Genomic DNA, 57,353 nt, shown 5'->3' on the forward strand with positions numbered 1-57,353 from the left:
GACGGCGCGGGCGCGGCGATGCTCTTCTGATCGTGGTCAGGCGGCCGTGCACTGGACGTCGCGGCTGAGGCGGGTCGGGCGCGCCTGCGGGACGGCGAGTGGGGCGGCGGCAGCCGACGGGGCGTGCGGGTCGAGCCAGACCCGAACGGCCGGCCGACCCGGCGCGAGGCCCGGAATGCCCGCGATGTGCTGCTCGCGGCGGGTGAGCATCGCCACGTCCACGGTGAACTCGAAGAGCCGCCAGTCGACCTGCGGCTCGGCCCTGGCGCTCTGCGCCAGCTGCGCCAGCCGGACCGGATCGGTCACCGGACGGGCGCGGCCCGCCACGTACGCCTCGTCGTCGCTCTCCTCCGGCGGGAACGAGTGCAGCGCGTAACGGCCGTCACGTTCGAGGTCGCGGCGCTTGGGCGAGTCGATGATGAAGCAGAACAGCCCTTCGGCGGTGATGACCGGGGAGACCGGATGGACGCGGGGCCCGCCGTCGGCGCGGACCGTGGCCAGATAGCCGAAGCCCGGCCCGTACTGCTGGAGGAGAACGCGGATCCCGTCGGCGAGTCGGGGCTCGTCGGCGGCGAATTCGGACCAGGAAGCCATGCGGGCATTCTATCGAACAAATGTACGAGCGGCGACCTCGACGCGCTGGTCACCGGCACCGAATCCGGCCGCTTTTGGTAACGCGGCTATGGTGGTCCGATGCTGCTCTCCGACCGCGACCTGGTCTCCGAGATCAAGGCCGGCACGCTGGGCCTGGAGCCGTTCGAGCCCACCCTGGTCCAACCGTCCAGCATCGACGTCCGACTCGACCGGCTGTTCCGGGTCTTCAACAACCACCTCTACACCCACATCGACCCCGCCATGCAGCAGGACGACCTGACATCGGTGGTCGAGGTCCCCGACGGCGAGCCGTTCGTGCTGCACCCGGGGGAGTTCGTGCTCGCCTCGACGCTGGAGGTCATCTCGCTGGGTGACCAGCTCGCCGGCCGACTGGAGGGCAAGAGCTCCCTGGGCCGGCTCGGGCTGCTCACGCACTCCACCGCCGGTTTCATCGACCCGGGCTTCTCCGGTCACGTGACCCTGGAACTCTCGAATGTGGCGAACCTGCCGATCACCCTGTGGCCGGGCATGAAGATCGGGCAGCTCTGCATCTTCCGGCTCTCCTCGCCGGCCGAGCACCCGTACGGCTCGGTGGTCTACGGCTCGCGCTACCAGGGTCAGCGGGGGCCGACGCCCAGCCGCGCCTGGCAGCACTGGCGCACCTGGCCAACCCGCTGAGCTTCACCCGCTGTAACAGAACGACGAGGGCCCGCCGCGACGTGATCGCGACGGGCCCTTCGATCACCCGGGGTCAGCCCGGGCGGCCGTAGCTGTGGATCGGGCCGTCGTCGACCTTCTTCATCTTGACCGGTTGACCGGCCTGCGAGGCGTGCACCACCCAGCCGCCGCCGACGTACATGCCGACGTGGTGGATGTCGCTGTAGTAGAAGACCAGGTCGCCGGGGCGCAGGTCGCCCTTGCTGACGTTCTTCGTGACGCGGCTCTGCGCGGCGGCGTTGTGCGGCAGCGACACACCGGCCTTCGCCCAGGCGGCCAGCATCAGCCCGGAGCAGTCGTACGAGTTCGGACCCTCGGCACCCCAGACGTAGGGCTTGCCGATCTGCGCGCAGGCGAACTTGACAGCGGTGCCCGCGGCGCCGCCGGGGTAGCTACCCGGGCAGGGCGCTGGGCGCAGCGGGCCGCCACCACCGCTGCCGTACACCTTCAGCCGCAGCTTCTGCAGGCGGTCGATCTCGTCGTTGATCTGCTTCTTCTTCGCCGCCAGCTGAGCTTCGGTGCGGGCCAGCTGGGCAACCATCTCGTCCAGCGGCGCCTTCTGCGCGGCCAGCTGGTCGCGCAGGTCGGCCACCTGGCGTACGTCCTTCTGCTGGTTGTGCGCGAAGCGGTCGAGCATTTCGAGCTGACCGACCACCTCGCTCGGCGACCGGCTGCCCAGCATCGCGTTGACTGTCGAGACGTTCTCACCCATGTAGGCGCGTACGGCCAGGGCGCTGACCTTGTCCATCGCGGCGTCGACCTGACGCTCCAGCGGGGTGATCCGGGCGGCCAGCGCGTCGGCCTGCTTGCGCTTCGCACCGAGGTCGGTGCGGGTGGCGTTGTGCCGTTCGATGACCGGTTCGAGCTTGTTCCAGTCGGCGTCGATCTGGCGCTCGATCTCGGCGACGGACGGGTCGGCGTGGGCCGCCGTGGCACTGCCGGTCAGGACGACGGCGATGCCGGCCAGCGCGGCGAGTGCGGTGGTGAAGCGGGACCAGCGTGGGCGCGGCACGATCGACGGCGGGCCGGCTGATGCCGACCGCTCGGACGACGGCCGCGGGGCATGGAGTGCCACCGGGGTTCCGTACTCCTTCTTCCTGACCGCCTACCGGGTTAGCTGACGGGTTCGGGCGGGAAGTCGGCGCCCTACCGCAGTGGCTGCGGATTCACCCCGAGGGACCTGGGTCCCCGGTTCGCTCGGAAACGACTCGGCGGTGTCGGTCCGTTACCGCCCGGGCTGGGCGGAGCTGCTGTCGGGCCGACGAATGACCAGAGTAGAGACGCTTGTTACCGATCCGCAACCCGTGCGGCCGTGACACTCCGTACGGATTGGACGAGGTCACCGACCGTGTGTGAAGAATTCTTTCCGCATACTTCGATAGATGGAAAGGTATTGACCTGACCTCCCGGGCGGCGCGATGGTGACCTGACCTCACTCCGCGAGAATCTAGGGGGTTCGATGCACCATCCAACCCTGTCGACCGGCTGGCGGGCACTGCTCGCCGCCACCGTTGTCGCCGCCGCGACCACGGTGCCACTCTCCGCCGGCCCGGCCGCCGCCGCGCCCACCACCGACCGCCAGCAGCAGTACGCCGCCGCGGCCACCGAGTACGGCGTGCCGACCGTCGTGCTGCTCGGCGTCTCCTACCTGGAGTCGCGCTGGGACACCAACGCCGGCACACCGAGCACCAGTGGCGGGTACGGCCCGATGCACCTGACCGACGCCCGGCACGTGGCCGCCCTACCGGGGCGCGGTCACCACGACGCCGGCGCCGAGGACCCACGCGGCGACGACTCGCGTCCCGCCCGGGTGCCCGCGCCCCGGCCCGTCGAGGCCCCCGCGCCGCCCACCGCCGCGTTGCAGACCGTTGACGCCGCCGCCACGCTGACCGGTGCCACCCCCGAGGCACTGCGCACCGACGCGGGCCTCAACATCCGGGGTGGGGCCGCGCTGCTGAGCGCGTACCAACGGGATCTGAACGCGCCGGTCGGCGCGGACACCGACCCGGCGGCCTGGTACGGCGCGGTGGCCCGCTACTCCGGCGCGGACAGTGCCGACGCCGCCGCGGCCTTCGCCGACGAGGTCTTCACCACCATCGGCGCGGGCCAGACCCGGGTGACCGACGACGGCCAGCGGATCACCCTGCCGGCCCGCACGGTGCTGCCCGAGCGTTCCTGGTTGGACCGGCTGGGCCTGCGCCGGCTGGCCCGCCCGGACGGGGTGGAGTGCCCCCGCACCATCTCCTGCGAATGGATCCCGGCGCCCTACGAGGCGTTCGGCGACGGGGACTACGGCAACCACGACCTCTCCGACCGGCCCGCGCGGCAGAAGATCGAGTACATCGTCATCCACGACACCGAGGCGAGTTGGGCGACGACCCTGCAACTCGTCCAGGATCCGACCTACGTGAGCTGGCACTACTCGCTGCGCTCGGTCGACGGGCACATCGCCCAGCACGTGCGGACCACTGACGTCGGCTGGCACGCCGGCAACTGGTACGTCAACGCCAAGTCGATCGGTCTGGAACACGAGGGCTTCGCGGCGCAGGGCACCTGGTACACCGAGGCGATGTACCGGACCTCGGCGAAGCTGGTCCGGCACCTGGCGCTGCGGCTGGGCATCCCACTGGATCGTCAGCACATCATCGGCCACGACAACGTGCCCGGAACCATCCCCTCGACAGTGCGGGGAATGCACTGGGATCCGGGGCCGTACTGGGACTGGACGCACTACTTCGACCTGCTGCACGCACCTCGACTGGACACCGGCACCCCGGCCACCGGGCTGGTCCGGATCGACCCGGACTACGCCACCAACCGGCCGGCGTTCACCGACTGCGTCACCGCGGGCGTGCCGTGCGCGCCGCGCGGCTCCTCGGCGGTGGTGCTGCGCAGCGCACCGTCCGCCGACGCGCCGCTGGTCAACGACATCGCGCTCCGCCCCGACGGCACCCCGAACACGATGGCAGTGTCGGACCACGGGGCCCGGGCCTCCGCCGGGCAGACGTACGCGCTGGCCGGACGGCAGGGCGACTGGACGGCGATCTGGTACCTCGGGCAACGGGCCTGGTTCCACAACCCGGCGTCCGCGCCGACCGCCAGCTGGACCGTCGGCGTCGTGGCCACGCCGAAGCCCGGCCGGGCCACCATTCCGGTGTACGGACGGGCGTACCCGGAGCAGTCGGCGTACCCGGACGGGGTGCCCTACCAGGCGATCTCGTCGCTGCAGTACACCCTGGCCGCCGGGCAGCGGTACGCCGTCGGCGCGGTGCTGGCCGGCGAGTACTACCGGGCCAGCACCGTCGACGGCTCCTCACCGGGTGACTGGACGGTGATTCGCGGCAAGAACCGCTACGCGCAGATCCAGTTCGGTCACCGGATCATGTACGTCGACCTCGCCGACGTGCAGCTGCTGCCGTCCCCGGTGGGCGCGCCCCGCTGAGAAACCACGACGGCCCCCGGTCGGTGACCGGGGGCCGCCGTGTCGCGGGGTGGATCAGCCGGGTCTACGGAACCCGGCGACGGGCATGGTGTTGATGCTGGACACCTGCACCGGTTTGCCGGCACGTGGCGCGTGCACCATTGTGTTGTTGCCCAGATAGAGCCCGACATGACTCAGGCCGGAGAAGAAGAAGACCAGGTCACCGGGCCGGGCGTCGGCTCGCGAAACGGCCTTGCCCTCGTTCCACTGGTCACCGGTGTGGTGGGTGAGGTAGATCCCGGCCGCCTTGTAGGCGTACTGGGTCAGCCCCGAGCAGTCGAACGAGTTCGGCCCGGTGGCACCCCAGACGTACGGCTTGCCGACCTTGCCGCAGGCGGTCTTGATCGCGGTGCGGGCGGCCGCGCTGAACACTCCGTTGATGGTCGGGCAGGCCGCGGTCTTGACGGTGGTCTTCGGCATCGACGCCTCGAGTTGCTTGATCTCGGCGTCGATCTGCTTCTTCTTGGCCGCCAGATCGTTCTGCTGCTTGGTCTGGGTGACGATCAGCGCGTCCAGCTTCTGCTTCTCACCGTCGTACTTGGCACGTACGGCCAGCACACCCTCGACCTCCTTGCGCTCCCGCGCAGCGAGCCGGTCGAGGATGGTGAGCTGCTCGGTGAGCGTGTCCGGCTTGGCGCTGACCAGCAGCGCGCCGATGTCCTGCGACGGGCCCGAGATGTAGTAGCGGGAGGCGAGATCGCCGACCCGGTTGAGCGCCAGCTCGCTCTGCAGCGCCAGCGGCTCGATCTTCTTCTGCAGGTTCGCCGACTTCTGCCGGTTGACCTTCAGCTGCGCCCGGACCTTGTTGTACTGCTCGATGGTGGGCTCCAACTGCTCCCACTTCTTGTCGATCTGCGCCTCGATCTCGTCGACCGTGGGCGCGGCATGTGCCGGCGCGGTCAGCAGACCGGCGCCGACCGCTGCGGCAGCGACCAGGACGAGCACCCGGTGCGCGACGCGGCGCAGGCCACCAGAGCGAGCAGACGCAGTCAGATCGTGACGATGAGGGGGCATGGTTGCCACCGGCACCGACTCCTTTGCAACCGACCGCCGGGCGCCTCGCGTGAGGGAAGGGCCGAGGCAGACGACCCACAGCGGTCGGTGCCTCACATTAGGGAAGCTCGGGGCGGTAATCAAGGTGACCGCAGTAACCATCACTGTCGTGCAACCGCTTGCACACCAAGGGTATTGGTTCGTCAACCAACGATTGCGGTCAATACATCGTCGAGAGTGACCACACCGAGAGGCCGCCGCCCGTCGCTGACCAGCACCATGTGCCGCCGTTCGCGACGCATGGCCAGCAGAAGGTCGGCCAGCGTACGCTCCGGCGGCACCACCGCCAACGGCCGGTAGACGTCGGCCGGCACCGGGGACCGCCGGCCCTGCCCGGCGTACCCGAGCACGTCCTTGACGTGCACGAAGCCGAGCACCCGACGGGTCGACCGCTGCACCACCGGGAACCGGGACCGGCCGGTCCGGGTCGCCAGCACCTCCAGCGACGCCGGCGAGACGTCCTCGGCCACCGTCACCACCGTCGACCACGGTTGCAGCGCGTCCGCCGCCGTCCGCGCGTGCAGGGCCAACGCGCCGGTGATCCGCGCGTGCTGCTCCGCGTCGAGCAACCCCTCGGTCCGTGCCTGCGAGACCAACCCAGCCAACTCCTCGGCGGTGAACACCGTCTTCACCGACTCGGACGCCTCGATCCGCCAGAACGCGAGCACGCGCCGGGCCGCCCATTTCATAGCGAGCAACAACGGTTTGGTGGCCACACAGAACGCCAGCATCGCCGGCCCGAGCCAGAGCGCGGAAACCTCCGGACCGGCCAGCGTGATGTTCTTCGGCACCATCTCGCCGACGACCGTGTGCAGGAAGACCACCACACCCAGTGCCAGCACGAACGCCACCGGGTGCACCGCCCGCTCCGGCAGGCCGGCCGCGTGGAACGGCGGCTCCAGCAGGTGAGCCAGCGCCGGTTCGGCGATCGCGCCCAGACCCAGCGAGCAGACCGTGATGCCGAGCTGCGCGCCGGCGATCATCAACGGAATCTGGTTCATCGCCGACAGCGCCCAGCGGGCACGTTTCGACCCGGCGGCCAACGGCTCGATCACCGTCCGGCGGGACGCGATGAGCGCGAACTCGCTGCCCACGAAGAACCCGTTGCCGAGCAGCAGCAGCACGGTCACCAGCAGCTCAGTCATCGTCGTCCGGATCCGCCGGACGCAACACCCGGACCTGCTCGATCCGGTGCCGCTCCACCTCGACCACTGTGAACTCCCAGCCGTCCGCCTCGACCGTCTCGCCGGCGAGTGGGATGTGCCCGAGCTGGGCCATCAGGAACCCGGCCAACGTCTCGTACGGCCCCTCGGGCAGCCGGAAACCGGTCTGCTCGGCCAACTCGTCGGAGCGGAGCACACCGTCAACCAGCACTGTGCGCTCACCGCCCGGCACGGTCAGCTCGACCGACCCGTGGTCGTCCACGCTCGCCGGGTCGAACTCGTCGGCGATCTCGCCGACCAACTCCTCGACGAGGTCCTCGACGGTCACCACGCCGTCCGTGCCGCCGTACTCGTCGACCACGATGGCCAGGTCGGCCCCTGCCGCCTTCAGCGCGGCCAGGACACCGTCCAGGTTCAGGCTCTCCGGCACGTACACCGGCTCGCGTGCCACCGAGCCGACCCGGGTCGACGCCCGGTCGGCCAGCGGCACGCCCAGCGCGTCCGGCACGCCGGCCACGCCGGTCACCAGGTCCAGGGTCTCCTCGTACACGGGGAACCTGGTCCGCCCGGTCCGCCGTGACTCCTCCAGCAGCTCGGCCACGGTGGCCGTGACGCGCAGCGCGACCACGTCCACCCTGGGGGTCATCGCCTCCGCGGCTCGCTTGTCACCGAAGCGGATGGTGCGACGCAGCAGCATCGCGGTGTCAGTGGGCAGCGCGCCGGCCCGCGCCGAGATGGCCGCAAGCAGACCCAGCTCCTCCGGCGAGCGGGCGCTGGCCAACTCCTCCTGCGGCTCAACGCCGAGCGCCCGGACCAGCCGGTTCGCCGAACCGTTCAAGCCTCGGATCACCCATCCGAACGTCCGGGAGAAGGTGTGCATCGGGCCGGCCGTGGCCAGCGCCGCCGGCATGGGCCGGGCCAGTGCCGCGTTCTTCGGCACCAACTCGCCGAAGAGCATGGAGATCAGCGTGGCCAGGGCCAAGGCGAGGAACGGGGTGTACCGCTCGGTGCTGTCTCCGGCCAGCGGGCGCAACAACGGGGTGAAGAGGCGGGACAGGGCCGGCTCGGCCAGGTAGCCGGTGAGCAGCGCGGTGATGGTGATGCCGAGCTGCGCCCCGGAGAGCTGGAAGGAGAGTTCGCGCAACGCTGTGCGTACCGTCAGGGCGGCCGGGTCGCCGGCGGTGGCCCGCCTGTCGATCTCCGCCCGGTCGACAGTGACCAGGGCGAACTCGGCCGCGACGAAGAACGCGTTGCCCGCGGTCAGGGCTACGAAGCCGACCAGGGGCAACAGCGTCGTCAAGAGTAGGCCGTCGATGCGCAAAACCCAGGTGTACGCGCTCAGCCGCCGATCGGCGCGGTCTCCTTGCCGCCCTGCGGCTGCTCGGGCTTGACCGAACGGAGCAGCACGGTCGCCACGTCGATCACCTCGACCTGCTCGCCGGCACCCTTACCGTTGACGCCGTCGCTGAGCATCGTCGAGCAGAACGGGCAGCCGACAGCTACCGTCTTCGCCCCGGTGGCCATGGCCTCCTCGACCCGGTCCACGTTGATCCGCTTGCCGATCTTCTCTTCCATCCACATCCGGGCGCCGCCAGCACCACAGCAGAAGGAGCGCTCGCTGTTACGCGGCATCTCGGTGATCTCGCCCTCGATCGCGTCGCCGAGGACCTCACGGGGGGCCGCGAAGACCCGGTTGTGCCGACCCAGGTAGCAGGGGTCGTGGTAGGTGACGCCTCCGTCGACGGGCTGCACCGGCGTGAGCTTGCCGGTGGCGACCAGGTGCGCGAGCAGTTGGGTGTGGTGGACCACCTCGAATTCGCCGCCGAGCTGCCCGTACTCGTTGCCCAGGGTGTTGAAGCAGTGCGGGCAGGTCGCGACGATCTTGCGCTTGGCCTTCTCCCGGCCCTCGAACGCCTCGTTCAGCGTCTCCACGTTCTGCTGGGCGAGCATCTGGAAGACGAACTCGTTGCCGATCCGTCGCGCCGGGTCGCCGGAGCAGGTCTCGCCCTCGCCCAGGATCGCGAACTTCACGCCCGCCTCGTTGAGCAGCGTGGCCACCGCGCGGGTGGTCTTCTTGGCCCGGTCCTCGAACGCGCCGGCGCAGCCGACCCAGAACAGGTACTCGAAGTCGTCCACCTCGCCGACCCGGGGCACCTCGAAGTCCAGGCCCTTGGTCCAGTCCTCGCGGGTGTTCTGCGGGGCGCCCCACGGGTTGCCCTTGTTCTCCAGGTTGCGCAGCATCACCCCGGCCTCCGAGGGGAAGCTCGACTCGATCAGCACCTGGTAGCGGCGCATGTCGACGATGTGGTCTACGTGCTCGATGTCCACCGGGCACTGCTCGACGCAGGCGCCGCAGGTGGTGCAGGACCAGAGCACGTCCGGGTCGATGACACCGCCCTCCTCGGCGGTGCCGATCAACGGCTTGTCGGCCTCGGCGAGGGCCAGCACGTCCAGGTGGGCGAACTGCGCCTGGGTGGCCTTCTCCTCGCCGGTCAGGTCCTTGCCGCCGCCAGCCAGCAGGTAGGGCGCCTTCGCGTACGCGTGGTCGCGCAGGCTGAGGATGAGCAGCTTGGGCGACAGGGGCTTGCCGGTGTTCCAGGCCGGGCACTGCGACTGGCAGCGACCGCACTCGGTGCAGGTGCTGAAGTCCAGGAGGCCCTTCCAGGTGAACTGCTCGACGTGGGCAACGCCGAACTGGTCCTTCTCCGGGTCCGCCTCCTCGAAGTCGAGTGGCTTGCCCTGGCTCGTCATCGGGCGCAGAGCGCCGAGACCGGAGCCGGCCGACCTGGTCGGCTCCCGCTTGAAGAAGATGTTGGGGAACGCCAGGAACCGGTGCCAGGCGACGCCCATGGTGACGTTGAGGGAGATGACGATCAGCCACGTCATCGAAATAATGATCTTGATGGCGGCGGCGACGCTGACGCCGTCCGCCCAGCTGGGCAGCACCGCACCGACCGCGTGGCTGACCGGGGTGGCCCAGAACGGGAACTCGAAGTGGTCGGTGGCGACCTTGAAGCCCCGGATCACGAAGCCGAAGATCAGGACCAGAAGCACGATCCACTCGACGAAGTAGCCCTGCCACATGGTCGAGCCGGTGAACCGGGATCGCCCTCCTGGGCGGGTCGGCCGGTTGCGCAGCCGGATCGCCATCAGCACCAGGATGCCGACCAGACCCAGCACCCCGATGATCTCGGTGACCAGGCCGAAGATCGTCCAGTGCCCGATGATCGGCAGGCCACCGTCGGTGGTGACCACCTCGAAGTACGCCTCGAGCACCAGCAGCGACAGCACGACGAAGCCGACCATCACGAACCAGTGCGCGGCGCCCACCACGCCCCACTTGAGCATCCGGGTGTGGCCGGCCGTCTCCACCAACATGGTCCTGGCGCGGGCGATCCTGTCGGAGAACCGCTCCGGCGCGGGCTGACCGAGCCGGATGACTGCCACCATCTTCAGGACCGCACGCACCGCAAGCCACACCGCCACGGCGGTGATGGCGGCCGCGAGGATCGTGGTGACGATCTGGACGCTGCCCATCGAGTTGGCCTCCCCGGTCTGCTGCCTGATGACCTCGCTCTGCTCGGTCATGCAGTGCAGCCTACGCGAAGGTTACCCAGCGGTAACGTGAGTCATCTCGCAGTAGGCCGCGCTGCCTGCGCACACCATAGGGGGCCCCACCCGATCCTGCTGGGCAGGGGCTCGACGGGGTGACGTGGGACCGTCGACGCGACGGTCTGCTCGGATCAGCGCCAGCGGGAGAGCAACGCCAGCGAGGCGACCATCGCACCGAAGCCGACGGCGAGGTTCCAGTAACCCCACGCCATGACCGGGTACTCCTGCTCGGACAGGTAGTAGAGCACCAGCCAGCCGATCCCGACCACGATCAGGGCGACCGCGGTGACCGGCAACCACACCGGGCTAGGCTTGCGCGACGACGCCGTCGTCGTCGGACGAACGTCCGTCGGCGGGGTGTACACCTTCTTCTTACGGACCTGAGACTTGGGCACGGCGCTCTCCAGAGGGGTGACGACCTCGTCCGGCCTGACAACCGGGCGCGGGGGCGACGGTCCATGGCCAATAATGTTCGAGAGCTAGCGTAGTCCCGATTGGCCGCCCGGACCACGAATGGGGTCAGGCCGGTGCACGGAGTGACCGAAAGAGGCGGGACTGTTCGCATCACCGGCCCGGCCGGCACGGACCGATCCCCGACACGCGGAAGGAACGCTCGGTGGAGTACACATCCGGCGCAACCTCCTGGCAGAAGGTCCTCCGACGGGCCGCCGCCGGGCTGCTGCCCCGGCGACCGCGTCAACGCCGTCCGGGCTGGTCCATCGGGGTTCCCCTGATCGCCGCGGCGGCCGGGTTGCTCTTCACCACCACCGCGACCACAGCCGGCGGCACCGCTCTCCGGGAGGACCGGCGACCCCAACTCAACCAGCTCATTGAGGACCGACGCGAGCAGGTGGCGGCCAGCGAACGCCGCGCCGCCACGCTGCGCGGTGAGGTCGAGCAACGGACCAACACGCTGGCCGGCTCGGACGCCCCCATCAAGGATCAGCAGAATCGCGCCCAGGGCAGCCTCCAGAACGCCGGGTTCACCGCCCTCGGCGGGCCCGGGGTCACCGTCGAGCTGAACGACGCGCCACAGATCGACCAGACGCAGTCGGACGCCAGCAACGACGACCTGGTGGTGCATCAGGGGGACGTGCAGGCGGTGGTCAACGCGCTCTGGGCCGGCGGAGCCGAGGCCATGTCAATCATGAACGTCCGCGTGCTCACCACCAGCGCGGTACGCTGCGTCGGTAACACCCTGCTACTTCATGGCCGGGTGTACTCCCCACCGTTCAAGATCGTGGCAATCGGCGATCCCGCTGCCCTCCAGCAGGCCCTCGCCAGCTCTGAGGGAGTCCGGTTGTTCAAGGACGCGGTCGACGACTACCAGCTCGGTTACAAGGAGACGGCCTCCACGGTGCGAGTTCCGGCATTCGAGGACTCGACCGCCCTGCGCTCGGCTACGGTGCCCAGATGAGCGGGCCGGACGATCGTCGCGACGGGCGACACCGGGATCAGACCGACGAGCCCACCGCCTTCCTACCCAAGTTCGACAGGCCCGAGTCGACACCCGGCCGACCGGCCCCGGCCGGCAACTGGCCGGAGCCGGTGCTGCCTCCACGAGCCGAGCAACCGACGCTGCCGAGCGCCAGCCGACCCGAGCCGACCGAGACCCCGGGCCGCCCGAGTGCCGAAGCACCGCCGCCCTGGCCGGGCACGGCAGCTCCCGGGTCGGGCCCGCACGGCGGCGCGGGGGTCCCGCCCACGAGCCCTCCCGGCCGACCGACCGCCACCAACCAGGGCCCGGTTCGGCCCGCTGCCCCCGGCAACGCCCCGACCCGACCCCCCGCGCCCAGCGCCGCGCCGACCCGACAGCCGACCGCAGGCAGTCCGCCCGGCGCGGGAGTCCCGCCAACTGCCGCCCCGACCCGGCCGGCCACGCCCGCCGGGCCGCCGCCGCCGACCCGGCCGACCAGCTCCGGCACCCCGAGCCGGCCGGTCCCCTCCGGCCCCTCGACGCCGCCGCTGGCCGACTCGCCGACCGCGTACATCCCGCAGGTCACCGCCCGGCCCGTGCGGCCGACCGGCTCCCCGGCCACCCCGGTCTCCCCGGCCGCCCCCGACCGCGTCGCAGCGGCCGGGCAGGAAGGCTTCGCATCGACCGGGCCGAGCCGGGTGCCGCCAACCGGGCCAGGCCGGGTCCCGCCGAGCGCTGGCGGGGATCCGGCCGCCACCGCGCTGATCCCGGCCGTGCCCTCCACACCCGCCACCAGACCTCCGACCATGGACTCGACAGCGTTGATGGGTGCCGTCCCCCGCACAGCGGTCCCCGAGGAGCGAACCGGCGGCAACTCCGCCGACCCTCCCCAACCCCGACGCGGCGAGCGGGTGGTCCAACTCCGGCCGCACCAGACCGGCGAGGGCTACAAGAGCGTCTACTCCGAGCTCACCCGCCCGTCGATCGGCTCGCGCCTGCGCACCGGCGTCCGGGTCACCGGCGAGGTCCTGATCACCTTCGGCCTGGTGGTCCTGCTCTTCGCCGGCTACGAGGTCTGGGGCAAGTCGGCAATCGTCGACGCCCACCAGAACGACCTCACCAACGAGTTGGCTCAGGCGTGGGGCCCGACCGACAACCCGACTGTCGCCCCATCGGTGGGCCCGAGCGTCAAACCGTCCCCACCGGTACGCGGCAAGCCTCTCGCGGGCCTCTACATCCCCAAGCTCGACAAGAACTGGGTAGTCGTCGAGGGCGTCACTCAGCAGGACATCCGCTTCGCCCCCGGCCACTACCCGACCAGTGCGCTCCCCGGCCAGGTGGGCAACTTCTCCGTCGCCGGCCACCGCAACCGGGCCACCTTCTGGCGGCTGGACGAGCTGGACGAGGGCGACCCGATCGTGGTCGAGAGCAAGACCGACTGGTACGTCTACCGGGTGTCGCAGACCCGGATCGTCAAGCCGACCCAGGTCGAAGTGGTGGCGCCGGTGCCCGGCGAGCCGGACAAGAAGGCAACCAAGCGGATGCTCACCCTCACCACGTGCAACCCGAAGTTCGACAACTACCAGCGCCTGATCATCCACGCCGAACTGGATCGCACCCAACCCAAGTCCGCGGGCCGTCCGGCGGAGCTGGGAGGCTGACCCGATGTACGCGTTCATTTGGCGCAAGCTGCCGTTCGGCGTGGTCGGAAAGTTGACCGGCTCGGTGCTGCTGGTGGCCGCCACGGTCGCCCTGCTGTGGTATGTCGCCTTCCCCTGGGCCGAGCCCCTGCTGCCCTTCGACGACGTGCAGGTCGAGTCCGGCGTACCCGCCGAGACCGGTGGCGACCCGGTGACCGTGGAGACCCCGGCGGCCGGCGACGAGCACGAGCTGCCGTACGACACCGACCAGAACAACTCCGCGCCTCCCTCCCCGAGCAGGTGACCATGCGCGTCCTGGTGATCGACAACTACGACTCCTTCGTCTTCAACCTCGTGCAATACCTGGGCCAGCTCGGCGTGGACTGCGAGGTCCGCCGCAACGACGAGATCGACGTGGCCGAGGTGGGCACGGCCGGCGCGGACGGCATCCTGCTGTCGCCCGGACCGGGCAGCCCGGACCGGGCCGGCATCTGCCTGGACGTCATCCGGGAGTACGCGGGCAAGCTGCCGATCTTCGGTGTCTGCCTCGGCCACCAGGCGATCGGCGAGGCGTTCGGGGCGACAGTGACGCGCGCCCCCGAGCTGCTGCACGGAAAGACCTCCGAGGTACGACACCACTCGGTGGGCGTACTCGCCGGCCTGCCCGACCCGTTCACCGCCACCCGGTACCACTCGCTCGCCGTGCTGCCCGAGACGCTCCCCGACGAGCTGGAGGTCACCGGCTGGACCGGCTCCGGCGTGGTGATGGCGATGCGGCACCGGACGCTGCCCATCGAGGGCGTCCAGTTCCACCCGGAGTCGGTGCTCACCGAGGGCGGTCACCTGATGCTGGCCAACTGGCTGGCCAGTTGCGGTCACCCCGAGGCGCTGGAGCGCGCGCCCGCGCTGGCCGCCGAGGTCGACGCCCGCCGCCTTGCGGCCTTCGCCACCACCTGAGGCGGCGGCCCGATCACCGGATCATCGTGACCCCGTGCGGGCCGGGTCAGCCCCGCAGTGCGTCCTGGATCGCGGGGTTCGCGGGCGAGCGCACCGCTGGCGGTCGGTCGCGCACTGCGTCCCAGGCCGCCTTGCCACTGGCGAAGTAGTCCCGAACCGACTTCTCGGCAAGCAGCGCAGCACCACAACCGTCGCAGCGGGCGGGCACCCCGTCGACGTCGAGGCCGAGATGCCGGCACAGCGTCACCGCCCGGGACAGGTGGTACGACTGGGTGACGATCAGGGCCCGCTCGACGCCGTACACCTCGCGCGCTCTCGCGCAGCTGTCGTAGGTATCCAGGCCGAACGGATCGGCCACCACCCGACGCCTGTCGACACCGCGCTCGGAGAGGTACGTCGTCATCACCGCCGGCTCGTCGCCGGACGCGCCACCGCCGTCGCCCGACACGAGGACGACAGTGGCCCGCCCGCGGGCCACCAACTCGGCGGCGGTGTCCAGGCGACCGGCGAGACGGTCGCCCGGCCGCTGCCGATCGGCTGCCACCTCGGTGCCGAGGACGATCACCACGTCGGCGGACGGCGCGTCGGCGGCGGCGAACACGTGGCCGCGTGCGGCGAGCGTCGTCCACAGCCACGGGGAGCTGGCGAGCACCAGCACGACGAGGCCCGCGACGGCCAGCCGGCGGAGGCGTCGAGGCCACCGCCGCACCGCCCCGACCGGGGACGATTCAGCCTCGGTCATGCCGATGCCCGCGGGTGGTCTAGGGCCTGTTTCATAAGGGCGGTCGAGCCGAGGCGGAGTCCGGGCGGCGATCCGGCAAGGCGCGGTTTCGTCCGGATACCGGTGTCGTATCCGGACGAAACCGCAACGCCGCCGGTCGTCGTCCGGGCCCGCCGTAGGCCGACCAGTTCTTATGAAACAGGCCCTAGTCCTGGGGCCGGCTCGGCGGGGGCGGGAACGGGAAACCGATGCCGCCCCCGTTGCCGGGAGGAGTGGTCGGCGTGCCAGTGGGCGTGCCCGACGGCGTGACCGACGGCGTCGGGTCGCTCTCCGGCTCCGGCTGACTCACCTTGATGGTCACCTTCGTGCCGGTGGGCTTCTTCTCCTTGCCGTTCGGGCTCTGGTCGGTGACCTTGCCGGCCTGGTCGGCGGGCACCTCCGGCCCGTCCTGTGCGACGGGCGTGAACCCGGCGTTCTGGAGAACGCGGGTGGCCTCCGCCTGGCTCAGCCCCACGACGTCCGGCACGTCGCGAATCTTGCCGTTCGAGACCGTGAGCGTCACCTTCGTGCCCTCGGGAACGCTCTCGCCCTCGGGCGGCTCGACCTTGAGGACCTCGTCCTCGCTAGCCTCGTCGTTGACCGTCTTGATGTCGTACTTGAGCTTCGCCTCGGTAAGCCGGGCGATGGCGCTGTCGCTCTTGCTGCCCTTGAGCCCGGCGGGAACGCGCACCTCGGGCTTGCCGCCACAGAGCTGAATGGTGACCGTGCCGTTCTGCTTCACCTGGGTGGTCGGCACCGGAAGCTGCTTGACGACAGTGCCCTCGGTGCAGTCACTCGCCAGCACCGGGTCACCCACCTGAGCGGACAGACCGGCTTTCTGGATCTCGGCGATCGCCACGTCCCGGGTCTTACCTGTGAGGGTGGGCACCGACTTCAGGTCCTTGTCCTGCTGCATGTTCCAGAGCAGGGCGGCGACCAGGGCGATCACCGCCAACACGCCGACCGCGCTGAACGTCGCAATCAGCCAGGAGGACGCCTTGCGCTGGCGCGGGTCACCCACCCGAGCGGGCATCTGCCCGGTCTGCTGCCCACGGCCGGAAGCCGGATAGCCGCCCCCACCGCCGGCCGGGGCCATCGCCACCGTCTCCGCCTCGCGCAGCACAGGGGTGGCCAGCACGGGCCGGCCGGCGGCGGCGCGGAGCAGGTCGGCCCGCATCTCGCCGGCGCTCTGGTAGCGGTTGAGCGGGTTCTTCGACAGCGCCTTGAGCACGATCGCGTCGACGGCCGGCGTGACGTCCGGGTTGATGTCGCTGGGTGTCGGCGGCGTCTCCCGTACGTGCTGGTACGCGACGCTGACCGGGCTGTCCCCGACGAACGGCGGGTGCCCGCAGACCAGCTCGAAGAGCACGCAGCCGGCCGCGTACACGTCGGAGCGCGCGTCGACGGACTCGCCGCGTGCCTGCTCCGGGGAAAGATATTGAGCCGTGCCGATCACTGCGCTGGTCTGCGTCATGGTGGTCGCACCGCTGGCGAGCGCGCGGGCGATGCCGAAGTCCATCACCTTGACCTGGCCGGTCTGGGTGAGCATCACGTTGCCGGGCTTGATGTCCCGGTGGATGATGCCGTGCCGGTGGCTGAACTCCAGGGCGGCGCACATGTCGGCGCAGATCTCCAGCGCCCGGCGCGGCTGCAACCGCCCCTCGGCGCCGAGGACCTCCTTCAACGTCCGCCCGTTGACGAACTCCATGACGATGAACGGCAGCGTCTCACCGGTCGGCGCGGTCTCCTCGCCGGTGTCGTAGACCGCCACGATCGCCGGGTGGTTGAGCGAGGCGGCGTTCTGCGCCTCCCGACGGAACCGCATCTGGAACGTCGCGTCCCGGGCGAGGTCGGTGCGGAGCATCTTGATCGCGACGTCCCGACCGAGCCGGAGATCGCGACCACGGTGCACCTCGGCCATGCCGCCATAGCCGAGCAGCTCGCCGACCTGGTACCTGCCACCGAGCAGGCGGGCCTGCGCTGTCATCGCGTCTGTCGTCCTTCGCTCGTCGTCGTCCCGCCGTCGCCCGGCTGGAGTCGTACCTCTCGACGGTACGACGTCCGGGTCGGATCGTCGCGCCCGTCGAGTCGTAGCGCGCCGGACGCCACGGTGCGCGGCGCCAGCCCGGCGGATACGCCGGCCTGGGACTGCTTCCGTAGGTTGTAGGAAATCACGCCGGAGCAGAGCAGGACCAGCACGGCCAGCAGGATGGCGAGAAGCACCATTCCGGGCCGGGACCGCTGCGGCTGGGGTGCTGGCGTCGCCGGGCCGGCCTGCCGGACGTACGCCGGCGGGTGTTCCTGCCGTGGCGGCCCGGACGGCACCGCCGCCGCACCGCGCGGGTAGCCGTTCGGTGCGCCCTGTGGCCGGGCGGGCTGGACGGCCGGCGCGACGGCGGTGGGGCGTGGCTGTTGGGCGGGCGCGATCGCGGTCGGCCTCTGCCCGGCCGCCCCCGCCGGGCGGGCAGTCGGCGGACGCATCTGGTGCGCCTGCGGCACCTGGGCCCGGCCGGGCGCGGCGGGTGAGGCGGGCGCCCCGGAGACCGGCCCGGAGTTGGCGCCGGCCCGGGCCTGTTGGGAGAGCGTGGCCTTGAGCTGACGGGCGACCCCGGCGAGTGCGGCGGCGCTCGGCCAGCGGGCGGCCGGGTCCTTGGCCAATGCCCGTTCGACAAGGGCGCGCACCTGCGGAGGGATGTCGGCCGGCAGTGGCCGGGGTGTCTCCCGGACGTGCCGCATCGCGATGTCGAGGGGGTTGTCGCCCTCGAACGGTCGCCGACCGGCCAGGCACTGGTAGGCGACCACGCCGAGGGCGTACACGTCGGACGCCGGGGTGGCCACGCCGCCGGTGGCCTGCTCCGGCGAGATGTACGAGGCGGTGCCGAGAACCGAACCGGCGGCGGTGAGCTGGCCGACCATGTCGGAGCGGGCGATGCCGAAGTCGGTGAGCACCAGCGTGCCGTTCGGCCGGACCAGCAGGTTGCCCGGCTTCACGTCGCGGTGCACGATGCCCTTCTCGTGCGCGGCGTGCAGCGCGTCGGCGGCCTGAGCGACGAGGGCCATCGTGCGCGCCGGAGTGAGCCGGCCGACCCGGCTCAACGTGGACGACAGGGCGTCACCCTCGACGTACTCCATGACCAGGAAGGCGATCTGCTGGTCGTTGCCGAAGTCGTAGACGTCCACCACGCCGGGGTGGTTGATGGTGGCCATGGTGCGAGCCTCGCCACGGAACCGCTCGCCGAAGTCCGGGTCGTCGAGCAGGGCGGGGAGCAGGCTCTTCACCGCGACCGTCCGGCCGAGCACCTGGTCGGTGCCGCGCCAGACGTCGCCCATGCCGCCGCTGGCGATCCGCTCGTCGAGGCGGTAGCGGTTGCCGAGCTGCACGCCGGGGCTGAGCATGTCAGCGACCCCCTGGGTCGGCGATGGCGGCCTTCATGATCTGGCCGGCGATCCGAGCCGCCTCGGCGCTACCACCGGGGCCGGCCTGCTCCAGCATGACGCAGACCGCAGAGACCGCGTTGCCGTTCTTGTCCAGGGCGTAGCCGATGAACCAGCCGTGGTCGGGCCGGTCCGGAGCGGACTGGGCGGTACCGGTCTTGCCGCCGACCGTGTAACCGCTGATCGCGGCATTCTTGCCGGTGCCGTTCCGGACCACGCTGACCATCATTTCGCGCAGGTCGGCGGCGACCTGCGGCTCGACGGGCTGGCGCAGCTCCCGCGCGCTTGCGGTGTAGTAGCTGGTGGTCCGGTCCGGAGCGAGCAGCTGCCGCACCAGGTACGGCCGCATCTGACTGCCGTTGTTCGCGATAGCGCCGGCGATCATCGCGCCCTCGAGGGGCGTCATCCGGACGTTGTTCTGGCCGATCGAGGACTGGGCCAGTGCGGCCTGGTCGGTGCTGCCGTCCGGGTTCTGGATGTCCCCGGTCCGGCTGGCCGCCGTGGGCAGGCCACCCTCGCCCAGGTGGCCGACGGTCAGGTCCTCCTGCTCGAAGCCGAACTGCCGGGCCTTCTCCTTGAGGGTCTCGGCGCCGAGCCGCACGCCGAGCTGGGCGAAGCCCGTGTTGCACGAGTAGGTGACCGCATCCAGCAGGGTGACCTTCGGATCCGGGCAGATCGAGGAAGCGGCGTTACGGATCGGGGTGCCCGACGTGGGCGGGGTCCAGCTGGATCCGGCCGGGATCTGGGTGGCCTTGGTGATGCCGTTCTCCAGCGCCGCCGCGGCCACCACGATCTTGAAGGTGGAGCCCGGCGGCAGCGTCTCGGCGAGCGCGCGGTTCTTCAGCGGTTCGGCCGGGTCCTTCTCCAGCTTGTTGTACGCCGCGGTTGCCTCGGTGCCAGTGTGGCTGGCCAGCGGGCTCGGGTCGAAGCTGGGCATGGAGACCAGCGCCTGCACCGCGCCGGTACGAGGGTCGATGGCGATCGCCGCGCCCTTCTTCGCCCCCACCTCGTTGTTGCGCAGCTGGTCGTACGCCACGTCCTGCGCCCGCTTGGAGAGCGTGAGCAGCACGTTGCCGCCACCGGTGTCGTCGCCGGTGAACATGTCCTTCAACCGGTCGCCGATCAACTGGTCGCTGGTGCCGGCCAGGAAGTCGTCTTCCACTTCCTCGATGCCGGTTTCGGCGAGATTGACCGGCTTGAAGCCGAGCACGTGGGCGTACTTGGGGCCGCCCGGATAGGTGCGCAGGAACTTCAGCTTGCCGGTGGTCTCCTTGCTGGTGGCCAGCGCGGTGCCGCCGGCCTCGATGTTGCCGCGCTTGCGCTTGTAGTCGGCAACCTGGACCCGACCGTTGTAGTCACTGGTGCGGTATTCATCCGCCTTGTAGGCCTGGATCCAGTTGAGGTTGGCGAAGAGCAGACCGAACAGGACCATGACGACGACGCCGACGCGGCGCAGTGGTGCGTTCACGGCTTGATCACCTCCGTGAGAGCACCGTGCAGTTGCTCGGGCGGGCCACCGCTGGGACGAGCCGCCTTGCCGCTGCCTCCACCGGTCACCGGTCGGCGGGCACCGTCGGAGACCCGCAGCAACACCGCGATGAGCAGCCAGTTGGCCATCAGCGACGACCCACCGGCGGACAGGAACGGGGTGGTCTGACCGGTCAGCGGGATGAGCTTGCTGATCCCACCAACGATCACGAAGACCTGGAGGCCGAGGGTGAACGCCAGACCGCCGGCGAGCAGCTTGCCGAACGAGTCCCGAACCGCGAGCGCGGCGCGCAGCCCACGCTCCACGATCAGCAGGTAGACGACAAGCAGCGCAGAGAGGCCGAAGAGGCCGATCTCCTCACCGATGCCGGCGAAGATGAAGTCGTTCTGCACCTCGGGCAGGATCTCCGGCTGACCGCCGCCGGGCCCGGCACCGAAGAGCCCGCCAGTGCCCAGGGCGAGCAGCCCCTGCACGAGTTGGTAGCCCTTGTCGGTCGGGTCGGCGAACGGGTCGAGCCAGATCTCCGCCCGCACGTAGAAGTTGGCGAACGGCCCGCCGACCGTCGAACCGAGGACGTAGGCGAGGTACGCGCCGCCGAAGAAGAGGACCAGGCCGATCAGCAGCCAGCTGACCCGTTCGGTGGCGATGTAGAGCGTCACCACGAACATGCCGAAGTAGAGCAGCGAGGTGCCCAGGTCCTTCTCGAAGACCAGCACCAGGACGCTGATCAGCCAGACGCCGACCACCGGGCCGAGGTCGCGGCCACGCGGGAAGTCGATGCCGAGGAAGCGCCGACTGGCCAGCGACAGCACCTCGCGCTTGCGCACCAGGTAATAGGCGAAGAAGACCAGCAGCGCCAACTTGGCGAACTCACCAGGCTGGATGGAGAAGCTGCCCACCCGCACCCACAGCTTCGCGCCGTTGATCTCGGAGATGCTCGACGGCAGCACCGCCGGGATCATCACCAGCACGATGCCGGCCAACCCCAGGGTGTACGCGTACCGCGAGATCGACCGGTGGTCGCGCATGATCGCGAGCAGGCCGGCGGCGAGGACCACCGCACCGAGTGTCCAGGCCAACTGGCGCCCGCCCTGCCCCGCGAAGACCGCCAGGGTCTCCCGCTCGGCCACCGGGGCGTCGCCCAGGTCGATCCGGCGGAGGAAACCCACGCCGAGCCCGTTGAGCAGGGCCACCGCCGGCAGCAGTGCCGGGTCGGCGAACGGGGCGAGGAACCGGATGACCAGGTGCAGGCCGAGGAAGACCGCGCCGAGCGCGGCGGCCGGCATCCAGAAGTCCGAGGTGACCGTGTCCAGCAGGTTCGCCTCGACGGTCGCCCCGTACGCGGCCACCAGCGCCATCGCGAGCAGCAGCAGGTACAGCTCGGCGTTGCGGCGCGACCGCGCCAGGCGTACGCCGGATTGCTCGCCCGCGTTCGCGGGCGAGGGTGCCGGTGTGGCCGCTACGGTCACGGGTGGAGTCCTCAGGATCTCAGCCGACGCTCACTCAGGAGACCGGCAACCGGCCGGGTCGAGCGCCGGCGTGGCCGAGTCGGAGGGCGTGACGTCGGGTGTGGTGGTCGCGCCGGCCCCACCGAGAGCGGTGGTGGCACCGACGGTCGGGCTTGCGCTGACAACCCCGTTGGGGGTCGGCGACGCGTTGGCGCTCGGGCTGCCGTTCGGAGTCGGCGTTGACCCGATCGGCGTGGGCGTCGGTGTGGGCGTGCTGCCCCCGGTGACTGTCGCGTCGAGCGGGCAGAGTGGCTTCAGGTTGGGGTTGCTCGGCGTGTCGCTGGTCAGCTCGGCGAGCTGACGCTCGGCGTCCGGCTCACTCTTGGCCCGGATGCCGACCTTGACGGTGTCCTGCGCGGCGACCGTGAGGTCGTCCAGGCGGGTGCCGCTACGGCGGTGCACGCTGGACAGGTCCATCCCGGCGATCTGACCCTGGACGCCGCGGAAGACGGCGACCTGGCCCTCTTCGGTGGCACCCACGTAGTACTGCCGCTGGGTGTACGTCCAACCGCCGAACGCCGCACCGCCGACGATCAGCAGCAGGGCCAGCGCCATGGCGGCGGTCCGGACCGGGCGTCGCTTCGGTCGGTCGGCGTCATCGTCGGAGGCCGCCGGCTCCTCCGGCACGGCCGGGCGCGGCGCGGAGAGCGCCGAGGCTCGGGCGGCCGGAGTCGAGTCGTCGGCGGAGGTCGCCATTCCACGGTCCTGGGCGGCGGCGCCGCCCACGATCGGGCTCGCCTCGACGATGTCCTGATCCGTGGCGTCGGCGATGATCACCGTGATGTTGTCCGGCCCACCGCCGCGCAGCGCGAGCTGCACCAGCCGCTCGACGCACTGCTGCGGGTCGGCGTACTCCCGCAGGGTCTCGCCGATGGTTTCGGCGCTGACCACACCCGAGAGGCCGTCGCTGCAGATCAGGTACCGGTCGCCGGGCATGACCTGGCGAACCGAGTATTCCGGGTCGATGTCCCGACCGTCGAGGGCGCGGGTGAGCAGCGACCGCTGCGGGTGGCTGCTCGCCTCCTCGGCGCTGATCCGGCCTTCGTCGACGAGCATCTGGACGTACGTGTCGTCCTTGGTGATCTGCGCGAACTCGCCGTTGCGCAGCAGATAGGCCCGCGAATCGCCGATGTGGACCATTCCCAGCTTGCTGCCGGTGAAGAGGGTCGCTGTCAGCGTGGTGCCCATCCCCTCCAGCTGCGGGTTGGCGTCCACCGTGTCGCGGAGTTGTTGGTTGGCGGTGCCCACGGCCGAACGCAACGCGTCGACGAGAGCGTCCCCAGGGACGTCCTCGTCGAGCGGCGCCATGGCACCGATGACGATGTTGCTGGCGACGTCACCGGCGGCCATACCGCCCATGCCGTCGGCAACGGCGAGTAACCGCGGCCCGGCGTAGACGGAGTCTTGATTGCCGTCTCGGATCAGACCGCGGTCGCTGTGGGCCGCATAGCGCAGGGTCAGAGTCATGGCCGTAATTCGAGGGAAGTGCGGCCGATCCGGATCGGCACGCCGAGGGGGACGGGGGTTGGTCCGGAGACCTTAGCGCGATCGAGGTACGTGCCGTTAGTCGAGCCGAGGTCCTCGACGTACCACTGCCCGTCACGTGGCACGAGCCGGGCGTGTCGCGCGGAGGCGTAGTCGTCGGTGATGACCAGGGTGGAGTCCTCAGCCCGACCGATGGTGATCTGCGCTTCACCGAGAGTGATTTTCGTGCCGGCCAGCTGACCGGCCGTCACCACCAGCTGGTGCGCCGCTCTGCCCCGCTTCACCTTCGCTGGCTTGGCCGCCTGCCCCGTCGAGGCGCCCACCGCGCGTGGCGCGGCCACCAGGCGACCGGACCGGGCGCCCGCGAAGAGGTCCCGGCGGATCACGCCGACCACAGTGAACACGAAGATCCACAGCAGGATGAGGAACCCGAACCGGGCAACGGTGATGACCAGTTCCGGCAAGGCGGGTCAGCCGTCCACGCGGAAGGTCAGCGTCGTCGTCCCGAGCTGGACCATGTCACCGGGGTTGAGCGCGACGGCGGAAACCCGCTGCCCGTTCACCATGGTGCCGTTGGTCGAACCCAGATCCGTCAGCACGACCTGGCCACCGTCGAAATCGAGCCGGGCGTGTCGCCGGGAGATGCCGACGTCGGGCAGACGCAGGTTGGCCTGGTCGCCGCGACCGATCACCGTCGACCCCATCTGGAGCGGGTAGGTGCGACCGTCGCCGGAGACCAGTCGCACGTTGCGACCGCCACCGTGCCCGGGCGGCGGGCCGTAGCCACCGCCCTGGTCGTACGCGGGGTAGGCGGGCGGGCCGGCGTCGTAGCCGGGTGCCGACACCGGGGCGACCTCGCCGCCGGTGTAGACCTCGGCCGTGACACGGAACATGCCCGTGTCCAGACCCTCGCCTCGCTCGATCTCGACGATCACGTCGCCGTAGACCGTCCACGCCTGCTCGCCGATGAACTCCGCCTGCGACTGGGCCAACTCCTGGGCCAGCGCAGCGGCGTACGGCGCCAGCCGACTGTGGTCGAACGGCGAGAGATCGATCACGTAGCGGTTGGGCACCAACGTGCGCCCACCGGCCAGGATCGCCTTGTGCGCCTCGGCCTCCCGCTGCATGGCGTTGAGGATCTCCACGGGGTGGACCACCCCTTTGAAGACCTTGGCGAAGGCCCCTTCGACCAGGCCTTCCAGACGCTTCTCGAAGCGTTGCAGCACGCTCACCGGCTCCTCCTCGGGTCCCGAGGACATGATGGTATCCGGCCGGCGCGCGCGCAGCTCACACGCCGCTCGGCCGGCTGCTCTCGGCCCGTTCGGAAGGGCCGGGACTGTCGTGCTAATCTTTCGTCCGCCACGAACGGTAATCGCTCGTGGCGAGCGTCGGGAACAGCGTAGTATTCCCGGGGCCCGTTGGAGACAGCGGGGCCGGGCGGCTAGAGTGTTCCGGGTTGTGCCACGGGGATGTGGCGGAATGGCAGACGCGCACGGTTCAGGTCCGTGTGCCCGAAAGGGCGTGGGGGTTCAACTCCCCCCATCCCCACCACCGACGAGGGCTCCGCTTCATGCGGGGCCCTTCCGTCATATCGGGGCGTGCTGGACGTCACGCTATGCTCCGATGGATTCTGCCTCCGATGGACCAGGAGTGGCGTGTGAGTGTCGCGTTGGTGACAGGGTCGGGTGGTCTGATCGGCTCCGAGGCGGTCCGGCATTTCGCCGGCCTCGGTCTGGATGTCGTCGGTATCGACAACGACATGCGCCGGTACTTCTTCGGCGAGGACGGCTCCACCTCGTGGAGCCTGGAACGGCTCGGCCGTGATCTGGGTAACGCGTACACCCACTTCGCGGTGGACATCCGGGACCGGGACGGCCTGGAGCAGGTGTTCAAGAAGTACGGCTCGGACATCGCCGTGGTGATCCACAGCGCCGCGCAGCCGAGCCACGACTGGGCGGCCAAGGAGCCGTTCACGGACTTCGACGTGAACGCCGGCGGCACGCTCAACATGCTGGAGAACACCCGCCGGCACGCGATCGACGCGGCGTTCATCCACTGCTCGACCAACAAGGTCTACGGTGACCGGCCCAACAGCCTGCCGCTGGTCGAGCTGGAGACCCGGTACGAGCTGCCCGAGGACCACCGCTGGTACCAGGGCATCACCGAAGAGATGTCGATCGACCACTCGCTGCACTCGGTCTTCGGCGCCTCCAAGGTCGCCGCGGACGTGATGGTCCAGGAGTACGGGCGCTACTTCGACATGAAGACCGCCTGCTTCCGGGGCGGCACCCTGACCGGCCCGGCGCACTCCGCTGCCGAGCTGCACGGGTTCCTGGCCTACCTGATGCGCTGCGTCATGGAGGGCCGGACGTACAACCTGTTCGGCTACAAGGGCAAGATGGTCCGGGACGCGATCCACTCGCACGACGTGCTGACCGCGTTCGAGGCGTTCTTCCGGGCCCCGCGGTCCGCCGAGGTCTACAACCTTGGCGGCGGCCGGCACTCCAACACCTCCCACATCGAGGCGTTCCGGATTGCGGAGGAGATCACCGGCCGCGAGGCGCAGATCAACTACGTCGAGCAGAACCGCACCGGCGACCACCAGTGGTACGTCAGCAGCATGGCCCGGTTTGAGGCGCAGTATCCGGACTGGAAGATCACTTACGACGTGCCGATGATCCTGCGGGAAATCTACGAGGCCAACGTGGACAAGTGGGTGGCCCAGCCGTGAGCACCCGAACCAAGCGCAACGTGCTCGGCGTCCTGGTCGACGCGACCGACTACGCCACGGCGACCGACGCGGTGGTGACCGCGGCACACGAGCGGCGTCCCCTCGCGCTGACCGCGCTGGCCGTGCACGGTGTGATGACCGGGGTGCTCGACCCGGCGCACAACGCGCGGCTCAACTCCTTCGACGTGGTCACACCGGACGGGCAGCCGGTGCGGTGGGCACTCAACCTGCTGCACCACGCCGGGCTCAGGGACCGGGTGTACGGGCCGACCCTGACCCTGCACGTCCTGTCGCGCTTCGCCGACGAGGGGCTACCGGTCTACCTGTACGGCTCGACCGAGGAGACCCTCGCCCGGTTGATCCCGGCCCTGGAACGGATGTTCCCCGCGCTGAAGATCGCCGGGGTGGAGCCGTCCAAGTTCCGTGCCGTCCAGCCCGGCGAGGACGCCGAGATCGCCGACCGGATCCGGTCCAGCGGTGCCCGGCTGGTCCTGGTCGGGCTCGGCTGCCCGCGCCAGGAGGTCTTCACGTACGCCATGCGGCCGCTGCTCGACATGCCGCTGATGGCGGTCGGCGCGGCCTTCGACTACCACGCCGGGCTGCTGCGCCAGCCCCCGCCGTGGATGCAGCGCGCCGGTCTGGAGTGGCTCTGGCGTCTCGGCCTGGAGCCGAAGAGGCTCTGGCGCCGCTACGTCATCCTCAACCCGGCCTACCTGGGCCGGCTCGCCGCGCAGAAGACCGGCCTGTGGAAGGCCCGCCCGCCGGCGCCGGCCACCGAGCGGCCGGCCAGCTTCTCGGTCTGAACCCGATCCGTACGACGCGAGGCCCCACCCGGCGATACCGGGCGGGGCCTCGGTCGTCCAACGACCGGTCAGACGGTCAGGGTCCAGGTGTTGATGTAGCCGGTGTCGGCCGAGTAGGTGTCCCGCACCTGAAGTCGCCAGATGCCGTCGGCGGCCTCACCGGACACGTTGACCGTGTACGTGGCGTTCACGTTGTCGGTGCTGTCCGAGGTGCTGCTGTTCTTCAGCCGGTACGAGCTGCCGTCCGGGGCGAGCAGGTCGATGACCAGGTCACCGCGGTAGGTGTGCACGATGTTCACCGCCACGGTGGAGGCCGAGGAGGCGTTGCGACCGCACCCGGAGATTGTGATCGAGCTGGTCACCGCGGAGCCGGCATCCGGGATCGACACGTCGGTGCCGTTGGCGCCGGCGCAGCCGGTGGGCGGCGGCGGGGTGCTGCCGGTGCCCACGTAGAGCAACAGGTTCGGCGAGCCCGAGCCGGGGTTGCTCACCACGTTCGGGGTCGCGTTGGCCACCAGTTGGTTGCGGACCTGAGCCGGGGTCCAGCTCGGGTTGGCGCTGGCCACCAGGGCCGCCGCTCCGACCACGTGCGGCGTGGCCATCGAGGTGCCGCTGATCGTGTTGGTCGCGGTGTTGCTGTTGTACCAGGCCGAGGTGATCGACGAACCGGGCGCGAAGATGTCCAGGCAGGTGCCGACGTTGGAGAACGACGACCGGGCATCCGAGCTGGTCGTCGAGCCCACCGTGATGGCCTCCGTGGTGCGCGCCGGCGAGGTGTTGCAGGCGTTCGCGCCGTTGTCGTTGCCGGCCGCCAGGCCGTACGTGACACCCGAGGCGATCGAGTTGCGGACGGCGTTGTCCAGCGAGCTGTTCGCGCCGCCGCCGAGGCTCATGTTCGCCACCGCCGGCTTGATCGCGTTCGCGGTGACCCAGTCGACACCGCCGATCACACCGGCGTTCGTGCCGCTGCCCGAGCAGTTCAGCACCCGTACGCCGACGAGCTGGACGGCCTTGGCCACCCCGTACGCGGACCCGCCGACGGTGCCGGCCACGTGGGTGCCGTGCCCGTTGCAGTCGTCGGCCGACCCGCCGTCCACCGCGTCGTAGCCGGAGGTGGCCCGCCCGCCGAAGTCGTTGTGGGAGAACCGGATGCCGGTGTCGATGATGTAGGCGTGCACGTTGCTCGCCGTGTTGGGGTAGGTGTAGGAGCTGTCCAACGGCAGGTTGCGCTGGTCGATCCGGTCGAGACCCCAGGAGGGCGGGTTGGTCTGCGTGCCGGAGATCGAGACGGTGTGGTTCTGCTCGACGTACGCCACCGCCGGGTCGGCCGCGATCCGCGCCGCCGCGCTCGCGCTCACCTTGGCCTCGAAGCCGCGCAGCGCCGCGCCGTAGGTGCGGGCCACAGTGCCGCCGTGGCGGCCGGAGAGCCGCTTCGCGGTGTCGCCGACCCGGTCCCGGGCCACGGCGCTGTCCTTGAGTACGACGATGTAGCTGTCCGGCACGGCGGTGGCTCCGCCGGCGGCCCGAACCACACCGACGGGTTCGGCGGCCAGGGCTGGGGTGCCGACGGCCAGCATGGTCGCCGCGGTCACCCCGATCAGCACGGACCTTCGTGGAAGACCCATCTCCTACCTCCCTCTGACCGGCGGCGGAACGTGACCACCGGTCCCAACCTCAATCGACACTCGCCGATTTAGCTGAGGGTAGATCAGCCGTCGGGCAGTTGAACATGCCGAAACGTCCATAACCTTCGAGTGATGACCCCCTACGGGCCCGCCGTCCGGGGTGAACGGGGGACGGACCCGGATTCGCCCCGCCGGGATTCGGGAAAGACTCTCGAACATGGAGAGTCAGCTCACCATCCTGCTCCCGGTCGCCGCCGTCTGGCTGGCCGCCGGCGTCGTTGCCGACGGCCTTCCCCGGCTGCGCAACACCCGCATGCTGCGCCGGCGTACCGGATGGTTGCTGGTGTTGGCCCTCACCGGCGTGACGCTCACCGCGGCCGTGCTCGGCGGCGGGCTGTTCAGCGCCGGCACCGCGCCGGTCGACCGGGCCGCCGCCGGGCTCACCCTGGCCGCCGTCCCGGCACTCGTGGCGACGGTCTGCTCGGTACGACGGATCCGCCGGCTCTGGGCCGGTGCTGGCGCGTTCGCCAGCGCCCCCGCCACCCCCGCGCCGCACGGGCTGCGCGCCGCCGCGGCCCACCCGCTCGTCGGGCTGCCACTACAGGTCACCGCCCTGGCCACGCTGCCGGCGATGATCGCGGCGGCCGGCGCCGACCTCGGAGCCGACCCCGGTGTCACCGGGCCGGCGATAACCGTGGGCGCGCTCGCGGTGGTCGCCATCGGGGTCCGGCACGCGCTCCGCCACAACCGCCTCGCCGAGCGGGCCCAGCCCACCGCCGCACGGTCAACGCGGGCGGCTGGCGCCCTGCACGTATAGCAACTCCAGGATCGACCTGGTCGCCTCGAACCAGCGGTCCAGCCAGTCCTGCGAGGGCACCGTGCCCTTCGGCGGCAACTCCATCAGCAGACCACGCAGCAACGGGTGGTCAGCCAGCGACTCGGGCGGCTGCATCGGCCAGCCCGACGGCGGGAACGACGGCTCGATCAGCGGGTTCGGGTCCAGTGAGGGCAGCGAGAGCGGAGGATCCGTCGTCTCGGAAGCGCCCTCCCGACCACTCAACTCCTGGTCGGTCGAGACCACCTCGGTCAGAACCGTGTCCCGACGAGCGCCGCGGTACTTGCCACCGAACCGCTCCGGCTTCGCCGGACCGGTGGTGAGGTTGTCTGAACCGATCGTCGTCATCCGTCTCGCCTACTCGCTCGGTTGCGGGCCGGTGCGGCGGGTCGTCGACCAGCGCCGTACCGACCGGTTCAACGAGACGGGGGCGCTGTGGCGACGGGAATCCCGACGGAACCTCGCCGACCGCCACCGCGACGCGCCTCCTGGGGACACGGCAAAGTCCCCGTCCGGCGAACCGGACGGGGACTCCACTGACCACTCGGTCAGACCGCGCCGAACACACCACCCCTGGTGTTCGCGACGAAGGCGTGCCAGTCACCCGGCGCGAAGACCAGGGCGGGCCCCGCCTTGTCCTTCGAGTCCCGCACTCCGACCGCCCCCGTCACGTACGCCACCTCCACGCAGTTGTCACAGTTCGGCCCGCTCTTCGAGCTCTTGAACCATGCTGCCTGCGTCAGGTCCACGGGGAACCCTTTGGTCGCCATTTCCACAACGGCTCCTCTGCCAGTTTTGCGATGTGTGCGACGGACTCCTCCGGACGTATGGCCGCAGCGCGGATGTGATCGAAGATGAAGCTGTACTTCTGTAGTTCGTCGCTCTTCTCGAGGAAGAGCCCACCCGTGGCGTTCTCCGCGTACACAACATCCGGATCACCGGGCTCAGGGAAGCTGAGGATCGTGAACGTGCCGTCCATGCCGGCGTGCGCACCCACCTCGAAGGGCAGGATCTGCAGCGTCACGTTCGGCAACTCGGCCACCTCGACCAACCGCTTGAGTTGACCGCGCATCACCTCGTCCCCGCCCACCGGCCGACTTACCACCGCCTCATCGAGCACCACCCACAGATCGACCGGATCGTCCTGGGTCAATAACGACTGACGACCCAAACGGACACGCACCCTTTGATGTACCTGATCCGCCGTGAAGTCCGGCCGAGCGGCGCGGATCATGGCCCCGGCGTACTCCTCGGTCTCCAGAAGACCCGGAACGACCTGCTGTTCGTACGCCCGGATCGAACTCGCCGCCGCCTCCAGCCCGACGTACGCGCCGACGAGCACCGTGCTGTAGGGGTGCCACCAGCCCTTTTGGCGGGCCTCCCGGGCGATCTGCACGAGTTCGTCGCTCTCGGCGCCGACCACGCCGTAGATCCGCAGCATGTCCCGCACGTCGCGAGGGGTGGCCGTGGTGTGGCCGGTCTCGATCCGGGAGACCTTCGACGCCGAGCACTCCAACTGTTCGGCGACCACCTCGATGGTGATCCCGGCGGACTCCCGCTGGCGACGCAGCTCGGCCCCGAGCCGCCGCCGTCTGATGGTGGGACTGCGCCGCTCACTCATCGCGCAACCCGTGAGTCTCTGGTCCCCGCCGCTGGCTGCTCGACCCCACTCGGGCTACCTCCGGTAACGCGCCACTGGGTGACACCCGCCGGGGGCGCGATCGTCGACCGGCGAGCGTTCGCGACGAAGGGGGTGGTGCCGGTCCTCGGCCGGCCGCGACGGGCGAAACCGGCTCTCAGTGTGCCGTCCGCACGCGGATGGCTTCAATAGGCCGTTCGCGCGACACGCTCACGTATCGGCAAAAGTCGACGTGCAACTTGCATGAAGCACGTCCCTGATGCACTCTGTCCGTATGGCACGGATCACTCAGCGTCTCCGTTCGGTCCCTCGGAGTGGTGACCCCACCGATCCGGGGAAGCCGGGCACGACGCGGGCCCGGCCCACGACACCTGCTCCGGGGTAAAGACCCCGCCGCTGCAAGCCGGCAAGCTGCGGCGGCGGGCGCGGCTCCCGGAAGCAACCGGGTGGTGGTCGGGTGGCGGCACGTCACCAGCGGGTACGGCCCGACCACCGCCATCCGCACCACCGGTTCACGAGGCACGACCCCGTCACCGGCCGAGACGTCCCCCGTTCAGGCACCGCCGGCGCAACCGCCGGCCGATCCTCCCCAGGAGCCCATGTGCTTCCCCGCACCGGTGACGTAGTGCACGTGACTCGCGCGGCGAGTGTCCAGTTCCTCAGGCCGATCAAGTTCCGGGTGATCCGGGTGCTCGACTGGCCGACCTATGACGGCTGGCTCTGGCTCGACGGCTACGAGTTGAACGCCGCGGGCGACGCTGTCACCCGACGGTCGATCTTCGTGCAGCGCGAAGGGCTGCAGCAACTGCAGGCCGCCCCCGAACCCCGTCCGCACACCGTGCGGGCCCGCCGCCCGGTCGCGCGTACCCCGGTCCGGGTGGGCTGACCGACCCGATCCGCCGCCGGTGGGCGTGCCGTCGCCATAGAATCGGTACGCCCACCCCGGCACCGTTCCACCCGCTCGTCCAGGACCCTGACCCTGGGATGGTCATGGTCAATCAGCCCGCCCTGCGGCGGCACCACCGCTCCCGTATCGCCTATGCCTTCGGACTCCTCGCCCTCCTCGGGGCGATGGCGACACTCCTGGTTCTCGTCCGCGACCCGGCAATGTCGTCCACCCGGCTGACCGCACCGGTGCCCGCACCGGAGATCACCGTGCTCGACTCCGACCCGCCGACGAGCGGCGGTCAGTCGGTCTACGAGGAACCCGGCTGGATCGACACCGACGCCCCGGCGGACCACGCCGATGGTGCCGGCCCGACCGGGTCGGTGTCCGGCCTGGGTGCCGGCGGCCAGTCCGACGGCCCTCAAGCACTCACCGAAGCTGCTCCGACCGGCCACAGCGCCACGGACATCCGCCGCTCCCTGTTCTGGTCCGGCATCTTCGGCCTCGCCATCTCGCTGGCCGGCATCGGCCTCGTCGGCACCCGCCGCCGAATGTGGTGACCAGCGGTCACGGCGTGGTCGTCACGGTGGGGCTCGGCGTGGTCGGGCTCGCCCCGGTCGAGGGCCGGGCCTGCGAGATGATCAACAAGACCTCGTCCTCGGTCGACACCAACGTGCCCGCTCCCGGCTCGGTGCCCACCACAGTTCCCGGTGGCAGCTCCGACGGCCGGTACACCACCCGGTAGGCCAGGCCGAGTCGACCCAACAGCCCCTCGGCGGTGGCCTGCGGCAGGCCGGCGAGCGGTGGCACCGACAGCTCGTCCGGCGCGTCCGTGGTCGCCGAGCTGCTCGGCGACTCACTTGTGGGCGCCGCCGACGTCGGGGCTGCGCTGGACGGCGGGGCGCTGGGGGCGCTGGTCGGCGGAAGCGAGGGGGTGGACCCCGGACCGTCCCGGTCGTCATCCCGCTGGGCGAGCACCAACCAGAGCGCGCCCCCGAGCAGGCCGGCGAGCAGCAGCGCCAGTACGCCCCAGAGGATCGGCAACCACCACCGCCGACCACCCTGCTCCTCGACGTACCACTCTGCGCCCGGGTCATCCGGCCGGGGCGAGCGCACCTCGGCCCGCCCGGCCCACGACGGCGGTATCGGCGCCGTCCGGTCGGCGGGCGGACCCGGCCGGGTGCCAGCGGCCCGATCAATCGGCATGGTCTGGTCGGGCGACGGCTCGGGGCGAGCCGGGACGGTCCGGTCGATCGGTGCCGTCTCGTCCGGGTCGGTGGCGGCTGGCGTCGGCTCCGGCCGGTCAGCGGCTGCTCCGGACGGCCCCGGGCGGTCAGCGGCGGAGGGCAGGGGGCGGGTCCGGTCGTCGTCGTGCTCGCCGGCGGGAGGCTCCTGGCGGTCGTCGCTCATCGCACGTCCTTTCCCCAACCCGGACGGGCGTCATGGCCCTCGACCGCCAACCTAGTCGCCCACACCACCATCGGCGGGGATCAGCGTGCCGAGCCGCGCCGGTTGCCGGCGAGGCAGAACGGCGGGTACGCGCTGGAGGGCTCGACTCGCCGGCCTGAAATCAGGGCGTGGGTTTCGCGGTCGGCTGGCTGTCGGAGCCACACCAGATGCTGACCTGGTCGTTCCACCGAGCCGGGCCGTCCTCGGCGGGCTCCTGCCGGTTGACCTTCCCATTGCGTCCGCTGACGTAGCGCGGGTAGAGGCCCTCGTCGACCAACTCGTCGGCGGCGTCGGCGCAACTCTTGCCGACCACGTCCGGCACCTCGGCGGCCGGCGCCGGCCCGGCGACCCGTAGTTGCACAGTCGTCCCCCGAGTGACCTCGGTGCCCACGTCCGGCGTGGTGCTCTCGACCGTACGGCCGACGCCGCCACCGAAGACCAGCCGCCAACCCAGCCGCTGCTTGCGCAGCGTCTCCCGGGCCTGCTCGAAGTCGGTGCCGATCACCGGCGGCACGGTCAGGCCGGCCCCCTTGGTCGAGGTGGCGGAGGTCTGGACCGCCGACGGTGTCGGCCGGCCGCTGCTCGGTCGGGGTGCGGTGGCCCGGGTGGTCGACGCGCCAGCCGTGGTCGTAACGGCCAGCGGATCACCAGAGGGTGCGTCGTCCCCTCCGGCCAGCAACCAGCCGCCGGTCGCGCCCACGGCGGCGAGCAGCACCGCCGCCAACCCACCACCGAGCACGACGCTGGCCCGGCCCGCACCGCCACCTGCGGCATTCTGCTGGCCCGTGTTCGTGTCCGTCATAACGCCCACCGCCTCATCACCGGCGACCGTACCGCCCGCCGCCCAATCCGCCCGCACCGGCGGTCCACTCCGGCGGGTCGTTGCGACTCGCCGCGCCGACGACGGGACGTTACGCTGCCCGGCATGGCCAGACAGGGCTGGGGAGTGTCGATCGCGACGGCGATCGGGGTCGCTGCCGGCGCCGGTGCCGCACAACTGGGCTTCGGCTACGGGCTCGGAGTCATCACCTGGACGCCCACCGATGCCGGTGCGTCCGACACAGCCTGGGCGGACGGCCTGGCCTGGGCCACCTGGCTCGCCGCCAGTTCGACAGTCCTCGGCGCGGTCTGCGCGCAGCGGCTCCACCAAAGGAACGCCCCGGCGAAGACCGCGATCTCTCCGGGGAGCGCGGCCTCTCCGGAGACCGCGATCTCTCCGGGGAGCGCGGCCGACGGTGTTGTGCGCCCCGAGGGCACGCAGCGCGGCGATCGGGCGTCGGAGCACGAAACCTCGGGTGACGGGCGTCCACCGACCGCCGACACCGCCCAGCATGGGGTGGCGGGCACGCCACCCCAGGTGGCCGAGCCGCCGGTCCACGCCGGTGGCAGCCTGCTGCGGCGGGTGACCCTGGCGCTCGGCGCCGGGCTGGGCGGGCTGGTCACCGTGCTGTTGATCGCCGTACCCGCGCGAGTCGCGACCGGCGCGGACACCGGCGCACCGCAACGGACGGCCGCCGTACAGGCGACGCTGGGCATCCTGATCGGCGTCCTCGTCGCGATCTGGGCGCTTCGCTCCCGAGCCGCCGCGGTCAACGTGACCGCGACGGCCGCCTGGCTCTGGCTGCTCGCGGTGATCTCGGTGATCGACGGGGTACGCGTCGGACGAGGGCTGACCGGCGCCCAACTCGGCACCTGGCAGCTCGACCCGGACCACACCCGATACTGGATCGGGGGCCAGCTCTACTGGCCCGGCGCTCTGCTGGCGCTGGTGCCCGCGCTGCTGATCGGCGTACTGGCCGCCCGGCGATCCGCCCGCTCGGGCGGCCACCGCGTGGGTGCGGCGGCCTCCGGCGCGGCTGGCCCCGTGCTCGTCGCGCTCGCCTACCTGACCACCCTGCCGCACTGGTCGACGCTGGGCCCCGCGCAGCTGTCCACCCAGCTGATCGCCCCGTACTCGGTCATCGCCGGTATCGGCGGCTCGGTGCTGGCCGCCCGCCTCGGTGAGCGAACCGAGCGGAACCGAGCGGCCGAGCAGAACCGCCCGGCCGATCGGGGTGCGGTTGCGCGGGACGCGCTGGCCGACCCGGCCCCGATCGCCGAAACCGACCCCGGGTCGCCGATGACCGGCTCGACCGCCGGAACCCCAGCGTCGACGGGCGGAACCGTGACGTCGACGGCCGGCACCGCAGCGCGGCGCAGAAGGGCCGACGCCGCACCACAGGCACCCAGGGCAGGCTCACTGCCAGGCGAGGCCGCCCCCGTACCGCAGGTCCCCGCCCCCCGAACGGACCCGGACCGTCCCACCGAAGCAGCAGCGGAGGACCTGCCCCCCGGCAGCCGGCGCACCCGAGCCTCCCGCCGCACCACCAACTAACCCCCACCCCCACCAGGGACCCCGCCTCCGACCCTGTTGATCATGAAGTTATTGCCATCCCGACCGGCGTGTCATGGCAATAACTTCATGATCAACGCGGTCGTGGGGTGGCCGGGGGGGGTGGGGTTAGTCGGTTGGCCAGGTGTGGACTGGTTTGTTGGTGCGCTGGAGTTCGGCGTAGCGCTGGACCATGTGGTGCAGCGCGGCCGTCCGGTCCATGCCGTGGCGCCGTTCCGCCGCCCAGACCGCCTCGGTCTGCCAGACGGCACCGTTGCGGCCGGTACGGCAGCGCTGCTCGATGATGCCGAGCAGCCGATCCCGCTCCGCCGGGGCGACGCCGAACCCGTCCAGGCCGGCGGCGGCGGTGGGCAGCAGTTGCTCCAGGACCAGCTTGGTGACCGGCACGTCGCCGAGCCCCGGCCAGTGCAGTGCGGCGTCGAGGCCACGTCGGGCGGCGGCGTGGAAGTTCTCCTCGGCGGAGCTGAAGGTGAGTTGGCTCCAGATCGGACGGTCGGCCTCGGCCAGACCGCGTACCAGCCCGAAGTAGAAGGCCGCGTTGGCCAGCATGTCCACCACCGTCGGACCGGCCGGAAGCACCCGGTTCTCCACCCGCAGGTGGGGGCGGCCGTTCATGATGTCGTAGACCGGACGGTTCCACCGGTAGACAGTGCCGTTGTGCAACCGCAGCTCCCCGAGCTGTGGCACACCGCCGGCGTGCAGGACCTCCACCGGGTCCTCGTCCTCGCAGATCGGCAGCAGCGGCGGGAAGTACCTGACGTTCTCCTCGAACAGGTCGAAGATCGAGGTGATCCACCGTTCGCCGAACCACACCCGCGGCCGTACGCCCTGGGCCTTGAGTTCGTCCGGGCGCGTGTCGGTGGCCTGCTGGAACAGGGCGATCCGCGTTTCGGCCCACAGTTGGCGGCCGTACAGGAAGGGGCTGTTCGCTCCGACCGCCACCTGCACGCCGGCGATGGCCTGGGACGCGTTCCAGTAGTCGGCGAAGCTGTCCGGGGCGACCTGGAGGTGAAACTGGAGGCTCGTGCAGGCGGCCTCGGGGGCGATCGAGTCGGTGTGTGTCCGTAACTGCTCGACACCGCGAATGTCCAGCTCGATGTCCTCGCCCCGGGCGCCGACGATCTGGTCGTTGAGCACCCGGTACCGCTCGTTGGTGGAGAGATTGTCCTCGACGAGGTGCCCCTCGGTGAGGGTGGGCAGGATGCCGACCAGGACGATCTTCGCGTCGGATCTGGCGGCACGCTCGTCGGCCCGGGAGAGGCTGCCGCGCAGGTCGTGCTCGTAGTCGGCGAAACCGGTGCCCTCGATCAGTCGGGGCTCGGCGTTGAGTTCCAGGTTGAACTGCCCCAGCTCGGTCTGGAAGAGGGGGTCCGCGATGTCGGCGAGGATCTCCTCGTTGCGCATCGCCGGTTCGGCTGCCGAGTCGACCAGGTTGAGCTCGATCTCCAGGCCGGTCATCGGCCGGTCGGCGTCGAAGCCGAAGTCGTCAAGCATCAGGGCGAAGACGTCCAGGCACCGCCGCACCTTCTGCCGATATCGGACGCGATCATCCCGGGTGAAGGCGCCCCCTGCGACGTCCCTGCCCATGTGTCCTCCCGACGGCCGGCGCGGTCGGGATCATGCCGTCCCGGAAGCGCTTTGTGAAGCATCCACGGTAAGAGCGCCCACCTGACCGGGGCCAGAGGCCGACGGCGGTGATCCGACGTCGACCGGCGCGGACGCGCTCGTGGCGCCATCTGTACCCCGTCGACGACCGACTGGACCCGATGGCGGCGCGAACAACTCGTGACAATTACCACGAGCGGAGACGACGCAGGGCCCGCGCCGGCGTACGGCGCGGGCCCTGCGTTCCGGATCACCGGGAGGATCCCCCCTGGCCCTCCGGCGATCCCAGGGGATCAGGCCTGACGAACGGCCTCGCCCTCGATCTCGATCTTGATCTTGCGGCTGACCAGCACGCCCCCGGTCTCCAGGGCGACGTTCCAGGTCAGGCCGAACTCCTCGCGGTCGATCTCGGTACTCGCGGAGAAGCCGAAGATGTCCTGGCCGAATGGGCTGCGACCGACACCCTCGAACTCCACCTCCAGCTCGACCGGACGGGTGACGTCCTTGATGGTCAGCTCACCGGCGAGCACGAACTCGCTGCCGCGACGGGACTTGACTCCGGTGCTGCGGAACTCGAGCGTCGGAAACTTCTCGGCGTCCAGGAACTCGGGGCTGCGCAGGTGCGCGTCCCGGTCGGCCTGGGTGGTGTCGACGCTGGCGGCCTGAATGGTGGCGACGACCGACGACTGCAGCGGGTCCTCGGCGATGGTGAGGGTGGCGGTCGCCTCGTTGAACTCACCGCGAACCTTGCTCACCATCATGTGCCGGGCAACGAAGCCGACCCGCTTGTGCGCCACGTCGAGCGCGTAGGTGCCGGCCGCCGGGATGGTGAGGCCGTCCCAGTCGCGGGTAACCGCATCGATGCTGCTGGTCATGCTGCTGTCCTCCAGGGGATTGTTTAATAGCCCAACGACTGCCTGAGCAACTATAACCGCAACAATATTCCCCGTGTCAAGCACTGGTATGATGAACGGGTGACCAACGTCTTCGACGATCCCCGGATCACCGCCGTCGGCCTACTCTTCGAGGCACACGCCGGGCTGTCAGCCCGGTTCAACGCCCAACTCGAGGAGCACGGCCTCTCCGCGGTCGAGTTCGAGGTCATCACCCGACTGGCCCGCTCGCCGGGCAACCAACTACGCATGACCGACCTCGCCGCACAGACCTCACTGTCCACCAGCGGAGTGACCCGCGTGGTGGACCGGATGGAGCGCGACGGGTTACTCACCCGCCGGGCCTGCCCGAACGACCGACGCAGCTCGTACGCGGTGGTCACCGCCACTGGGATGCAACGCCTCAACGAGACGCTGCCGGGGCACCTGCAGATGATCGAGCAGTGGTTCACCGGGCAGCTCGAACCCAAGGCGCTGGCGGCCCTCCTCGACGGCTTGCGCCGGGTCCGCGACGCCGCGCATCCGTGCGCCACCGCCGGCAGTGACGACGTCAGCCCGGAGCACATCGCCAACACCGACACCGCCAACCGACGGCACTGAGAAGCACCAGTTGCCGGGCGGCGGCAGAAAGACCGGCAGAACTGGCCCAGCCAAGCTGGAGGATTCGGTCCAAGCCGACTTTCTGCCATCGCGCCGGTGGCAGGCTTCCTGCACCGGGGATCACCGGGGGGTGACGGCGCGGGCGATCAGCGAGGGGTAGCACCAATGGGGGCTCTTCGCCCGCGCCACTCTCCCGTTGCGGGCACGCGCAGGCACGCACGGGCACCCGATTCGTCGCGACTACCGAGTCGGCCCACCCCGGGCGGCGATCAGCGCGTACAGCAGGCCCGTCTCCTGCGGCAACAGCCGGACGCCGCTCTCCACACAGACCCGGTCCAGTCGATCGAGCACCGCCGGGTCCGCAGTGCTCGCGGCCAGTCCCACCAGCGCCTCCACCACGTCGCGGCGATCCTGCCCCGCATTGTCGGCGGCGGCGGCGAACCACTCGGCAGCCAACTCCCGGTCGCCCCGGTGCAGCGCCAGGTTCCCCTCGATCAGCGCACAGAGCCCGACCTCCGGCCCGCCCCAGGCCAACGCCGCATCGTCCGAGCGTGGTCGCGGCACGGTCGGACGCGCCGGCAGCGCCTCCGCGCCCCCGGCGCGTAACTCGGTCAGCACCTCGGTCGCCTCCGCGACCCGCCCGTCCTGGGCGAGCGCCAGCCCGACGGTCCCGAGCACCCGACGGCGGCGGCCGGGATCACCCAGCTCGGACAGTGCCGCGATCGCCCTCTGGCCACGGTCGATGGCATCCGCGTACCAGCCCTCCAGGCGGGCGACCTCAGCGCGATTGGCCCAGCCCAACACCCGCAGTCGCTGCTCCCCGCTCTCGGCGGCAAGGCGGTCCACAGCGGCGAGCCGGCGGCGGGCCGCAGCCAGGTCGCCCGCGCGGATCTCGTGCCAGGCGAGGCTGTTCTGGGCCACCGCCAGGTCCCGGGTCCGACCATTGCGGGCGGCCAACCGCAGCAACGCCTCGGCCTGCTCGCGAGCCTCGTCCTGCCGCCCGACGGAGGTCAGCAGGGTGCCGAGCACGTTCCGCGCCTCCAACTCCCCGGTGACGTCGCCGGCCTGCCGGAAGGTGTCCAACGCCGCGCGGGCCGTCGACAGTTCCTCGGCGCCCGCGCCGTGTTCGGCGGCGAGCCGGGCGACCCCGAGGGTGGCCCAGCCCCGCAGGAGAGGATCGGCGTCCGCGGTCCGGGGGTCCGCCAACAGCCGTCGCAGCCACTGTCGCCCGGCGACGTCGCGTCCGCGGAACCGCCACCAGCGGGTCAGGCATGCCGCCAGCCGCAGCGCGGTCAACGGGTCGTCGGTAGCCGCGTGGGTCAACGACGAGCTGATGTCACTGCTCATCTCGTCCAGCCGGCGCACCGCTTCGGGTAACCGTGGGCCGACCAGGTCGGTGGCGGTCCGGGCCACCAGACGCGCGACGACCTCCGCATGTCGACGCCGGATGCAGGTCAGCTCACCCCCACCGGCCGCCTGCTCGACGGCGTACTCACGGACCGCGTCGAGCAGCCGGAACCGGAACGAGCCGGTTCCGCGTACGCTCAGCAGCCCCAACTCGACGAAGCGGTCCAACAGCGGAACCGGATCGATCGCCACGGTGCCGTCCCGGTCGGCCTCGTCGGCGAGCATCTCCTCGGCCAACTCGACCGACCAGCGGTTACCGAAGACAGCCAACTGTCGCAGCGCGGCCCGCTCGTCCGGCGCCAACAGGCGGTAGCTGAACGCCACAGCGTCCCGCAGGGTGACGGCGACCGTCACCGCCGCACGGGTGTCGGGTCCGCCCGTCCGGCTATCGAGCGCCTCCGGTGCGTCCCAGCCCGGGTGGGCGGACGTGTCGGCGGGAGTGGCGAGGTCGAGCACCCGGTCGCCGTACCTGTCGAGCAGTTCGGTGAGGTCGAGGAGTCGGCCCCGGGCGGCCATCAGCTCGATGGCCAACGGCAGCCCTCCCAACCGGCGGACCAACGCGGCCAGCGCCGGCACCTCGGCGGGGGTGGGCGGTTCCCGGCGGACCTGAGCGAGCCGGGCGGTGAACAACGCCACCGCCGGCCACGATTCGAGGCCGCCGTGCTCGGCCTCCGGTGGTGGGACGTCGAGTGGCGCGACCGGCCAGACCCGTTCACCGGGTAACCCGACCGGGTGCCGCCCGGTGACCAGCACCCGCAGCGAGGGCAGTGCGCCGATCAACCGGTGCACTGTCGCGGCCACCGGGCCCGGGGCGCGCTCCACCGCGTCCATCACCAGCAGCGCCGGCCGCCCGGCGAGCAGGGCCACGAGTTCGGACAGGCGCGCCACGCCGAGCACGGACATCGAGGCGGCGAGCACGTCCGGACCGTCCGACCCCTCGCCGACCAGCACCCCGGCGACACCCGCCGGGTGGTCGGCGGCCACCAGGTGCGCCACCGACGTCGCCAGGGCGGTCTTGCCGACGCCTGCCAACCCGACGAGGCTCACCAACCGGGGTCCTCGATCCGCGGTCAGCATCCCGGCCAGCTCGGTGAGGTCACGCTCCCGGCCGATCAACGCGACCGGCGGCGGAAGCGCGACCGACGGGTCCGGGGGTGCGTCCGCCGTCGTGGCGTTGCCGCTGACCGCGAATGTCGTCGAGGTGGCGCCCGGCGGGGCCGGTTCGGCACCGGTGCCGCGGGCCGCGGCCAGGAACGCCGCCCGGCTCGTGCCGGTCAGTGCCAACGCTCCGGCGAGCAGCTCGACGGTGGTGCGTTGTGGTCGGATCGACCGGCCACGCTCCAGGTCACGGACCGTCCGCACACCCACCCCGGCCCGGGACGCCAGCTCGGCCTGGGTCAGGCCGGCGGCGCGGCGATGCCCGCGGAGCAGCTCCGGCAGAGTGGTACGTCCAGCCGGGCTCCGCGACCGGTCATGATCCGGAGTCATGGGCACGAAGAGTACGGATCGACCCCGACCGTCGGCAGTCGAACGTCGGGCTACTGACGCCCGTTCGCCGAAACCCGACAGCCGTACGGACAGCCCGTCCGGGACGACTGGCCGATCAGCTCGGCGGGACCACTCAGAGGCCCAGATCCCGAGCGATGATCATGCGCTGCACCTCACTGGTGCCCTCACCGATCTCCAGGATCTTGGAGTCCCGCCAGAACCGGGCGACCGGGTACTCGTTCATGAAGCCGTACCCGCCGTGGATCTGGGTGGCCTCCCGGGCGTTGTCCACAGCGATCGTGCTGGCGTGCAGTTTGGCGATGGCGGCCTGCCGCTTGAACGGCTCGCCGGCCAGCATCCGCGCGGCGGCGTCGTAGTACGCCAACCGAGCGGTGTGTGCCTTCAGCTCCATGTCGGCGATCTTGAACTGGATGGCCTGGTTGACGCCGATCGGCTGGCCGAAGGCGTGCCGCTCCTTCGCGTACTTGATCGACTCGTCGACGCAGCCTTGGGCGAGGCCGACGGCCAGCGCGGCGATGGCGATCCGGCCCTCGTCGAGGATCCGCAGGAACTGCGCGAATCCCCGACCCCGATCGCCGAGCAGGTTGGCCGCCGGGACCCGGCAGTCGTCGAAGGTCAGCTCGTGGGTGTCCGAGGCGGTCCACCCCACCTTGGAGTAGCCGGGCGCGACCGTGAACCCGGGCGTGCCGGTCGGCACGATGATCGTCGACAACTCCTTCGAGCCGTCCGGGTTCGTGCCGGTCACCGCGGTCACCGTGACCATGGCCGTGATGTCGGTCCCCGAGTTGGTGATGAACGCCTTCGACCCGTTGATCACCCATTCGTCGCCGTCCAGCACCGCCCGCGTCCGCGTGCCGGCGGCGTCCGAGCCGGTGCCCGGCTCGGTGAGACCGAAGCCGGCCAGCGCCTCGCCGCTGAGCAGCCGGGGAAGCCAGGTTGCCTTCTGCTCCTCGGTGCCGAAGCGGTAGATCGGCATCGCGCCCAGCGAGACCGCCGCCTCCAACGTGATGGCCACGCTGGAGTCGACCCGGGCCAACTCCTCCAGGGCCAGGCAGAGCGCGAAATAGTCGCCGCCCATGCCGCCGTGCTCCTCGGCGAAGGGCAGGCCGAACAGGCCCATCTTGCCCATCTGCCGGATCACCTCGTACGGGAACGTGTGCTGCTCGTAGTGCTCGGCGATGACCGGGGCGACCACCTCGCGGGCGAATTCCCGCACGCTCTCGCGCAGCGCCTCTTGTTCGTCGGTGAGCCGGAAGTCCATCTCATCCTCCTGTAAGGACGGTCCGCCTCGGCGCTCGTGACGCCGGGGGCGGGTCGCTGTGCGGGCCTGAGTCGATGATCAGACCGGGGTGACGCCGTGCCGACGACGGGAGAAGTGCCGATCCTTGGTACGCGCCGCCGCGAATCGACGGACCAGCTCGGTGCGCAGGTCGTGCGGCTCGACGATGGCATCCACCACCAGCTCGCTGGCGAGTCGGACGACGTCGATGTCCTGCTCGTACTCGGCTCGCTTGGCGGCGACGAAGGCGGCCCGCTCGTCCTCGTCCGGAATGGCGGCGATCTTGTTGGCATAGACCGCGTTCACGGCGGCCTCGGCGCCCATCACGGCGATCTTCGCGGTCGGCAGCGCGATCGTGGCGTCCGGCTCGAACCCGGGGCCGGCCATCGCGTAGAGACCGGCGCCGTACGCCTTGCGGACCACCACGCAGATCTTCGGCACTGTCGCCTCGGAGATCGCGGTGATCATCTTGGCGCCGTGCCGGATGATGCCCTGCTTTTCCACCACGCTGCCGACCATGAAGCCGGGCACGTCGCTGAGGAACAGCAGCGGCACGTTGAACGCGTCGCAGAGCTGCACGAACCGGGTGGCCTTGTCGGCCGAGTCGACGAAGAGCACGCCGCCCTTGAACATCGAGTTGTTGCCGACCACGCCGACGACCTGACCGTCGAGACGGCCGAAGCCGATGGTCAGCTCCTTGGCCCAGAGCGCCTGGATCTCGAAGAACGAACCCTCGTCGAGCAGGCCCTTGACGTACCGTCGCATGTCGAACGCCTGCCGCTCGCTGGCCGGCACCAGCGCGGCAAGGTCGGCCTTCGCGGGCGCGGCGACCGCCGGCGCGGTCGGCGGCTGTTGCGTCCAGTTCGCCGGCAGGTACGACAGGTAGGTCTTCACGACGTCGAGCGCGTCGGCCTCGGTCTTGCAGAGGAAGTGCCCCACGCCGGATTCGGCGGTGTGCACCTTCGCCCCGCCCATCGCCTCCAGGGTGGTCTTCTCGCCGGTGACCATTTCGACCATGCGGTCGGAGCCGAGATACATGCTCGCGTTGCCGTCGACAAGCGCCACCACGTCGCAGAACGCCGGGATGTACGCCCCACCGGCGGCGCTCGGACCGAACAGCGCGCAGACCTGCGGGATCGAGCCCGAGGCGCGGACCTGGTTCCAGAAGATCTTGCCGGCACCACGCCGGCCGGGGAAGAGATCGACCTGGTCGGTGATCCGGGCGCCGGCCGAGTCGACCAGGTAGACCATCGGCACACCGGCGCCGTACGCACGCTCGATGATCCTGATGATCTTCTCGACGGTGCGGGCGCCCCAGCTGCCGGCCTTGACCGTGGAGTCGTTGGCCATCAGACAGACCTGTCGGCCGTCGATCGTGGCGGTGCCGGTCACGACGCCGTCGGCGGGCAGCCCTTCGGCGAGCGCGTTGGCGTAGAGGCCGTCCTCGACGAACGAGCCCTCGTCGACCAGGAGCGCGACCCGCTCACGGGCGAAGAGCTTGCCCTTGGCCGCGTTGGCCGCGTGGTATTTGTCCGCGCCGCCGGACCGGGCCCGCTTGCGCAGCTGCTCCAGTGCCTCACCGTCGAGCGTCACGCCGACTCCTCCGCCATACTGACCTGAACGATCGTTAGGCTAGCGCATGAGCGCGACTGTCGGCGACCTACGAGCGAACCAGACAGTCGAGCCAAGAGCAAGACATTGAAAAACGTGAATACATATCGCTAGGCTCCTGGCACCCCTCCTCCCAGATCGGAGTCAGCGATGACCTCACGACTCAATCGGCTCGCCGTCGCCCTGCTCGCGACGACACTCGCCACCCTCGGCATCACGGTCGCCAACCCGTCGCCCGCGTCCGCCGCCATGACCATCTGCTACAACACCAGCCAGGCGGGAAGCTACGCCAGCGTCGCCAACCAGGCCGCCTCGATCTGGAACAACGCCACAGTCAACCTGACGCTCTCCGCCAACTGCGGCTCCAACCTCCGGATCTACCGGATCACCGGCGGCGGCTCGTACGCACAGCGGACCAGCCTCGGCAACGGCCGGGTCTACATCGACACCCAGCAGGCCGCCCAGTACAGCGTGCTGCGGATCATGACCCACGAGATCGGGCACATCCTCGGCCTGCCGGACAACTACAACGGGAACTGCGCACTGCTGATGTCCGGCGGCAGCGCCGGCACCAGCTGCACCAACGCGTACCCGAGCACCGCCGAGGCGAACCGGGTGAGCAACCTCTTCGCCGGTACGTTCAGCGCCACCGACCGCAGCGCGGACATCTTCCGCGACAGCTGGCCGAGCGTGCTCACTCCCGTGGGCTGATCGACCTGGCAGGTGGGAGGGGCCGGCGCACCCGCCGGCCCCTCCGTCGCGTCCTCAGCTCGGCAGCGGCGTCAGCCGGGTACGCGGACCGGCCCGCAGCACACCTGACGGAAGCTTCTTGCCGAGCAACTCCTCGGCCAACTCGGCCACCTCGATGAGCGCCGGCAGGTCGATGCCCGTGTCGATACCCATGTCGTGCAGCATGTGCACCGCCTCCTCGGTGGCCAGGTTGCCGCTCGCCCCCGGCGCGTACGGGCAGCCACCGAGCCCACCGACGCTGGCGTCGAACTCGGTCACCCCCAGCTCCAGCGCGGTCAACAGGTTGGCCAACGCCGTACCCCGGGTGTTGTGGAAGTGCAGCAGGACCGGCACGTGCGCGTTGCGGTCGCGTACCGCTGTCAACAGCTCGCGGACCCGGCGCGGGGTGCCCATGCCCGTGGTGTCGCCGAACGCGACCCGGTCCGCGCCGTCGCGGACGACCCGGTCCACGATCCCGGCCACCCGCTGCGGGTCGATGTCCCCCTCGTACGGGCAGCCGAAGCTGGTCGCCACGATCACCTCGACCCGCGCCGAGGCACCGTGCAACAGGTCGATCAGCTCGGCGATGTCGTCCAGCGACTCGTCGGTGGACCGGTTGACGTTGCGCCGGTTGTGCGTGTCGCTTGCCGAGACCACCACCTCGATCTCGGTGAATCCGGCGGCGAGGGCCCGCTGGGCGCCCCGGGTGTTCGGCACCAACGCGGAGTACCGCACCCCGTCGGCCTTCACCGCCCGCTGCCACACCTCGTCGGCGTCGGCCATCTGCGGAATCGCCCTGGGGTGCACGAACGACACCGCCTCGATTCGGCGTACGCCGGTGCCGGAGAGGGCGTCGAGCAGCCGCACCTTGGCGTCGGTCGGGATCGGATCCTCGTTCTGCAACCCGTCCCGCGGCCCAACTTCACGAATCGACACGGATTTCGGCAGGTCCGTCACGGGGTCACCTCACTGTCTGCTCTGTTGCGGCAACGGTAGCGACACCGGCACGCGTCGTCGGAAGTCATGCCGATCTTGCACTTACTGTCCCGACTCAAGGGGCATTCCGCGCTTTTCGGCGACCGAAACTGCAAGATCGGCGCGGGTGGGGGCGTTCTCGGGTCGTGGCGGTCAGCGCATGCGGGAGACGATGCCTGTGTCGTAGGCACCGGAACGGAACTCCTCGTTGTCCAGCAGCTCGGCGAAGAAGGGGACGTTGTTCTTCGGGCCCTCGATCTGGAAGGCGGCCACCGCCTCCTTCGCGCGATCGAGCGCCTCGTCGCGGGTCACGCCGCTGACGATCAGCTTGGCCAGCAGGCTGTCGTAGAACGGGGTGACCGTGTTGCCCTCGGTGTAACCGGAGTCCACCCGGACACCCTCACCCGCCGGCTCCACCCACGTCCTGATCACACCGGGGCCGGGCAGGAAGCGCTTCGGGTCCTCCGCGTTGATCCGCATCTCGATGGCGTGCCCACTCGGGGTCAACGCGTCCGGGTCGAACGTCGGCGCCAGCCCGGAGGCCACCCGCAACTGCTCCTCGACCAGGTCGATGCCGTAGACGTACTCGGTCACCGGGTGCTCCACCTGCAACCGCGTGTTCATCTCCAGAAAGAAGAACTCGCCCGAGCTTGCGTCGAGCAGGCACTCCACCGTGCCCGCGTTGCGGTAGCCGACCGCCTCACCGGCCCGCACCGCCGCTGCCAGGAGACGGGATCGCAGCTCCGGCGAGACCGCCGGCGACGGGGACTCCTCGACCAGCTTCTGGTTGCGCCGCTGCACCGAGCACTCCCGCTCGCCGAGCGCCACCACCCGGCCATCGACCAGACCGAGGATCTGCACCTCGACATGCCGTACCCGGGGAAAATACCGCTCGATCAACACCGAACCGTCGCCGAACATCCGCTCGGCGAACGCGCGCACCTTGTCGTACTCGGTGCGCAGCGCGGCCTCGTCGACGGCCACGCCCATGCCCATGCCGCCACCGCCGGCGGCGGCCTTGACCATCACCGGGTAGCCGATCTCGGCGGCGGCCGTCACCGCCGCGTCCAGGTCGGCGGCCGGGTCGGTGGTGCCGGGCGCGACCGGAACGCCGGCCGCCGCCATCAGGTTCCGGGCGTTGATCTTGTCGCCCATCGCGGTGATCGCGTCCGCGTCGGGTCCGACCCAGATCAGGCCGCTCGCCTCGACGGTACGGGCGAACTCGGCGTTCTCCGACAGGAAGCCGTACCCGGGGTGGATGGCCTGCGCGCCCGTCGCCCTCGCGGCGGCGAGGATCGCCTCGGTGTTGCGGTAGCTCAGTGCCGGGTTCGGTGGGCCGATGAGGACCGCCTCGTCCGCCTCGGCGACGAACGGCAGGTCGGCGTCGGCCTCCGAGTGCACAGCGATCGCGCGAATGCCGAGCCGCTTGGCGGTCCGGATGATCCGGCGTGCGATCTCGCCCCGATTGGCGACCAGCAGTGACTCGATCATGTTTCCTCCCGGCGTCCGGATGGTGGGACGATGTCAGGGAATCATGACCGGCACGGTTCTGACGAGTCGGCTCAGGCAAGCAGCGCGGCCACTGTCGCACCGCGCAGCAGCTCGGCGCGGCGTCGCCTGTCCACCTCGCCACCGAGGAACGGCGTCGAGTTCATCAGGCCGAACGCGGCGTGCGCGAGCACCCGCGCCTCGCCGTCGGGCATGCCCGGGTGCAGCGCGGTGAGCACTGTCACCCATTCCTCGACGTAGAGCCGTTGCAGGCGACGGATCCGCCGCCGCGGCTCCTCGGGCAGGCGGTCCAACTCGTGCAGGTGCAACGCGATCACCGCCGGGTTGGCCAGCGCGAACTCGACGTGGTAGTCGATCAGCGACTCCAGCACGCCGCGCGGGTCGTCCGAGCGCCCGGCGGCGCGTTCCCGCCCACCGGCCAACAACCCCTCACTGACCGGAATCAGCGCGGCGGCCAGCATGGCCTCCTTGCCGGCGAAGTGGTGGTAGAGCGCCGGACCGGTGACTCCGGCGGCCGCGCCGATGTCGTCCATCGACACGCCGTGATAGCCGCGCGCCGCGAACAGACCTACCGCGATCTCCAGGATCTCGTCCTTGCGGGACCTGCGCCGGCCCGCACCCGCCGCACCCCGTGCCTGCTGCTCCACCGTCACCGGGCAAGCCTAGACCGCAAGGAGCCCACGATGGTTGCCGGTCAGTTCCGCCCACCCCGGGCCGGGCCGCCCCTGAACTGGCCAGGGGCGGCCAGCACGATTCAGTCGTCCTCGTCCAGGTCGTGCTCCGCGCGCAGAGCGGCAGCCTCCGCGGGCCGATCGAGCAGATCCAGCACCCGAGCCAACAGCCAGGCCGTCTGGCGGACCTGCCGCGATGCGGCCGGCAGCCCACCGAGTACGCGACGCAGCAGCGGCTCCGCCTCGGCCGGCCGTTCCAGGCGCAGCAGCAGCTCACCGATGAGGGCTTCCACCTGGGCGGCCTCACCGAACGCCTCGATCGACCGCAACCGGTCCGGCACCCCGGTGAGCCGGCCCAACGCCTCGTCCGGTCGGTCCTCCCCGGTGAGCACCCGCGCTCCGGCCTCGGCCGCCAACGCCAGCTCGTACAGCACCGGCGGCTCAGCCTGCCCGGCCAGCTTCGCCGCCAACCCGTCCACCACCTCGACGGCGCGCAACGCCGCGTCCCGGTCATCGGCCCAGAACCAGGCGTACGTCTCCCGCCGGCGGGCGCGCAGCTCGTCCAGCGGCAGGTCACCGAGCCGGTACGCCTCAGCCGCAGCCGCGAACCGCTCGCCCGCCGCCGCGTCCCGATCGGCGTCGTAGAGGATCCCGCCGGCCTCCTCCAGCACCTGCGCCCGGTGCGGAAGGTTGTCCGGTCCATCCAGATTGCTGGCCAACTGCTCCAGCAGAGCCAACGCCGGGTCGATCTCACCAAGCCCGGCGTAGACGCCGGCCAGCAGGTGCCGGCAGCGGTCGGCCTCCGCCTGGGCGCCCAGCCGATCCAGACCGAGCACGGCCTCCTCGGCGACCTCGGCGGCCTCGGCGAGCCGGCCCACCATCCGGTACGCGTTGGCCAGCTCCCACCGCAGGAACGCGTCCCCCTCGGCACCCCGCTCCACGCACAGCGTCACCGCCTCGACGAAGTCGTCCACCGCGTCGACGGCCCGGCCGGCCGACAGCAACGCCCGGGCGCGGGTGACCCGGACCGGCAGCTCCGCCTCCGGCGGCGCCGACTCCAACGCCTCGTCGCAGGCGGCCACGGCATCCGCCGGATCGTCGACCAGCCGCGCGTACGCCAGGCAGGCACCCGTGACCACCTCGCCGACGCCCAACTCCCGGCCGATTCGGCGGGCCTCGTCGACGGCTGCGCGGGCCTCGTCGACGCGGTCCGACTGCTCCAGCAGGTGCGCCCGGTGCAGCGCGATCCGGGCCGCCAGGTGCCGGTCGCCGCCCGCGTCGGCCGGTACCCGGTCGAGCGCGGCGAGCGCGTCCGCCCAACGCTCGCTGTGCAGCAACGCCAACGCCACCCGGTCGTATCCGGCCGCCCGCTGCCGGGCGTCGCCGAGCCGGTCCAGGACCTCGGCCGCCTCCCGGACCAACAGCAGCCCTTCCTCGCCGTCGTCCTCGGACTTGGTCAACAGCACACCGAGCCGCCCGGCGACCGTCTGAGCGGGCACCTCCTCGCCCGCCTCCCGGTACAGCTCCAGCGCCGCCCGATTCAGCTTGATCGCACCCTCGATGTCGTCCTCGTCGCCGCGCTCCGACGCCCGCAGCGCCAGCCGGTGCGCGGACGTACGGGCGGGCAGCTCGGCGGAGCCGAACCGCTCATCGAAGGCGACAAGCGCCGCCCGGAAGGCGACCCGGTCGTGTCGGCCCCAGCTCTCCTCCGCGAGGTCCAGCAGATCGTCCGGGCCGGCGTCGGCGGGCAGGGTCACGGCGGGTCGTTCACCACTGCCCGTTCGCGCCCGGTCGGCGGACGACGTCGACGCGCCCCGCCCGACGATCGGCTCGTCCCCGACCGGACGGGTCGGGCGGTTCGGTTGGCGGCGGACACTCGCCGACAGCGGCACATGTTCCCCGCTCGCCCGCACGGCCAACCGGCGGGCGATCCACTCGGACTGGTGGGTGGTGCCGTTACGGGCGTCGAAGCGGGCGGCCAGACCGCCAGCGGTCTCGGCCAGCTCGTCCGCCAACGACGCCGCCGACACCTCGGCGGCCGGCCGACCCTCGGCAGCCCGGCGGTACACGGTCGACGGGCCGGCCTGGCGCAGCGCGGCGGCGGCCACGGCCGCGAAGTGCATGGCGGCGGCCGGCGACGGCGGCCGGTCCAGCCAGTCCAGGTGCCGCTCGACCAGCTCGACCGCCCGCGCCTCGTTGCCGGTCAGCGTGCAGAACTCGACGTGGTCCGCGATGTCCCACAGGTCGGCGAGGTTGCCACGCAGCCGGCGGTACGCCTCCCGGTGCGCGTCCCGCGCCTCCTCGCCGCGCCCGGTGCGCAGGTACGGCACGAGCAGCGCGGTGAGGATCGCCTGCGGCTGCTCGGTGCAGCTCAGCCGACCGGCGAGCACCGGCTCGGCCAGCGCCACCGCCTCGGCGTCCCGCCCGGTGTCGGCGAGGTAGCCCACCTGGCTCGTCGGATCACAGCCGGCGCAGTCGGACAGTTCGTCGCGCGGGGTGGTCTGCCAGAGCCGGTACCAGTGCGCGGCGGCCTCGACGTCGCCCACGTGCTCGGCGACCCGGAACCGGTGCTTGTGCACGGCCTGCAGGCTGTGCCCGCCAGCCCGGTAGCGCCGCTCCATGTCGTCCAGCACCGCGTACGTGCGGTCCAGTGGCACCTCGGGGAACTTCAGCAGACCGGAAACCATGTACTTGAAGTGCCACAGCAACTGGTGCAGGTGGCGCTGGTGGTAGGGCTGCGGGTCCCGGTCGAACTCGGACAGGCACCAGGAGAAGGTCACGAAGGACTTCGCCGGCTCGCCGCCGTAGATGTAGCCGGTGGTGGCCTGCATCCGGGTGACGAACGCGAGGTGCCGGTCGTCGGCGGCGTCCACCCGGCGCAACAGTTGCTCCAGCGCGGCGATCTGCCCCGCCCCGTACGGCATGTCGGCGATGCCGTGCAGCACCCGCCACAGATCCTCGTCGCTCATGCTCACTCCCGTCCCGGAACAGCCCGGCCGAGCAGGCCGAGGAAGGAATCGTTCAGCAGCGCGGCGTCGGCCGCGCGGATCGGATGGTGGCCGAGCAGCAGCGCCTGCCCGTACAGCGCCTCGATGGCGAGACCGACCAGCTCCGGGTCGCTCAGCATGGTCACCCGTCGTACCAGCGGGTTGCGGTGGTTGAGCACCAACTGCGGACGGTCCGGCGGGGCGGTGGCGGCGAGCGCGTCGAGCACCCCACCCCACAGCTCGTCGGCCCGGTCCCGGCTGGCCGCGAGCTGGTCGTTGAACGCGGCCGACCGGCTGACCAGGTACAGCGCGGGCAGCGAGACCGGGTCGTACGCCCGAATGACCACCTCGCAGCCGGACCGCTCGACGGCCCGCTGCGCCGCCGCGAGGAACTGTCGCATCGCCAACTCCACAGGCGGGTCGAGCGCGTCGAACCGGGTGGTGAGGTCGCTCGGCTCCAGCCGCTCGATCAGCACCGAGCGGTCCACCACCGGCAGCCGCTCGATCAGCTCGCTGTCGTACGTGTAGCCGGCGTTGACCACCGCCAGGTCCTGCGCGGCGGCCACCGCGGCGAGCTGACGGAACTCGTCGAGGCTCGCCGCGTAGCGGACCACGCCGTAGCGCTCGCGAAACTCGGCGAGGGTGAGCGTGTCGACGTTGGTGTCCATGGGCCACCACCTGTCGACCAGCCGGAGCATCTCGTCGTCGTGCAGCGCCAGGGCCTTCACGCCGAGGTGGTGCACCTGGAGGAACTCGGCCAGCCGGTGCGGGTCGTGCCGCGCCAGCCGGACCAGCCAGCCGCGCACCTGGTCACCGAGCGCCTCCCGGGTCGCCGTCAGCAGGGTGTCCTCGTAGAGGGCCTCCCGGCTGGCGGTCGGGCGCAGCTCGGTCGCGTCCACCACGCAGTGCGCGAAGAACGCCCACTCCGGCAGCAGCCCGTCGGCGTTCTCGGTGAGCAACATCCGCTTGAGGTAGACGCGGTGCCCGGCGCGGGCCGCCGGGTTCACCGGGGTCGGCAGGATGACGGCGACGCCGGTCAGCCCGGCCTCCGGCACGGAGAGCGGCAGGACGTCGAACGGGTCCACGCCGAGCGTCTCCCGGGCGTACCGGATCAGTGCCGCGCGGTCCAGCGGCGCACCCGGCGTGGTCGGCCACGGCGGTTCCCCGGTGGTGGTGACGACGTCGCCGACGCGAACGGTGACCGGCAGCAGCGCGCCGAAGAGCCGAGCCAGGTCGGTGACTGTCGGGGTGGTGAACCACTGGTCCGCGTCGCGGCGGGGCACCAGCGTGACAGTGGTGCCCGGCTCGGCGCGGGCGGCCTCCGGCGGGGCCACCGTCACCGCGTAGCGGCCGTCGGCGTACCCGGTCCAGCGCACCGTGGGGTTGTCGCCGTGCCGGGTGAGCACCTGGATCTCGTCGGCCACCAGGAAGCAGGAGAGCAGGCCGATGCCGAACTGGCCGAGGAACTCGTGCCGGGAGAAGCCCAGCTCGTCGCGCTTCGAGCTGCGGCCGATGGTGGCCAACAGCTCGTGCACCTGCGCCTCGGTCAGACCGATGCCGGTGTCGTGCACCCGTAGCGTGCCGTCGCCGGTGCTGTCCGGGGGTTCGATGCGGACCAGCGCCGGCGCGTCCGGCTCGTCCCTACGCCGGGCGGTGATCGCGTCCACCGCGTTCTGGAGCAGCTCGCGAACGTAGACCCGCGGGCTGCCGTAGAGGTGATGACTGAGCAGGTCAACCACGCCACGTAGGTCGACCTGGAAAGTGTGGTCCACGCCTGATTTCTCCCCGGTCCCGATGCCGGCGCCCACCGTACCCATGATCACCGACAGGCGCGGTCCCCTTTCGCCGGACGGTTTGACCCTCGACCCGGTCGAACCGGCACGGTCGCCGGCATGACTTCCTCCGCACTGGGCCGGGACTTCCGGCTCCTGTGGTCCGCCGCCGTCTCGTCCCGGTTCGGGGACGCGCTGCGTACCCCGGCTCTGGCCCTGTTGGCCGCGAGCGTGACCCGCGACCCCCGGGTCATCGCGGCGGTCACCGTGGCCGCGCAACTGCCACCACTGCTGTTCGGCCTGCTCGGCGGCGTGTACGCGGACCGTTGGGACCGTCGGCGGACGATGGCAGTGGTCGACGGGGTACGCGCTGCCGTGGTGGCGGCGCTGGCCGTGGTGGTCGCGCTCAACCGGGTCAGCGTCCTGGTGCTGCTGGTGGTGGCGTTTCTGCTTGCCGCGTTGGGCACCCTCTTCGACTCCGCCTCGTTCGCGCTGCTGCCCTCGTTGGTGCCGCCGGACGCACTGCCCCGGGCGAACGGTCGGCTCCAGGCGGGGTCAGCGGTGGCCGGTGGCTTCCTCGGGGCGCCCGCCGCCGGTGTCCTGTTCGCCGTCGCCCCGGCTCTTCCGTTCGCCCTCGACGCCGTCACCTTCGCGGCGGCGGCCCTCCTCGTGCTGGCCCTCAGCCCACCTCCCGTGATGCGTCCGGGGACGGCACGGCGGCGCGGTTCGGTGTGGAGCGAGATCGTCGAGGGGCTGCGCTGGCTGCGTGCGCACCGGACCCTGTGGAGGGTCACAGTGCTCACCGCCGCGAGCAACCTGGCGATCAGCGGAATCATGGCGGTGCTGGTGCTCTACGCGCTGGACGTGTTGCGGGTGCCGCCAGCCGGGTACGGGCTGTTCGCCGCCGCCGCCATCGTCGGTGGCGTGGCGGGGGCCCTCGGAGCGGCTCGGCTCGCCGCCTGGCTCGGCACGGTGCCGGCGCTGCGCGCGGTGCTGGCCGTGGAAACCGTGGCGCTGACCGGCTTCGCGCTCGCTCGGCATCCGGTGCCGGGCGGGATCGCGCTGGCCGTCTTCGCCGCCGGCACTGTGGTGTGGAACAGCCTGTGGGCGTCGTACGGGCAGCGGCAGGTGCCGAGCGAACTGCTCGGTCGGGTCGGTGCGGCCCAGCGGATGGTCGGTCTGCTCACCGCACCGCTCGGGGCGGCGCTCGCCGGGCTGGCCGCCGCGTCGTACGGCACCGCGCCGGTGATGGCCACGGCGGCGGGGACGTTCGCGCTGGTCACCCTCGCCGCCTGGCGGTCCACGCTCGAACACGTCCGCCAGGGCGGTGCCGAACGCCACCACGACCCCCACAGCTCCACCGTCATCTGACAGCCGACCCAACCTTTTCCCACCTCCCGTGCGTCTGCCAGATGACGCGTACAGCGCGACGGCCGGGAGGGGGGCGGATGGCACCGACGAGGGACGACGGACGCGACGGCTACCTCGCCTTCGTGGAGAACCACCAGCACCGGCTGCTCCGCGCCGCCTACCTGATCTGCGGCAACCAGCATCAGGCCGAAGACCTCCTCCAGGACGCGCTGTTGAAGCTGGCGCTGCGCTGGTCCTCGGTCCGCAACGGCGACCCCTCCGCGTACGTGCGGGCCATCCTCTACCGCGACTCGGTGTCCTGGTGGCGTCGCCGACGGCGGGAATGGCTCAGCGCCGCGCCGCCGGACCAGGTGACCCACGACCGTGACGGCGCCCTACGGCTGACGATGCACGACGCGCTGGGCCTGCTGCCACCACGGCAGCGGGCCGTGCTGGTGTTGCGCTACTACGAGGACCTGACCGAGGTCGCCACCGCCGAGGCGCTCGGGGTGACCGTCGGCACCGTGAAGAGCCAGTGTCATGCCGCGCTGCGCCGACTCCGCGAGGTCGCCCCGGACCTCGCCCGCGATGCCCGACCGAGCCGGGGCCCGGCCGATCTGGCCAGCGGTCTGGAGGTGAACCCGTGAACGAGCAGGAGTTGCGCCAACTGCTGACTGTCAGCGTCGAGGACGTGCTGCCCAGCCAGCCGGCCACCGCCGGATGGGATCGGGCTCGGCGTACCCGGCGCACCCGGCGGGCCGTCGCAGTGGTCGCCCTGGCCGTGGTGCTGGTCGGTGGCGGCACGGTGGCGGCGCTGCGACCGCCCACCGACCCGGCGCCGGTCCCTCCGGTCGGCCCCACCGTCGACCCCTCCCACGCGGGTCCGGTGCAGAAACCCCCCGCCGAGCTGACCTACCCGCCCGATCCGTTGGCCCGGCTGAGTAACCCGGCGACCGTGCCGCTCTCCGAACGACCGGTCCAACGGGCACTGGCGCTGTTCCAACCGCTGAATGAGGAGAATCACGCGGACGGTCCGGTCCGGGTGCTCGGCAACGACGGTGTGGTGCGCAGCCTCGACGTGGTGACGCCGACACCGACCCGGGACGCCAGCGGCAACGAGGCTCCCGCCCTGAAGCCGGGAGTGCTGTCGCCGGACGGCCGGTCGGCCGCGTTCGCGCAGAACAAAGAGCTGATCATGGTCGACCTCACCACCGCGGCCGTCCGTCGGATACCGCTCGACGGCTACCTGGAGTTGGTGGTGTGGGCGCACGACCGGGTGCTGGTCGGGAGCGAGGACCGGACGTACGCGGTGGACCGGGTCACCGGGGCGGCCAGCACGACCGATGTGTCGATCTGGGAGTTGATCGCACCCGACCCGGCCGCCGGCCGCGAGGCCCCGTTGATCGACGTGTACGGGGAGCGGACCAGCCTGAAGCTACGCAGCCTGACCGCCCGGGAGGGCGAACTCCGTACCGAACAGCCGGTCAACGCCTCGGCGCTGCCCTCGCCCTACCAGGTCAACGAGTTCTACGGCCGGGGCTGGCTGCATGGCGAGCGCCTGGCGCGGGCAGCCTGGATCACCAACAGCGAGATCGACGGTGCCGAGGCTGCCGCAGTGCTGGACGCGCGGACCGGGGCCGTGCTCCACCTGCTCGACCTGGGCCGGGAGCGCGGCAAGGGCTGCTGCGAGGTGCTGGGCTGGGACAACAAGGGCGCGGTGCTGCTCCGGCTGGAACCGGCCGCCCTGGCACGCTGGAATCCGGAGACCGGCGAGGTCACCGGCGTCGTCCGCGACCTGCGCGGCGTGATCGCACTCGCGGGCTGACCACCGCGGCGGCGTCGCCGCTTGACCTTCGGGTCAAGCGGCGAGGCCGGCGGGTCAGTCAGACGGTCAGGCCGCCGGGTTGGTCGCCCTTGACGACGGGTGCCCGGACCAGGTTGCCCCACTCGGTCCACGAGCCGTCGTAGTTGCGCACCTGCGGGTAGCCCAGCAGGTGCCGCAGCACGAACCAGGTGTGGCTGGACCGCTCGCCGATCCGGCAGTACGCGATCACGTCGTCGTCGGGGCTCAGCCCGAGCTGGTCGGCGTAGATCGCCTTCAGCTCGTCGGCGGACTTGAACGTGCCGTCCTCGTTGGCGGCGGACTTCCACGGCTTGCTGACCGCGCCCGGGATGTGCCCACCGCGCAGCGCGCCCTCCTGCGGGTAGTCCGGCATGTGCAGCATCTCGCCTGTGTACTCACCCGCCGACCGGACGTCGACAAGCGGCCGGCCGGAGGCGATGTGCGCCATGACCTGCTCACGGAAGGCACGCAGCGGCGCGTCGTCACGTAGCGGCACCGGATAGTCGGCGCGCGGGCGAGCCGCCTTGTCGCGGGTCACCTCGCGTCCCTCGGCGATCCACTTCTGCCGGCCGCCGTCGAGCAGTCGCACATCGGCGTGGCCAAAGAGCGAGAAGACCCAGAGGGCATACGCGGCCCACCAGTTGAAGTTGTCGCCGTAGAAGACGACAGTGTCGCCCCGGCCGATGCCCTTCGCGGCACACAGCTCGGCGAAGCTCTCGGCGTCCAGGTAGTCCCGGGTCACCTGATCGTTCAGCTCCAGGTGCCAGTCGACCTTGACGGCACCGGGAATGTGACCGGATTCGTAGAGCAGCACATCCTCGTCGGACTCGACGACGACGAGACCCTCGTCGCCCAGATGCTCGGCCAGCCACTCGGTGGTGACCAGCCGCTGCGGGTCCGCGTACGACTGGAGGCGGGGATCGGGATCGTTCGGCACAGACA

49 protein-coding genes, 1 tRNA gene and 1 riboswitch (1 of these 51 running past the window's edge) are annotated in these 57,353 nt (G+C 71.0%); of the genes, 18 read left to right on the top strand and 32 right to left on the bottom strand.

The features are described from left to right. Positions 1-36: 36 nt before the first annotated feature. Complete coding sequence (locus KBX71_RS12860; RefSeq protein ID WP_124821301.1) at positions 37-594, bottom strand: pyridoxamine 5'-phosphate oxidase family protein; 558 nt, start codon at positions 592-594, stop codon at positions 37-39. A gap of 99 nt (positions 595-693) precedes the next feature. On the opposite strand from KBX71_RS12860, the gene dcd reads away from it, so the two are divergent. Beyond that, positions 694-1,272, top strand: coding sequence for a dCTP deaminase (gene dcd / locus KBX71_RS12865; protein WP_089018323.1), 579 nt, complete (start codon positions 694-696; stop codon positions 1,270-1,272). A gap of 73 nt (positions 1,273-1,345) precedes the next feature. On the opposite strand, the gene KBX71_RS34565 is transcribed toward dcd, so the two are convergent. After that, positions 1,346-2,386, bottom strand: a complete 1,041-nt coding sequence (locus tag KBX71_RS34565) for an NlpC/P60 family protein (protein WP_210818163.1) — start codon at positions 2,384-2,386, stop codon at positions 1,346-1,348. Between the two features lie 13 nt (positions 2,387-2,399). Next, positions 2,400-2,535, bottom strand: a riboswitch (cyclic di-AMP (ydaO/yuaA leader). A 235-nt stretch (positions 2,536-2,770) separates the two neighbouring features. Here KBX71_RS34565 and KBX71_RS12875 point away from each other — a divergent pair. Further along, positions 2,771-4,753 carry an N-acetylmuramoyl-L-alanine amidase gene (locus KBX71_RS12875; RefSeq protein WP_210818164.1) on the top strand — a complete coding sequence of 661 codons (1,983 nt, stop codon included), beginning with the start codon at positions 2,771-2,773 and terminating at the stop codon, positions 4,751-4,753. A 54-nt stretch (positions 4,754-4,807) separates the two neighbouring features. Here KBX71_RS12875 and KBX71_RS12880 read toward each other — a convergent pair whose 3' ends face one another. The 5 genes from KBX71_RS12880 to KBX71_RS12900 form a co-directional block, all read right to left on the bottom strand. Then, positions 4,808-5,821, bottom strand: coding sequence for an NlpC/P60 family protein (locus tag KBX71_RS12880; protein WP_307847055.1), 1,014 nt, complete (start codon positions 5,819-5,821; stop codon positions 4,808-4,810). A gap of 167 nt (positions 5,822-5,988) precedes the next feature. After that, positions 5,989-6,990, bottom strand: coding sequence for a hemolysin family protein (locus KBX71_RS12885; RefSeq protein ID WP_124821297.1), 1,002 nt, complete (start codon positions 6,988-6,990; stop codon positions 5,989-5,991). Next, complete coding sequence (locus KBX71_RS12890) at positions 6,983-8,308, bottom strand: hemolysin family protein (protein WP_247683401.1); 1,326 nt, start codon at positions 8,306-8,308, stop codon at positions 6,983-6,985. Before KBX71_RS12890 ends, KBX71_RS12885 begins: the two co-directional genes overlap by 8 nt. Before the next feature lie 38 nt (positions 8,309-8,346). Continuing rightward, positions 8,347-10,545: a (Fe-S)-binding protein gene (locus tag KBX71_RS12895; RefSeq protein ID WP_210818283.1), complete on the bottom strand. Its 2,199-nt coding sequence runs from the start codon at positions 10,543-10,545 to the stop codon at positions 8,347-8,349. Positions 10,546-10,751: 206 nt separating this feature from the next. After that, positions 10,752-11,015, bottom strand: coding sequence for a cell division protein CrgA (locus tag KBX71_RS12900; RefSeq protein WP_030331997.1), 264 nt, complete (start codon positions 11,013-11,015; stop codon positions 10,752-10,754). A gap of 221 nt (positions 11,016-11,236) precedes the next feature. Between KBX71_RS12900 and KBX71_RS12905 the strand changes: the two genes are divergently transcribed. Genes KBX71_RS12905 through KBX71_RS12920 form a run of 4 tightly spaced genes read left to right on the top strand, consistent with a single transcriptional unit; the run spans position 11,237 to position 14,634 of the window. After that, a complete protein-coding gene (locus KBX71_RS12905; RefSeq protein WP_210818166.1) occupies positions 11,237-12,037 on the top strand; it encodes a DUF881 domain-containing protein in 801 nt (266 codons plus the stop codon). After that, a complete protein-coding gene (locus KBX71_RS12910) occupies positions 12,034-13,698 on the top strand; it encodes a class E sortase (protein WP_210818167.1) in 1,665 nt (554 codons plus the stop codon). The genes KBX71_RS12905 and KBX71_RS12910 overlap by 4 nt, the downstream gene beginning before the upstream one ends. A gap of 4 nt (positions 13,699-13,702) precedes the next feature. Beyond that, a complete protein-coding gene (locus KBX71_RS12915; RefSeq protein WP_210818168.1) occupies positions 13,703-13,981 on the top strand; it encodes a hypothetical protein in 279 nt (92 codons plus the stop codon). Between the two features lie 2 nt (positions 13,982-13,983). Beyond that, complete coding sequence (locus tag KBX71_RS12920; protein WP_124822057.1) at positions 13,984-14,634, top strand: aminodeoxychorismate/anthranilate synthase component II; 651 nt, start codon at positions 13,984-13,986, stop codon at positions 14,632-14,634. 46 nt (positions 14,635-14,680) lie between these two features. Here KBX71_RS12920 and KBX71_RS12925 read toward each other — a convergent pair whose 3' ends face one another. The 8 genes from KBX71_RS12925 to KBX71_RS12960 all read right to left on the bottom strand — a co-directional run bounded on the left by KBX71_RS12925 (position 14,681) and on the right by KBX71_RS12960 (position 24,570). Next, positions 14,681-15,376 carry a vancomycin high temperature exclusion protein gene (locus KBX71_RS12925; protein WP_210818169.1) on the bottom strand — a complete coding sequence of 232 codons (696 nt, stop codon included), beginning with the start codon at positions 15,374-15,376 and terminating at the stop codon, positions 14,681-14,683. 184 nt (positions 15,377-15,560) lie between these two features. After that, positions 15,561-17,381 carry a Stk1 family PASTA domain-containing Ser/Thr kinase gene (gene pknB, locus KBX71_RS12930; protein WP_210818170.1) on the bottom strand — a complete coding sequence of 607 codons (1,821 nt, stop codon included), beginning with the start codon at positions 17,379-17,381 and terminating at the stop codon, positions 15,561-15,563. Then, positions 17,378-18,790: a serine/threonine-protein kinase gene (locus tag KBX71_RS12935; RefSeq protein ID WP_210818171.1), complete on the bottom strand. Its 1,413-nt coding sequence runs from the start codon at positions 18,788-18,790 to the stop codon at positions 17,378-17,380. The genes pknB and KBX71_RS12935 overlap by 4 nt, the downstream gene beginning before the upstream one ends. A 1-nt stretch (position 18,791) precedes the next feature. Then, positions 18,792-20,297 (bottom strand): penicillin-binding protein 2, encoded by a 1,506-nt coding sequence (locus KBX71_RS12940; RefSeq protein WP_210818172.1) that lies wholly within the window; start codon positions 20,295-20,297, stop codon positions 18,792-18,794. Further along, positions 20,294-21,787: an FtsW/RodA/SpoVE family cell cycle protein gene (locus KBX71_RS12945; protein ID WP_210818173.1), complete on the bottom strand. Its 1,494-nt coding sequence runs from the start codon at positions 21,785-21,787 to the stop codon at positions 20,294-20,296. The genes KBX71_RS12940 and KBX71_RS12945 overlap by 4 nt, the downstream gene beginning before the upstream one ends. A gap of 30 nt (positions 21,788-21,817) precedes the next feature. Continuing rightward, a complete protein-coding gene (locus tag KBX71_RS12950) occupies positions 21,818-23,293 on the bottom strand; it encodes a PP2C family serine/threonine-protein phosphatase (RefSeq protein WP_210818174.1) in 1,476 nt (491 codons plus the stop codon). Beyond that, positions 23,290-23,775, bottom strand: coding sequence for an FHA domain-containing protein (locus tag KBX71_RS12955; RefSeq protein ID WP_196928900.1), 486 nt, complete (start codon positions 23,773-23,775; stop codon positions 23,290-23,292). Before KBX71_RS12955 ends, KBX71_RS12950 begins: the two co-directional genes overlap by 4 nt. A gap of 6 nt (positions 23,776-23,781) precedes the next feature. Next, the gene (locus KBX71_RS12960; RefSeq protein WP_007454122.1) at positions 23,782-24,570 is read right to left on the bottom strand and encodes a DUF3662 and FHA domain-containing protein; all 789 of its coding nucleotides are present in this window, start codon (positions 24,568-24,570) and stop codon (positions 23,782-23,784) included. Between the two features lie 206 nt (positions 24,571-24,776). On the opposite strand from KBX71_RS12960, the gene KBX71_RS12965 reads away from it, so the two are divergent. The 3 genes from KBX71_RS12965 to KBX71_RS12975 all read left to right on the top strand — a co-directional run bounded on the left by KBX71_RS12965 (position 24,777) and on the right by KBX71_RS12975 (position 26,845). After that, positions 24,777-24,862 (top strand) — tRNA-Leu (locus tag KBX71_RS12965). A gap of 64 nt (positions 24,863-24,926) precedes the next feature. Continuing rightward, positions 24,927-26,042: an NAD-dependent epimerase/dehydratase family protein gene (locus tag KBX71_RS12970; RefSeq protein WP_205780182.1), complete on the top strand. Its 1,116-nt coding sequence runs from the start codon at positions 24,927-24,929 to the stop codon at positions 26,040-26,042. Then, positions 26,039-26,845 (top strand): WecB/TagA/CpsF family glycosyltransferase, encoded by an 807-nt coding sequence (locus tag KBX71_RS12975; RefSeq protein WP_210818175.1) that lies wholly within the window; start codon positions 26,039-26,041, stop codon positions 26,843-26,845. Before KBX71_RS12970 ends, KBX71_RS12975 begins: the two co-directional genes overlap by 4 nt. Before the next feature lie 68 nt (positions 26,846-26,913). Here the strand turns inward: KBX71_RS12975 and KBX71_RS12980 are convergent, their stop codons facing one another. Beyond that, on the bottom strand, positions 26,914-28,470 hold the full coding sequence (locus tag KBX71_RS12980; RefSeq protein ID WP_210818176.1) for a S8 family serine peptidase: 1,557 nt from the start codon (positions 28,468-28,470) through the stop codon (positions 26,914-26,916). A 217-nt stretch (positions 28,471-28,687) separates the two neighbouring features. On the opposite strand from KBX71_RS12980, the gene KBX71_RS12985 reads away from it, so the two are divergent. Next, entirely contained in the window at positions 28,688-29,287 is a 600-nt protein-coding gene (locus KBX71_RS12985; protein WP_210818177.1) for a hypothetical protein, read from the top strand. On the opposite strand, the gene KBX71_RS12990 is transcribed toward KBX71_RS12985, so the two are convergent. The 3 genes from KBX71_RS12990 to KBX71_RS13000 all read right to left on the bottom strand — a co-directional run bounded on the left by KBX71_RS12990 (position 29,255) and on the right by KBX71_RS13000 (position 30,926). Continuing rightward, positions 29,255-29,653 (bottom strand): hypothetical protein, encoded by a 399-nt coding sequence (locus tag KBX71_RS12990; protein ID WP_210818178.1) that lies wholly within the window; start codon positions 29,651-29,653, stop codon positions 29,255-29,257. The two genes, KBX71_RS12985 and KBX71_RS12990, sit on opposite strands and share 33 nt — an antisense overlap. A gap of 200 nt (positions 29,654-29,853) precedes the next feature. Beyond that, positions 29,854-30,075: a DUF397 domain-containing protein gene (locus KBX71_RS12995; RefSeq protein ID WP_124822070.1), complete on the bottom strand. Its 222-nt coding sequence runs from the start codon at positions 30,073-30,075 to the stop codon at positions 29,854-29,856. Further along, positions 30,045-30,926 (bottom strand): helix-turn-helix transcriptional regulator, encoded by an 882-nt coding sequence (locus tag KBX71_RS13000; protein WP_091396372.1) that lies wholly within the window; start codon positions 30,924-30,926, stop codon positions 30,045-30,047. Before KBX71_RS13000 ends, KBX71_RS12995 begins: the two co-directional genes overlap by 31 nt. 619 nt (positions 30,927-31,545) lie before the next feature. On the opposite strand from KBX71_RS13000, the gene KBX71_RS13005 reads away from it, so the two are divergent. Together KBX71_RS13005 and KBX71_RS13010 are read left to right on the top strand one after the other, a co-directional pair. Next, on the top strand, positions 31,546-31,830 hold the full coding sequence (locus KBX71_RS13005; protein ID WP_124822071.1) for a hypothetical protein: 285 nt from the start codon (positions 31,546-31,548) through the stop codon (positions 31,828-31,830). A 98-nt stretch (positions 31,831-31,928) separates the two neighbouring features. Further along, positions 31,929-32,390, top strand: coding sequence for a hypothetical protein (locus KBX71_RS13010; RefSeq protein ID WP_210818179.1), 462 nt, complete (start codon positions 31,929-31,931; stop codon positions 32,388-32,390). 7 nt (positions 32,391-32,397) lie between these two features. Here the strand turns inward: KBX71_RS13010 and KBX71_RS13015 are convergent, their stop codons facing one another. Both KBX71_RS13015 and KBX71_RS13020 read right to left on the bottom strand, forming a co-directional pair. After that, positions 32,398-33,240 (bottom strand): PASTA domain-containing protein, encoded by an 843-nt coding sequence (locus KBX71_RS13015; RefSeq protein ID WP_210818180.1) that lies wholly within the window; start codon positions 33,238-33,240, stop codon positions 32,398-32,400. Between the two features lie 160 nt (positions 33,241-33,400). Beyond that, on the bottom strand, positions 33,401-34,081 hold the full coding sequence (locus KBX71_RS13020) for a PASTA domain-containing protein (protein ID WP_210818181.1): 681 nt from the start codon (positions 34,079-34,081) through the stop codon (positions 33,401-33,403). A 123-nt stretch (positions 34,082-34,204) separates the two neighbouring features. Here KBX71_RS13020 and KBX71_RS13025 point away from each other — a divergent pair, with 123 nt between their 5' ends. Continuing rightward, positions 34,205-35,653 carry a hypothetical protein gene (locus KBX71_RS13025; protein WP_210818182.1) on the top strand — a complete coding sequence of 483 codons (1,449 nt, stop codon included), beginning with the start codon at positions 34,205-34,207 and terminating at the stop codon, positions 35,651-35,653. Positions 35,654-35,779: 126 nt separating this feature from the next. On the opposite strand, the gene KBX71_RS13030 is transcribed toward KBX71_RS13025, so the two are convergent. Both KBX71_RS13030 and KBX71_RS13035 read right to left on the bottom strand, forming a co-directional pair. Next, positions 35,780-37,258, bottom strand: coding sequence for a glutamate--cysteine ligase (locus KBX71_RS13030; RefSeq protein WP_210818183.1), 1,479 nt, complete (start codon positions 37,256-37,258; stop codon positions 35,780-35,782). A gap of 311 nt (positions 37,259-37,569) precedes the next feature. After that, complete coding sequence (locus tag KBX71_RS13035) at positions 37,570-38,151, bottom strand: YceI family protein (protein WP_210818184.1); 582 nt, start codon at positions 38,149-38,151, stop codon at positions 37,570-37,572. A 99-nt stretch (positions 38,152-38,250) separates the two neighbouring features. On the opposite strand from KBX71_RS13035, the gene KBX71_RS13040 reads away from it, so the two are divergent. Then, positions 38,251-38,769, top strand: a complete 519-nt coding sequence (locus tag KBX71_RS13040) for a MarR family winged helix-turn-helix transcriptional regulator (RefSeq protein ID WP_124816183.1) — start codon at positions 38,251-38,253, stop codon at positions 38,767-38,769. 240 nt (positions 38,770-39,009) lie between these two features. Here KBX71_RS13040 and KBX71_RS13045 read toward each other — a convergent pair whose 3' ends face one another. From KBX71_RS13045 to KBX71_RS13055, 3 genes are all read right to left on the bottom strand, one after another. Next, positions 39,010-41,664: a helix-turn-helix domain-containing protein gene (locus KBX71_RS13045; protein ID WP_210818185.1), complete on the bottom strand. Its 2,655-nt coding sequence runs from the start codon at positions 41,662-41,664 to the stop codon at positions 39,010-39,012. 133 nt (positions 41,665-41,797) lie between these two features. Further along, positions 41,798-42,946, bottom strand: a complete 1,149-nt coding sequence (locus KBX71_RS13050; RefSeq protein ID WP_210818186.1) for an acyl-CoA dehydrogenase family protein — start codon at positions 42,944-42,946, stop codon at positions 41,798-41,800. A gap of 78 nt (positions 42,947-43,024) precedes the next feature. Next, complete coding sequence (locus tag KBX71_RS13055) at positions 43,025-44,557, bottom strand: acyl-CoA carboxylase subunit beta (RefSeq protein ID WP_210818187.1); 1,533 nt, start codon at positions 44,555-44,557, stop codon at positions 43,025-43,027. A gap of 168 nt (positions 44,558-44,725) precedes the next feature. Here KBX71_RS13055 and KBX71_RS13060 point away from each other — a divergent pair, with 168 nt between their 5' ends. Then, complete coding sequence (locus tag KBX71_RS13060; protein WP_124816175.1) at positions 44,726-45,286, top strand: snapalysin family zinc-dependent metalloprotease; 561 nt, start codon at positions 44,726-44,728, stop codon at positions 45,284-45,286. Positions 45,287-45,340: 54 nt separating this feature from the next. Here the strand turns inward: KBX71_RS13060 and KBX71_RS13065 are convergent, their stop codons facing one another. The 5 genes from KBX71_RS13065 to KBX71_RS13085 form a co-directional block, all read right to left on the bottom strand. Continuing rightward, entirely contained in the window at positions 45,341-46,252 is a 912-nt protein-coding gene (locus KBX71_RS13065) for a hydroxymethylglutaryl-CoA lyase (RefSeq protein WP_247683414.1), read from the bottom strand. Positions 46,253-46,432: 180 nt separating this feature from the next. Continuing rightward, complete coding sequence (locus KBX71_RS13070) at positions 46,433-47,770, bottom strand: acetyl/propionyl/methylcrotonyl-CoA carboxylase subunit alpha (protein WP_210818189.1); 1,338 nt, start codon at positions 47,768-47,770, stop codon at positions 46,433-46,435. A gap of 71 nt (positions 47,771-47,841) precedes the next feature. Further along, on the bottom strand, positions 47,842-48,441 hold the full coding sequence (locus KBX71_RS13075; protein WP_124816169.1) for a TetR/AcrR family transcriptional regulator: 600 nt from the start codon (positions 48,439-48,441) through the stop codon (positions 47,842-47,844). 101 nt (positions 48,442-48,542) lie between these two features. Beyond that, positions 48,543-51,428: a hypothetical protein gene (locus KBX71_RS13080; RefSeq protein WP_210818190.1), complete on the bottom strand. Its 2,886-nt coding sequence runs from the start codon at positions 51,426-51,428 to the stop codon at positions 48,543-48,545. A 2-nt stretch (positions 51,429-51,430) separates the two neighbouring features. Next, on the bottom strand, positions 51,431-53,218 hold the full coding sequence (locus KBX71_RS13085; RefSeq protein ID WP_210818191.1) for an HSP90 family protein: 1,788 nt from the start codon (positions 53,216-53,218) through the stop codon (positions 51,431-51,433). A 120-nt stretch (positions 53,219-53,338) separates the two neighbouring features. On the opposite strand from KBX71_RS13085, the gene KBX71_RS13090 reads away from it, so the two are divergent. The 3 genes from KBX71_RS13090 to KBX71_RS13100 all read left to right on the top strand — a co-directional run bounded on the left by KBX71_RS13090 (position 53,339) and on the right by KBX71_RS13100 (position 56,393). After that, positions 53,339-54,589: an MFS transporter gene (locus KBX71_RS13090; RefSeq protein WP_210818192.1), complete on the top strand. Its 1,251-nt coding sequence runs from the start codon at positions 53,339-53,341 to the stop codon at positions 54,587-54,589. Positions 54,590-54,666: 77 nt separating this feature from the next. Further along, a complete protein-coding gene (locus tag KBX71_RS13095) occupies positions 54,667-55,215 on the top strand; it encodes a SigE family RNA polymerase sigma factor (protein ID WP_210818193.1) in 549 nt (182 codons plus the stop codon). Next, positions 55,212-56,393 (top strand): hypothetical protein, encoded by a 1,182-nt coding sequence (locus KBX71_RS13100; RefSeq protein WP_210818194.1) that lies wholly within the window; start codon positions 55,212-55,214, stop codon positions 56,391-56,393. The genes KBX71_RS13095 and KBX71_RS13100 overlap by 4 nt, the downstream gene beginning before the upstream one ends. 58 nt (positions 56,394-56,451) lie before the next feature. Here the strand turns inward: KBX71_RS13100 and KBX71_RS13105 are convergent, their stop codons facing one another. After that, positions 56,452-57,353, bottom strand: the 3' portion of a protein-coding gene (locus KBX71_RS13105) for a sulfurtransferase (RefSeq protein ID WP_210818195.1). The gene runs 1 nt beyond the window's last position; the window shows 902 of its 903 coding nt (coding positions 2-903); the start codon is cut by the window's right edge — 2 of its three bases fall inside, at positions 57,352-57,353; it ends in the stop codon at positions 56,452-56,454.

It is taken from the genome of Micromonospora sp. D93 (assembly GCF_018070365.1).
Taxonomy (GTDB): domain Bacteria; phylum Actinomycetota; class Actinomycetes; order Mycobacteriales; family Micromonosporaceae; genus Micromonospora; species Micromonospora ureilytica.

Bases quoted from the DNA above. Each gene is read 5' to 3' on its own strand.
- KBX71_RS12860 (WP_124821301.1), bottom strand. From the start codon at position 594: ATGGCTTCCTGGTCCGAATTCGCCGCCGACGAGCCCCGACTCGCCGAC.
- dcd (WP_089018323.1), top strand. From the start codon at position 694: ATGCTGCTCTCCGACCGCGACCTGGTCTCCGAGATCAAGGCCGGCACG.
- KBX71_RS12875 (WP_210818164.1), top strand. From the start codon at position 2,771: ATGCACCATCCAACCCTGTCGACCGGCTGGCGGGCACTGCTCGCCGCC.
- KBX71_RS12885 (WP_124821297.1), bottom strand. From the start codon at position 6,990: ATGACTGAGCTGCTGGTGACCGTGCTGCTGCTGCTCGGCAACGGGTTC.
- KBX71_RS12895 (WP_210818283.1), bottom strand. From the start codon at position 10,545: ATGGGCAGCGTCCAGATCGTCACCACGATCCTCGCGGCCGCCATCACC.
- KBX71_RS12910 (WP_210818167.1), top strand. From the start codon at position 12,034: ATGAGCGGGCCGGACGATCGTCGCGACGGGCGACACCGGGATCAGACC.
- KBX71_RS12915 (WP_210818168.1), top strand. From the start codon at position 13,703: ATGTACGCGTTCATTTGGCGCAAGCTGCCGTTCGGCGTGGTCGGAAAG.
- KBX71_RS12920 (WP_124822057.1), top strand. From the start codon at position 13,984: ATGCGCGTCCTGGTGATCGACAACTACGACTCCTTCGTCTTCAACCTC.
- KBX71_RS12925 (WP_210818169.1), bottom strand. From the start codon at position 15,376: ATGACCGAGGCTGAATCGTCCCCGGTCGGGGCGGTGCGGCGGTGGCCT.
- pknB (WP_210818170.1), bottom strand. From the start codon at position 17,381: ATGACAGCGCAGGCCCGCCTGCTCGGTGGCAGGTACCAGGTCGGCGAG.
- KBX71_RS12935 (WP_210818171.1), bottom strand. From the start codon at position 18,790: ATGCTCAGCCCCGGCGTGCAGCTCGGCAACCGCTACCGCCTCGACGAG.
- KBX71_RS12950 (WP_210818174.1), bottom strand. From the start codon at position 23,293: ATGACTCTGACCCTGCGCTATGCGGCCCACAGCGACCGCGGTCTGATC.
- KBX71_RS12960 (WP_007454122.1), bottom strand. From the start codon at position 24,570: ATGTCCTCGGGACCCGAGGAGGAGCCGGTGAGCGTGCTGCAACGCTTC.
- KBX71_RS12970 (WP_205780182.1), top strand. From the start codon at position 24,927: ATGCTCCGATGGATTCTGCCTCCGATGGACCAGGAGTGGCGTGTGAGT.
- KBX71_RS12980 (WP_210818176.1), bottom strand. From the start codon at position 28,470: ATGGGTCTTCCACGAAGGTCCGTGCTGATCGGGGTGACCGCGGCGACC.
- KBX71_RS12985 (WP_210818177.1), top strand. From the start codon at position 28,688: ATGGAGAGTCAGCTCACCATCCTGCTCCCGGTCGCCGCCGTCTGGCTG.
- KBX71_RS12990 (WP_210818178.1), bottom strand. From the start codon at position 29,653: ATGACGACGATCGGTTCAGACAACCTCACCACCGGTCCGGCGAAGCCG.
- KBX71_RS12995 (WP_124822070.1), bottom strand. From the start codon at position 30,075: ATGGCGACCAAAGGGTTCCCCGTGGACCTGACGCAGGCAGCATGGTTC.
- KBX71_RS13000 (WP_091396372.1), bottom strand. From the start codon at position 30,926: ATGAGTGAGCGGCGCAGTCCCACCATCAGACGGCGGCGGCTCGGGGCC.
- KBX71_RS13010 (WP_210818179.1), top strand. From the start codon at position 31,929: ATGGTCATGGTCAATCAGCCCGCCCTGCGGCGGCACCACCGCTCCCGT.
- KBX71_RS13015 (WP_210818180.1), bottom strand. From the start codon at position 33,240: ATGAGCGACGACCGCCAGGAGCCTCCCGCCGGCGAGCACGACGACGAC.
- KBX71_RS13020 (WP_210818181.1), bottom strand. From the start codon at position 34,081: ATGACGGACACGAACACGGGCCAGCAGAATGCCGCAGGTGGCGGTGCG.
- KBX71_RS13025 (WP_210818182.1), top strand. From the start codon at position 34,205: ATGGCCAGACAGGGCTGGGGAGTGTCGATCGCGACGGCGATCGGGGTC.
- KBX71_RS13030 (WP_210818183.1), bottom strand. From the start codon at position 37,258: ATGGGCAGGGACGTCGCAGGGGGCGCCTTCACCCGGGATGATCGCGTC.
- KBX71_RS13035 (WP_210818184.1), bottom strand. From the start codon at position 38,151: ATGACCAGCAGCATCGATGCGGTTACCCGCGACTGGGACGGCCTCACC.
- KBX71_RS13045 (WP_210818185.1), bottom strand. From the start codon at position 41,664: ATGACTCCGGATCATGACCGGTCGCGGAGCCCGGCTGGACGTACCACT.
- KBX71_RS13050 (WP_210818186.1), bottom strand. From the start codon at position 42,946: ATGGACTTCCGGCTCACCGACGAACAAGAGGCGCTGCGCGAGAGCGTG.
- KBX71_RS13060 (WP_124816175.1), top strand. From the start codon at position 44,726: ATGACCTCACGACTCAATCGGCTCGCCGTCGCCCTGCTCGCGACGACA.
- KBX71_RS13070 (WP_210818189.1), bottom strand. From the start codon at position 47,770: ATGATCGAGTCACTGCTGGTCGCCAATCGGGGCGAGATCGCACGCCGG.
- KBX71_RS13080 (WP_210818190.1), bottom strand. From the start codon at position 51,428: ATGAGCGACGAGGATCTGTGGCGGGTGCTGCACGGCATCGCCGACATG.
- KBX71_RS13090 (WP_210818192.1), top strand. From the start codon at position 53,339: ATGACTTCCTCCGCACTGGGCCGGGACTTCCGGCTCCTGTGGTCCGCC.
- KBX71_RS13095 (WP_210818193.1), top strand. From the start codon at position 54,667: ATGGCACCGACGAGGGACGACGGACGCGACGGCTACCTCGCCTTCGTG.